Source organism: Pseudoduganella sp. jia 12, from assembly GCF_055502675.1.
The window spans coordinates 1-57,671 of record NZ_JBUXKP010000020.1 but is presented as its reverse complement, the minus strand read 5'-3'; the positions used below and the strand labels follow the sequence as shown (position 1 = coordinate 57,671).

The 57,671-nt window shown below is 59.3% G+C and carries 45 protein-coding genes and 1 pseudogene; 18 read left to right on the top strand and 28 right to left on the bottom strand.

Annotation, left to right across the window (positions count from 1 at the left end):
• Positions 1-115: 115 nt before the first annotated feature.
• The 7 genes from atpB to ACY65G_RS29295 form a co-directional block, all read right to left on the bottom strand.
• Positions 116-919, bottom strand: coding sequence for a F0F1 ATP synthase subunit A (gene atpB / locus ACY65G_RS29325; RefSeq protein WP_465000811.1), 804 nt, complete (start codon positions 917-919; stop codon positions 116-118).
• A 69-nt stretch (positions 920-988) separates the two neighbouring features.
• A complete protein-coding gene (locus tag ACY65G_RS29320) occupies positions 989-1,357 on the bottom strand; it encodes an ATP synthase subunit I (RefSeq protein WP_465000810.1) in 369 nt (122 codons plus the stop codon).
• A 663-nt stretch (positions 1,358-2,020) separates the two neighbouring features.
• Entirely contained in the window at positions 2,021-2,950 is a 930-nt protein-coding gene (locus tag ACY65G_RS29315) for a ParB/RepB/Spo0J family partition protein (RefSeq protein ID WP_465000809.1), read from the bottom strand.
• An 81-nt stretch (positions 2,951-3,031) separates the two neighbouring features.
• Positions 3,032-3,802, bottom strand: a complete 771-nt coding sequence (locus ACY65G_RS29310) for a ParA family protein (RefSeq protein ID WP_465000808.1) — start codon at positions 3,800-3,802, stop codon at positions 3,032-3,034.
• A gap of 120 nt (positions 3,803-3,922) precedes the next feature.
• Complete coding sequence (gene rsmG / locus ACY65G_RS29305; RefSeq protein WP_465000807.1) at positions 3,923-4,576, bottom strand: 16S rRNA (guanine(527)-N(7))-methyltransferase RsmG; 654 nt, start codon at positions 4,574-4,576, stop codon at positions 3,923-3,925.
• Positions 4,576-6,504 (bottom strand): tRNA uridine-5-carboxymethylaminomethyl(34) synthesis enzyme MnmG, encoded by a 1,929-nt coding sequence (mnmG, locus tag ACY65G_RS29300; RefSeq protein WP_465000806.1) that lies wholly within the window; start codon positions 6,502-6,504, stop codon positions 4,576-4,578. The genes rsmG and mnmG overlap by 1 nt, the downstream gene beginning before the upstream one ends.
• A gap of 232 nt (positions 6,505-6,736) precedes the next feature.
• Positions 6,737-7,501, bottom strand: coding sequence for a sulfite exporter TauE/SafE family protein (locus ACY65G_RS29295; protein WP_465000805.1), 765 nt, complete (start codon positions 7,499-7,501; stop codon positions 6,737-6,739).
• A 114-nt stretch (positions 7,502-7,615) separates the two neighbouring features.
• Between ACY65G_RS29295 and ACY65G_RS29290 the strand changes: the two genes are divergently transcribed.
• Entirely contained in the window at positions 7,616-8,785 is a 1,170-nt protein-coding gene (locus ACY65G_RS29290; RefSeq protein ID WP_465000804.1) for an iron-containing alcohol dehydrogenase, read from the top strand.
• Positions 8,786-8,864: 79 nt separating this feature from the next.
• Here the strand turns inward: ACY65G_RS29290 and ACY65G_RS29285 are convergent, their stop codons facing one another.
• The 8 genes from ACY65G_RS29285 to ACY65G_RS29250 all read right to left on the bottom strand — a co-directional run bounded on the left by ACY65G_RS29285 (position 8,865) and on the right by ACY65G_RS29250 (position 18,436).
• A complete protein-coding gene (locus ACY65G_RS29285; RefSeq protein ID WP_465000803.1) occupies positions 8,865-9,836 on the bottom strand; it encodes an IS1595 family transposase in 972 nt (323 codons plus the stop codon).
• 138 nt (positions 9,837-9,974) lie between these two features.
• Positions 9,975-12,032 carry a 3-hydroxybutyrate oligomer hydrolase family protein gene (locus tag ACY65G_RS29280; protein WP_465000802.1) on the bottom strand — a complete coding sequence of 686 codons (2,058 nt, stop codon included), beginning with the start codon at positions 12,030-12,032 and terminating at the stop codon, positions 9,975-9,977.
• A 125-nt stretch (positions 12,033-12,157) separates the two neighbouring features.
• Positions 12,158-13,132 carry a branched-chain amino acid ABC transporter permease gene (locus tag ACY65G_RS29275; protein ID WP_465000801.1) on the bottom strand — a complete coding sequence of 325 codons (975 nt, stop codon included), beginning with the start codon at positions 13,130-13,132 and terminating at the stop codon, positions 12,158-12,160.
• Positions 13,133-13,142: 10 nt separating this feature from the next.
• Positions 13,143-14,027: a branched-chain amino acid ABC transporter permease gene (locus ACY65G_RS29270; protein WP_465000800.1), complete on the bottom strand. Its 885-nt coding sequence runs from the start codon at positions 14,025-14,027 to the stop codon at positions 13,143-13,145.
• Between the two features lie 267 nt (positions 14,028-14,294).
• Complete coding sequence (locus tag ACY65G_RS29265) at positions 14,295-15,503, bottom strand: ABC transporter substrate-binding protein (protein ID WP_465000799.1); 1,209 nt, start codon at positions 15,501-15,503, stop codon at positions 14,295-14,297.
• Between the two features lie 76 nt (positions 15,504-15,579).
• The gene (locus ACY65G_RS29260) at positions 15,580-16,335 is read right to left on the bottom strand and encodes an ABC transporter ATP-binding protein (protein ID WP_465000798.1); all 756 of its coding nucleotides are present in this window, start codon (positions 16,333-16,335) and stop codon (positions 15,580-15,582) included.
• Positions 16,335-17,105, bottom strand: coding sequence for an ABC transporter ATP-binding protein (locus ACY65G_RS29255; protein ID WP_465000797.1), 771 nt, complete (start codon positions 17,103-17,105; stop codon positions 16,335-16,337). Before ACY65G_RS29255 ends, ACY65G_RS29260 begins: the two co-directional genes overlap by 1 nt.
• Before the next feature lie 293 nt (positions 17,106-17,398).
• Positions 17,399-18,436 (bottom strand): NAD(P)H-dependent flavin oxidoreductase, encoded by a 1,038-nt coding sequence (locus ACY65G_RS29250; protein ID WP_465000796.1) that lies wholly within the window; start codon positions 18,434-18,436, stop codon positions 17,399-17,401.
• Between the two features lie 835 nt (positions 18,437-19,271).
• On the opposite strand from ACY65G_RS29250, the gene ACY65G_RS29245 reads away from it, so the two are divergent.
• On the top strand, positions 19,272-19,997 hold the full coding sequence (locus tag ACY65G_RS29245) for a 5'-methylthioadenosine/adenosylhomocysteine nucleosidase (RefSeq protein WP_465000795.1): 726 nt from the start codon (positions 19,272-19,274) through the stop codon (positions 19,995-19,997).
• 197 nt (positions 19,998-20,194) lie between these two features.
• On the opposite strand, the gene putA is transcribed toward ACY65G_RS29245, so the two are convergent.
• Positions 20,195-23,830: a trifunctional transcriptional regulator/proline dehydrogenase/L-glutamate gamma-semialdehyde dehydrogenase gene (gene putA, locus ACY65G_RS29240; RefSeq protein ID WP_465000794.1), complete on the bottom strand. Its 3,636-nt coding sequence runs from the start codon at positions 23,828-23,830 to the stop codon at positions 20,195-20,197.
• Between the two features lie 231 nt (positions 23,831-24,061).
• Here putA and ACY65G_RS29235 point away from each other — a divergent pair, with 231 nt between their 5' ends.
• Both ACY65G_RS29235 and ACY65G_RS29230 read left to right on the top strand, forming a co-directional pair.
• Positions 24,062-24,517, top strand: coding sequence for an Lrp/AsnC ligand binding domain-containing protein (locus ACY65G_RS29235; protein WP_130186877.1), 456 nt, complete (start codon positions 24,062-24,064; stop codon positions 24,515-24,517).
• A gap of 39 nt (positions 24,518-24,556) precedes the next feature.
• Positions 24,557-25,606, top strand: a complete 1,050-nt coding sequence (locus tag ACY65G_RS29230; protein ID WP_465000793.1) for a methyl-accepting chemotaxis protein — start codon at positions 24,557-24,559, stop codon at positions 25,604-25,606.
• A gap of 73 nt (positions 25,607-25,679) precedes the next feature.
• Here the strand turns inward: ACY65G_RS29230 and ACY65G_RS29225 are convergent, their stop codons facing one another.
• Positions 25,680-26,648 carry a LysR family transcriptional regulator gene (locus ACY65G_RS29225; RefSeq protein ID WP_465000792.1) on the bottom strand — a complete coding sequence of 323 codons (969 nt, stop codon included), beginning with the start codon at positions 26,646-26,648 and terminating at the stop codon, positions 25,680-25,682.
• A 108-nt stretch (positions 26,649-26,756) separates the two neighbouring features.
• Here ACY65G_RS29225 and ACY65G_RS29220 point away from each other — a divergent pair, with 108 nt between their 5' ends.
• Positions 26,757-27,044 (top strand): hypothetical protein, encoded by a 288-nt coding sequence (locus tag ACY65G_RS29220; protein WP_465000791.1) that lies wholly within the window; start codon positions 26,757-26,759, stop codon positions 27,042-27,044.
• Between the two features lie 139 nt (positions 27,045-27,183).
• On the opposite strand, the gene ACY65G_RS29215 is transcribed toward ACY65G_RS29220, so the two are convergent.
• The 5 genes from ACY65G_RS29215 to ACY65G_RS29195 all read right to left on the bottom strand — a co-directional run bounded on the left by ACY65G_RS29215 (position 27,184) and on the right by ACY65G_RS29195 (position 30,216).
• Positions 27,184-27,777, bottom strand: coding sequence for a chalcone isomerase family protein (locus ACY65G_RS29215; RefSeq protein WP_465000790.1), 594 nt, complete (start codon positions 27,775-27,777; stop codon positions 27,184-27,186).
• Positions 27,778-27,884: 107 nt separating this feature from the next.
• Complete coding sequence (locus ACY65G_RS29210) at positions 27,885-28,142, bottom strand: YfhL family 4Fe-4S dicluster ferredoxin (RefSeq protein WP_131148422.1); 258 nt, start codon at positions 28,140-28,142, stop codon at positions 27,885-27,887.
• 10 nt (positions 28,143-28,152) lie between these two features.
• Positions 28,153-28,644, bottom strand: a complete 492-nt coding sequence (gene coaD, locus ACY65G_RS29205; RefSeq protein ID WP_465000789.1) for a pantetheine-phosphate adenylyltransferase — start codon at positions 28,642-28,644, stop codon at positions 28,153-28,155.
• A gap of 92 nt (positions 28,645-28,736) precedes the next feature.
• Positions 28,737-29,369 (bottom strand): 16S rRNA (guanine(966)-N(2))-methyltransferase RsmD, encoded by a 633-nt coding sequence (gene rsmD / locus ACY65G_RS29200; protein ID WP_465000788.1) that lies wholly within the window; start codon positions 29,367-29,369, stop codon positions 28,737-28,739.
• A gap of 163 nt (positions 29,370-29,532) precedes the next feature.
• Positions 29,533-30,216: an NUDIX hydrolase gene (locus tag ACY65G_RS29195; RefSeq protein ID WP_465000787.1), complete on the bottom strand. Its 684-nt coding sequence runs from the start codon at positions 30,214-30,216 to the stop codon at positions 29,533-29,535.
• Positions 30,217-30,312: 96 nt separating this feature from the next.
• On the opposite strand from ACY65G_RS29195, the gene ACY65G_RS29190 reads away from it, so the two are divergent.
• A complete protein-coding gene (locus tag ACY65G_RS29190; RefSeq protein WP_465000786.1) occupies positions 30,313-31,062 on the top strand; it encodes a DeoR/GlpR family DNA-binding transcription regulator in 750 nt (249 codons plus the stop codon).
• 21 nt (positions 31,063-31,083) lie between these two features.
• Here ACY65G_RS29190 and ACY65G_RS29185 read toward each other — a convergent pair whose 3' ends face one another.
• Entirely contained in the window at positions 31,084-31,956 is an 873-nt protein-coding gene (locus ACY65G_RS29185; RefSeq protein WP_465000785.1) for a DUF6279 family lipoprotein, read from the bottom strand.
• A 40-nt stretch (positions 31,957-31,996) separates the two neighbouring features.
• Between ACY65G_RS29185 and glmU the strand changes: the two genes are divergently transcribed.
• Positions 31,997-33,373 carry a bifunctional UDP-N-acetylglucosamine diphosphorylase/glucosamine-1-phosphate N-acetyltransferase GlmU gene (gene glmU / locus ACY65G_RS29180; protein WP_465000784.1) on the top strand — a complete coding sequence of 459 codons (1,377 nt, stop codon included), beginning with the start codon at positions 31,997-31,999 and terminating at the stop codon, positions 33,371-33,373.
• Here glmU and ACY65G_RS29175 read toward each other — a convergent pair.
• Together ACY65G_RS29175 and ACY65G_RS29170 are read right to left on the bottom strand one after the other, a co-directional pair.
• Positions 33,357-33,959: an acyl carrier protein phosphodiesterase gene (locus tag ACY65G_RS29175; protein ID WP_465000783.1), complete on the bottom strand. Its 603-nt coding sequence runs from the start codon at positions 33,957-33,959 to the stop codon at positions 33,357-33,359. The two genes, glmU and ACY65G_RS29175, sit on opposite strands and share 17 nt — an antisense overlap.
• A 684-nt stretch (positions 33,960-34,643) precedes the next feature.
• A complete protein-coding gene (locus ACY65G_RS29170; protein ID WP_465000782.1) occupies positions 34,644-35,108 on the bottom strand; it encodes an Lrp/AsnC family transcriptional regulator in 465 nt (154 codons plus the stop codon).
• Positions 35,109-35,317: 209 nt separating this feature from the next.
• Here ACY65G_RS29170 and glmS point away from each other — a divergent pair, with 209 nt between their 5' ends.
• From glmS to ACY65G_RS29155, 3 genes are all read left to right on the top strand, one after another.
• Entirely contained in the window at positions 35,318-37,147 is a 1,830-nt protein-coding gene (glmS, locus tag ACY65G_RS29165; protein ID WP_465000781.1) for a glutamine--fructose-6-phosphate transaminase (isomerizing), read from the top strand.
• 344 nt (positions 37,148-37,491) lie between these two features.
• Complete coding sequence (locus ACY65G_RS29160; protein ID WP_465000780.1) at positions 37,492-38,565, top strand: type II toxin-antitoxin system RnlA family toxin; 1,074 nt, start codon at positions 37,492-37,494, stop codon at positions 38,563-38,565.
• Complete coding sequence (locus ACY65G_RS29155) at positions 38,566-38,904, top strand: type II toxin-antitoxin system RnlB family antitoxin (protein WP_465000779.1); 339 nt, start codon at positions 38,566-38,568, stop codon at positions 38,902-38,904.
• 150 nt (positions 38,905-39,054) lie between these two features.
• On the opposite strand, the pseudogene ACY65G_RS29150 reads toward ACY65G_RS29155, so the two are convergent.
• Positions 39,055-39,399, bottom strand: a pseudogene (locus ACY65G_RS29150) (helix-turn-helix domain-containing protein); the annotation flags it as partial.
• A 224-nt stretch (positions 39,400-39,623) separates the two neighbouring features.
• Between ACY65G_RS29150 and mads1 the strand changes: the two are divergent.
• From mads1 to drmC, 8 genes are all read left to right on the top strand, one after another.
• Positions 39,624-39,821: a methylation-associated defense system helix-turn-helix domain-containing protein MAD1 gene (gene mads1 / locus ACY65G_RS29145; RefSeq protein ID WP_465000778.1), complete on the top strand. Its 198-nt coding sequence runs from the start codon at positions 39,624-39,626 to the stop codon at positions 39,819-39,821.
• A 64-nt stretch (positions 39,822-39,885) separates the two neighbouring features.
• The gene (locus ACY65G_RS29140) at positions 39,886-40,929 is read left to right on the top strand and encodes a DNA cytosine methyltransferase (protein WP_465000777.1); all 1,044 of its coding nucleotides are present in this window, start codon (positions 39,886-39,888) and stop codon (positions 40,927-40,929) included.
• Between the two features lie 17 nt (positions 40,930-40,946).
• A complete protein-coding gene (locus tag ACY65G_RS29135; protein ID WP_465000776.1) occupies positions 40,947-41,450 on the top strand; it encodes a very short patch repair endonuclease in 504 nt (167 codons plus the stop codon).
• The gene (drmD, locus tag ACY65G_RS29130; protein ID WP_465000775.1) at positions 41,425-44,562 is read left to right on the top strand and encodes a DISARM system SNF2-like helicase DrmD; all 3,138 of its coding nucleotides are present in this window, start codon (positions 41,425-41,427) and stop codon (positions 44,560-44,562) included. The genes ACY65G_RS29135 and drmD overlap by 26 nt, the downstream gene beginning before the upstream one ends.
• On the top strand, positions 44,559-48,602 hold the full coding sequence (locus tag ACY65G_RS29125) for an Eco57I restriction-modification methylase domain-containing protein (protein ID WP_465000774.1): 4,044 nt from the start codon (positions 44,559-44,561) through the stop codon (positions 48,600-48,602). The genes drmD and ACY65G_RS29125 overlap by 4 nt, the downstream gene beginning before the upstream one ends.
• Before the next feature lie 17 nt (positions 48,603-48,619).
• The gene (drmA, locus tag ACY65G_RS29120) at positions 48,620-52,642 is read left to right on the top strand and encodes a DISARM system helicase DrmA (RefSeq protein ID WP_465000773.1); all 4,023 of its coding nucleotides are present in this window, start codon (positions 48,620-48,622) and stop codon (positions 52,640-52,642) included.
• Between the two features lie 2 nt (positions 52,643-52,644).
• Positions 52,645-54,504 carry a DrmB family protein gene (gene drmB / locus ACY65G_RS29115; RefSeq protein WP_465000772.1) on the top strand — a complete coding sequence of 620 codons (1,860 nt, stop codon included), beginning with the start codon at positions 52,645-52,647 and terminating at the stop codon, positions 54,502-54,504.
• A 1-nt stretch (position 54,505) separates the two neighbouring features.
• A complete protein-coding gene (gene drmC / locus ACY65G_RS29110; protein WP_465000771.1) occupies positions 54,506-55,267 on the top strand; it encodes a DISARM system phospholipase D-like protein DrmC in 762 nt (253 codons plus the stop codon).
• A gap of 86 nt (positions 55,268-55,353) precedes the next feature.
• Here drmC and istB read toward each other — a convergent pair whose 3' ends face one another.
• Entirely contained in the window at positions 55,354-56,130 is a 777-nt protein-coding gene (gene istB / locus ACY65G_RS29105; RefSeq protein WP_465000770.1) for an IS21-like element helper ATPase IstB, read from the bottom strand.
• Positions 56,120-57,649 (bottom strand): IS21 family transposase, encoded by a 1,530-nt coding sequence (gene istA / locus ACY65G_RS29100; RefSeq protein WP_465000830.1) that lies wholly within the window; start codon positions 57,647-57,649, stop codon positions 56,120-56,122. The genes istB and istA overlap by 11 nt, the downstream gene beginning before the upstream one ends.
• Positions 57,650-57,671 lie beyond the last annotated feature (22 nt).

The following is a 57,671-nucleotide window of genomic DNA, read 5'->3' as shown; positions in this document are numbered from 1 at the left end:
TTAGATTTCTCCTAAGATTTAAAAAAACTACGATACAGATTTAAAAAAACTCGATTTTTTTACAGCGGAACTTCTCGGAATCTTGCCGGACCGCTGGCCCGGCAGGGTTCCATCATTAGTGTTTCTCTACCGCGAGGGCGAGGTACACAACCGTCAGGGCCATGAAGACGAAGGCCTGCAGCGTCACAATCAGGATGTGGAAGATTGCCCATGGACCACCCAGCGCCCACTGTGCCCACCATGGCAGCAGCGCGATCAGGATGAAAATCAGTTCGCCGGCATACATGTTGCCGAACAGTCGCAGCGACAGCGAGATCGGCTTGGCCAGCAATTCAACCATCTGCAACAGGAAGTTTGCCGGGGCCAGCAGGATCGTGCCGACCGGACCGCTGGCGTGGAACGGCGCCGTGAACAGCTCCTTGACCCAGCCACCGGCGCCCTTGGCGCTGATCGAAAAGCCGATGATGCAGATCAGCACACCGATCGACATGCCCAGCGTGTGGTTCACGTCCGCGGTCGGAACGACGCGCAGGTAGTTCACACCGACCAGCGACAGCAGCTGTGGCAGCAGGTCGACCGGCAGGAAGTCCATGGCGTTCAGCAGCCAGACCCAGACAAAGATCGTGATCGCCAGCGGGGCGATGACCTTGCTCTTGGCATGGAAGGCGCCGTTGACGGTGTCGTTGACGATTTCCATCACGAATTCAACGAAATTCTGCAGCTTGCCCGGCACGCCGGCGGTGGCACGCTTGGATGCCAGCCAGAAAACGAACAGGAACAGGGCGCCCAGGATCGCGGAGATCCAGAACGTGTCCAGGTTGTAGGTGCCGTCGGTGTTCTGAAGGTGAGTAAGGTGGTGCTGGATGTACTCGGTGGCGTTTGCCGGGCCTGCGTGGCCCCCCGCGTGTTCAGTCGTCATAGTAAAGTTGGTATTGAATTTAGAAACTTTGTCCGCATCCTTCGATTCTCGAAGGGCATCAAACGGCATTTAAACTGCGAGCAATGAGAACCAGTAAGCCAAGGTCGTCACCGCGAAACCCAAGATCAGCCAAACCGACGCGGCCGATGGAAACAGCACCAGTACCGCAATGAACAGCACTGCTGTAATGAATAATTTCACCATCTCGGCGCGGAAATGCCGCCGGAAGATTGCTTTGGGATCACCGTTGGCCCGCGTGACGATCAGCGCATAGGCCAGGCTGCCCAGCACCGCGATCGCACCGCCCATGGCGGCGGGCCAGCCTTTTCCCACCCCGGCGAAGAGCGCAACGAGGGCTGAAAAGAGGACGGCGATGGTTAATTGCAGGGCGACGATTCGATAGACCGGCCGGGCGATGCTTGCAGCAGAATCCCTCACTTGCCAACCTTCTTAACGTAGCTTTAAGACCCAAAGACACGGGATTATAGGACTGTTACGTGAGCGGCGTCAAACGAGTTGCACCTCGTAAGAGCAAATGAAGCAACATTGTGACGAATATGTCAGCCTCGCGCCCCGTTGTGGTGCAGCTCTGCCGTAGATGACAGCCTTAAGTCAGCCTTAAGCACGCAATCCCGGCATTTTCGTATCCAAAACGCAACATACCTGCCTGGCCGTCAAGTGCAACGGCGTCTCATGCACCCATATCGGGGCGGTGGGAAGCTGCGCAATATCAATGTGTTACGCGCGTTCGACGGTTTTTTAGAGGAACTCTTCGGAACCGCTCCCTGCTACCAGCGTGCCGGTGTGGATGGCGATGACCCCATACTGGCCGGCGTTATCAAAGGTTACGTTTCTAATTCAACAATCTGAATATCGATTGTGAATAACTCGTTATTTTCAAAATGGCGATTCACCAGGCGTGATTATGTCGACGGTGCCGAATTAATTCGGACGACAAATTCCAATCCCTGGGGATTAGGCCCAGTGACGCCATTGATTGCATTCGTCCGGACGATTCGGCACACGGGATGGCGGCGCCGCCCGGTGCACTCCAGCTCGTGTCCCCGTGCCAGGCACCGGGACACGAGCTGGACTATTGCTTCACTCGGCCGCCGGTTCGCGCAGCCGTGTCAGCACGCCTTCCAGGATATCCAGGTCGGCGAAGTCGATGATCATCTGGCCCTTGCCTTTCGCACCGATGCGGAACGTGACCGGCGTGGCCAGGCGGTCCGACAGCTCTTCTTCCAGGCGCTTGATGTCGCCGGACTTTTCCCGCACGCGCGCTTCCGGCGGTGCGTCCTGCTCTTCCTGCGTGCGGGTGACGAGTTTTTCCGTTTCCCGCACCGACAGGCGTTTCGCGATGACCACGTTGGCCAGCGTGATCTGCGTGGCCGCATCGACGGCGAGCAGCGCACGGGCGTGACCCATGTCGATATCGCCCGCCATCAGCATGGTTTGCACGGGTGCGGCCAGGTTGAGCAGGCGCAGCAGGTTCGACACGGCGGAGCGGGAGCGTCCCACGGCCGTGGCCGCCTGTTCATGCGTAAACGCGAAGTCGGTGATCAGGCGGTGGATACCCTGCGCTTCTTCGAGCGGATTCAGGTCTTCGCGCTGGATGTTCTCGATCAGTGCCATCGCTGCGGCGGAGGTGTCGTCCACCTCGCGCACCAGCACGGGTACCGTCTCCAGGCCGGCGATCTGCGCGGCGCGGAAGCGGCGCTCGCCGGCGATGATCTCGTAGCGGGTTTTTACTGCGCTGTTATACGCTTCGTTGCCAGCTTCGTTGCCGGATTCGCTCCCGAGCGGCCGCACGAGGATCGGCTGCATGATGCCCTGGGCCTTGATCGATGCGGCCAGCTCGTTCAGGCTGCCTTCGTCCATCCGCGTGCGGGGTTGGTACTTGCCTGGCTGCAGTTGCGCGAGCGGCAGTTCGGAGGGATTGCCCTGCTCTACTGGAGCCGTCTGATCGCTGTCGCCGCCCAGCAGCGCATCGAGGCCGCGGCCGAGGCCCTTGAGTTTTTTGGTTGCCATAGTCTCGTTCGGGCGCCGGACACCGTTACCGGGGGAGAGCCCCGGTAATGGTATCCGGCACCGGTGTTTGTTGAAGAAGAATTACATCGTCTTGATGCGCGCCACCATCTCGGCGCCGAAGGCGATATATGCCTGCGCACCCTTCGAGGACGGGTCGAACGACACGCCCGGCATGCCGTACGACGGCGCTTCGGCCAGCCGCACGTTGCGCGGGATGATCGTCTTGAACACCTTGTCGCCGAAGTGCTGCTCGAGCTGGGCCGACACCTGCTGCGACAGCGTCATGCGCGGGTCGAACATCACGCGCAGCAGGCCGATGATCTTCAGGTCCTGGTTCAGGTTGGCGTGCACCTTCTTGATCGTATTGACCAGGTCGGACAAGCCTTCGAGCGCGTAGTACTCGCACTGCATGGGAATGATCACGCCGTGCGCGGCGCACAGGCCGTTCAACGTGAGCATCGACAGCGCGGGCGGGCAATCGATCAGGATGAAGTCGTAATCCTGGTCGACCAGGGCCAGCGCATTCTTCAGCCGTTTTTCCCGGTTATCCAGTTCCACCATTTCCACTTCAGCGCCGGCCAGCTCGCGGTTGGCGGGCAGCACGTCGAAGCGGCCCGATTCCGAGCGCTGGCGTGCGCTCGCCACGTCGGCGCTGCCCAGCATGACTTCATAGGTGGAAGCGGGCAGCCCGGCCTTGTTGATCCCGGCCCCCATCGTCGCATTGCCTTGCGGGTCCAGGTCGACCAGCAGCACGCGCTGGTTCAGTTTGGCAAGGCCGGCGGAGAGGTTGACCGTGGTGGTGGTCTTGCCCACCCCGCCCTTCTGGTTCGCTACGCAAAATATCTTTGCCATCGGGTTTTTCTTGTTCTTTCAGTCTTTGGTTTATATCGTTTATATTATTTATACGATTTATACCGTTTATATTATTTATACAGTTTATACGGTATAAACTGTATAAACGATTTATACTGTTTAGACAGTTTCGCCGCGTTCGACGAACACCAGATGCCGTTCCGCATCGAGCCCCGGCACGCGCAGGGGCTGCAAATCGCGCACCTTCCAGTCGCCTGGCAGCCGCTCGCGTTCCTCCTGCGGCGCAGTGCCCTTCAACGCAATGAAGCGGCCATTGTCGGCCAGCAGGTGATGCGACCATTCGACAAAGTCGGACAGGTCGGCAAACGCGCGCGACGTGATGACGTCGAACGGTTCCTTCACGGCCAGCTCCTGCACCTTTTTCGTGTACACGGTGACATTGGCCAGGCCCAGCTCGGCCTTCACTTGCGTGAGGAAGGCTGTTTTCTTGTGCACCGTGTCGATCATCGACACCTTCATGTCCGGCCGGGCGATCGCCAGCACGATGCCGGGCAGCCCTCCTCCGGCACCCACATCCAGCACGTTGCGCGCGCCGGCGAACGCCGCCACGGCAGCCAGCGAATCGAGCAGGTGCAGCGTCATCATCTGCATCGGGTCGCGTACCGACGTCAGGTTGTACACATGGTTCCACTTGTTCAACAGCGCCAGGTAATCCAGCAACTGCTCCTGCTGGGCACTCGACACGTCCAGGCCCAGTTCCGCGACGCCGCGCGATAGTACCTGTGCCAATGCGGCACGATCCACGCCGGCCATCAGGCTGCCTCCTCTTTCAGAGTGACGAACCCGCCAAAGCCGGCCTTCTTCAGGTGCACCAGCAGCAGCGAGATCGCGGCCGGCGTGACGCCGGAAATGCGCGATGCCTGGCCCAGCGTTTCAGGGCGATGCTTGTTCAGTTTTTGCCGCACCTCGACCGACAGCGCGGCGATGTCCAGGTAATTGAACCCTTCCGGCAGCTTCAGGTTTTCGTAGTGCTCATGCCGTTCCACTTCCTTCAACTGGCGCTCGATATAGCCGGAATACTTCAGCTGGATCTCTACCTGTTCCTGGACGGCCGCGTCCGTCACGCCCGGACCGCCGAGATTACGGCCGTCCTCCCCCATCAGCGTCACCAATGTGTCGTAATCGACGTTCGGCCGGCGCAGCAAATCGGCCAGCGAATATTCGCGTTCGATGGCTTGGCCGATCACCCGTTCCGATTCGGCGGCAGCCACGATGCGCGGATTCACCCAAGTCGACTTCAACCGTTCCAGCTCCACGGCGACGGCTTCGCGCTTGCGTTCGAACGCTTCCCACTGCGCATCGCCGACCACACCCAGCTTGCGGCCCGCTTCGGTCAGGCGCATGTCCGCGTTATCTTCACGCAGCGACAGGCGATACTCGGCACGGCTGGTGAACATGCGATACGGCTCCTGCACACCCTGCGTCACCAGGTCGTCCACGAGTACACCCAGGTAAGCTTCCGAACGCGCCGGCGTCCACGGTTCCTTGCCCTGCGTCTGCAGCGCGGCGTTCAAGCCGGCCAGCAAGCCTTGCGCGGCGGCTTCTTCGTAGCCGGTCGTGCCGTTGATCTGGCCGGCAAAGTACAGGCCGGAAACCTGCTTCGTTTCCAGCGACGCCTTCAAGCCGCGCGGATCGAAGTAGTCATATTCGATCGCATAGCCGGGGCGCAGGATGTGCGCGTTTTCCAGGCCTTTCATCGAACGCACCAATGCGATCTGCACATCGAAGGGCAAGCTCGTGGAAATACCATTCGGATAAAACTCGTGCGTCGTCAGGCCTTCTGGCTCCAGGAAGATCTGGTGCGATTCCTTCGCCGAGAAGCGATGGATCTTGTCTTCGATCGACGGGCAGTAACGCGGGCCGACACCTTCGATGACGCCGGTGTACATCGGACTGCGGTCCAGGCCGCCGCGGATGATGTCGTGCGTTTTCTGGTTCGTGTGCGTGACCCAGCATGGCAGCTGCTTCGGATGCATGGCCGTGTTACCCATAAACGAGAACACCGGCACCGGATCGAGGTCGCCCGGCTGCTCCGTCATCACGGAGAAATCGATGCTGCGGCCATCGATGCGCGGCGGCGTGCCCGTCTTCAGGCGGCCCTGCGGCAGCTTCAATTCCTTCAGGCGTGCCGACAGCGACAGGGCCGGCGGATCGCCGGCACGACCCGCCGAGTAATTTTGCAGGCCAACGTGGATCTTTCCGTCGAGGAAAGTACCGGCTGTCAGCACGACCGCGCGCGCGCGGAACTGCAAACCGATCTGCGTGACGGCGCCCACGACACGGTCGCCCTCCACCATCAAGTCATCGACAGCTTGCTGGAACAGCCACAAGTTTGGCTGGTTTTCCAGACGCGAACGGATGGCGGCCTTGTACAGGATGCGATCGGCCTGGGCACGGGTGGCGCGCACGGCCGGCCCCTTCGACGAGTTCAGGATGCGAAACTGGATGCCGGCTTCGTCCGTGGCAATCGCCATTGCACCGCCCAGGGCATCGACCTCCTTCACGAGATGGCCTTTACCGATACCGCCGATCGACGGATTGCAGGACATCTGGCCGAGGGTTTCGATGTTATGGGTCAGCAGCAAGGTCTTCTGACCCATACGGGCCGACGCCAGTGCAGCTTCGGTACCGGCATGGCCGCCGCCGACGACGATGACGTCGAATTCAGTAGGAAATAGCATGGTGGAAAAGAAAAGCAGAGGGGATGAAGAGAGATTATAGAGTTTTTTGCGCGCTGCGAATTTTTTAGGCAGAAATTTTCCGGCGATGTTTCACGTGGAACGTAAGGAAGCAGGACAATGAGCAATGGTTTTTCAATCGTCTGGCACTCCCAGACGATTGTTTCACGTGGAACAAAAAACCCGGCATTGCCGGGTTTTGATGGAACTGGTGTGACTGTTTCACGTGGAACAATCACCAGCGCTGCCATGCATCCCATGACGTCTTGACGATCAGGATCGTGACCACAACCAGAAAGACCCGGCGTACGAATCCACTGCCGTGGCGCATCGCCAGTTTCGTGCCGATCAGCGAACCGGCCACCTGGCAGACGGCCATCATCAAGCCCAGCTGCCACAGCAGGTGGCCGCTGTAACCGAACCACAACAGCGCCGACAGGTTGCACGCCACATTGACCACCTTGGCCACGGCGGACGCCCCCAGGAAATCAAAGCCGAACAACCGGACAAACAAGAACACGAGGAAGCTGCCGGTACCCGGGCCAAAGAAACCATCATAAAAACCGATGCAGGCGCCAATGCCGACCGCCATCAGGCGCTCGCGCAAACCGCTATGCAGAGGCGCATGGACGCTGCCCAGGTCCTTGCGACGGAACGTGTAAATCGCCACGGCAATCAGCACGAACGGCAGCAAAGTACGCATGAAGTCGGCAGGAATCTTCGTCACCGTGTAGGCGCCAAAGAACGCAAACAGGAACGCGGCAAAGGCGGCCGGCGCAGCCGTCGTCCACGCAATCGAGACACGGCGCGCGTAATTGACTGCCGCTGCGGCCGTCCCGAAAATGCCGGCCAGCTTGCTGGTGCCAAGCAGCGTGGCGGGTGCCGTATTGCCGAATGTGGAGAACAGCACGGGAATCTGGATCAATCCGCCGCCACCCACGACAGCATCGACCAACCCGGCCGAGAATGCCGCTACCGCCAGAATCGTCAGATCCACCACCCTGCCCCCATCCATTCGTCGTCGTCGAACCCGTCATTGTACGGAAAGAACACAAGCCTCGGCAGTGGCCCGCAACTGCGGTATGCTGGAACGACCGCCACCACCGGAGGGACCATGAACGATTTTTCCTTCAGTACCGTGCCCCACATCGTGTCCGCCACCGGCGCCGCCGGCCAGCTGGGCGAACATGTCCGTACCCACTTTCCCGATGCGCACCGCGCCCTGGTCGTGACCGATGCCGGCTTCCTTGCGACCGGCCTGGCCGGCGCGCCGATTGCCAGCCTCGAAGCGTCCGGTTTTCACGTGAAAACGTACAGCGACGTCATCGCGGATCCGCCGGAACACATCGTCCTCGATGCGGTCGACATCGCCCGCCATCACGAAACCGATCTGGTGATCGGGCTGGGTGGCGGCAGTTCGATGGATGTCGCGAAGCTCATCGCCGTGCTCGCCGGCAGCGGTCAGCCGCTGGCCGAAGCCTACGGCATCGGCAATGTTCGCGGTCATCGCCTGCCCCTGGTGCAGATACCGACCACGGCCGGCACCGGTTCGGAAGTGACCAATATCGCCATCGTGACCACGGGCGCCACCACGAAAATGGGCGTCGTGGCGCCGCAGCTGTATGCGGACCTGGCCATCCTCGATGCGGAATTGACGCTCGGGCTGCCACCGCGCGTCACGGCCGCAACCGGGATCGATGCGATGGTGCATGCGATCGAAGCCTACACGAGCCGGCACAAGAAGAACCCCTTGTCCGACCTGCTGGCGCGCGAAGCATTGCGCCTGCTGTCGTCCAACCTGTCGCCGGCGTGCCAGGGTGGCGCGGACCGGTCGGCCAATCTCGCTGCGCGACAAGCCATGCTGCTGGGCGCACTCCTGGCGGGCCAGGCGTTCGCCAATGCGCCGGTCGCCGCCGTCCACGCCCTCGCCTACCCGATCGGCGGAATTTTCCATGTGCCGCACGGCTTGTCCAATGCGCTCGTCTTGCCCCATGTGTTGCGCTTCAATATGCCGGCGGCTGCGGCGCACTATGCGGAACTGGCCGCCATCGTTGCGCCGCATGCCGAGGGAACGGTGGGCGCGCGGGCCGAAGCCTTCGTGGCGGCGATGGAACAGCTGGCCAGCATGACCGGAATCGAAAGCAGGCTGCGCGACGTCGGCATTGCCGAGTCCGACCTGGACCGGCTGGCCGATGCAGCGCTGTTGCAAACCCGGCTGCTGGGAAACAATCCACGCGAGATGACACGTGCCGATGCAAAGGCAATCTATGCCGCGGCATTGTGATGCCGATGCGGTGGTCGGCGAAATAAAAACGCGCTGTCAGCGTTAAATATGTGACGTGCTTTGATCGGGAACTTTTTCGTTACCGCGCCCGGGAAATATTGCTCTTGCTGACACTCACGCGCAGCCAGTCGGCCGGCAGCGTCAATGTTGCGGCATCCAGTACCTGTTGCCATCCGGTGTAATTGGCCAGGTAGCGGCTGGCCACGCCATTGAAGCGCCGCAGCCAGGTCTTGAAGCGGCCATGCCAGCCATTGACGTTGTTCAGGTGGATCGCGCCGCGTTTCCTGATGCCGGCCCGAACGTTGATCGCTTCATGCGTGATGTGGGCAGCGTGCGCGAATGCCTTGTATGCCTTCGCGGCATCGCTGATCAGCAGCACATCGGGACTTATTACCGGCGACAGGTGCTGAGTCAACTGGCTTGCGCTCACCGCGCCGCGCCCCACGACGAATTCGTGCGTCGTTTTATTCCGGTCGCGGGCAACAAGTATGCAGTCGAGTTCCCGGCTGATACCGCGCCGCTTTGCTTTGCCGCCCCGGCGCCGCGCCGGCCGGTCCAGGTGCCGCGAGCCCTTTTGCGATTCCAGCAAGTAGGTCTCGTCGGCTTCGACCATGCCCGACAGCATTGCCGGGCGCTCGCGCCGCACCCCGGCAATGAACCGGTGGCGCCAGCGAAAACTTGTCGAGCGGGCGACGTCGACCTGTTCGGCCGCAGCGCGCACGGTGCGCGAATCGAGCAGGCACGTGAAATAGGGCAGCCATTTTTCGCGCTGGCGCAAGCGCGCCAGCGGCGTGCCGGTCAGCGCGTTGTAACTGCGGCCGCACTGGAGGCACCGATAGCGTTGCAGCCCGTTTGCGCTGCCGCAGCGGTGCTGGCGGGGACAGCCACAGTGCGGACAGGGCCCGCGGCCGGCTGCTTGCTCGATCAACAGGAAACAGTTTGCACACGACGACAACGTGTCGAGCCAGACCCGCAAGCTGTCTGCCTGCTGATCGCTCAATGGCTCACGGCGCAGTATGTCGAACAGCCCGGCAAAGCTCGCGATGTCCATTGCCCTCTCCTTTGCATGAGTTACCTCAACAAGGAGTAAGACAGTGCCCGGTTCGATTGGTTCGCAGATCTAACGCTGACAGCGCCAATAAAAAACGGGCCACGCAGGCCCGCTTCCTTGCTCATCAATTGCAGCGAATCAGTCCGGCACGTTGACTGTGGTGCCGCTGACAGTGATCGCGCTGTTGCCAGGCGATGCCGAGATCAGCGGCACATTGGCCACGGTGATCGGTACCGCATTGCTGCCCCGGGTCACCGTGTGAATCACCTGCGACGGTGGCAACGGCGTCGCACTGTTCTTCAGGTTCGCATACACGGCGTCGAGCGCGCGGAACAGGTAGACATGCAGCGGCACGATCACGGTCGGCAACGCGTTCGAGAAGCTGTCGAAGTGGTTGGCGTTGGTGACCTCGATGTAGCGCAGCTTGCTGTTATTGCCTTCCACCGCGGCGTTCAGCCCGACATATGCGCGCGAAGCGTGGTTGACGGGAATCAGCGCATCGGCCCGGCCGGAAACGATCAGCGCCGGCTTGCCGCGCAGGTTGCCCGTGGCCTGCACTTCGGTCATGCCGGCACGCACGCGGGCACTCTGGGCCGCCAGGTCGCCCGTCAGTGCCGCACCGGTCACCGCATCGACGCCGGTGGCCAGCGAGCGGAGGCACAGGAAACCGTCCAGCGACTGGTCTTCGATACCGGTCGAGGGCGACACGCCCAGGTTGTACAGCTTCGCGCCGCCCTGCGAATTCTCGTAGATCGGCGTGCCGATAATGCCGTTCATCGACGCAAAGCTCGCCGCACGCGCGTTGGCCGTGAACGACACCGGCGAGCCCGTGGCGTCGGCCGTACCCCAGCTGAACCCGCACACATTGTCGGTCACGGAAAACTTGCCGTAGGCGTTCACGTACGTGACGGCCACGAGGATGTTCGTCAGCGCATGCGCCGCCTGCAGCGGTTCCGCGGCCGCCGTCCAGCCGTACGCCTTGAGTCTTGCCTGCGCATCCGCCTGGCGTGATGCCAGGTCGTTCCCCGTCAGCAGCCCCTTCTGCACCAGCGACGCGCAGCGACCTGCCCCGCCGGCGATACACGGCTGGTACAGCGCGGCATAACTCGAGTAGTCGAGCAGCGGCTTGCCCTGCGCCGTGACGTTCGCACCGGCTTGGCGCACCGTGTAGCCGGACGTGCGGCTCGGCTGGATCTGCGGCTCCGTCGCTGCCACCGCATCGATCAGCCCGGCCGTATCCTGCTCGGCGGCCAGCAAGGCCGAACCGGCCCCGTTGGAAATCGACGAGGCGATCGTCAGCGTGTTCGCCGGCGTGAAGCGGACGATGCGGCTCGTATTGTCGCGGGCGACGACCCCGTACTTTTCATTGAGCACATAGAACGCGAATTCAACGGCTTGCAGCGTGATCTTGCCCCAGTCCTTTTCCGGATTCTGTTGTGAGTGCGCATGCTTGAATGCCACGCGTCCGGGAAATTGCTGGGCAAACGCGGTGCGCTGGGCATCCGTCAGGTCCGGTGCGAACTGGGCATCCTTGCCGGACGCCGTGCGCGTGGCCCGCACGCCGCCGGGTCCATTGACGGTGTCATCCTCGAACGCGTACAGCCCGGTCCCGCTGCCCTTGTCCGCGTACGCCACCGCGCAATTGTTCTTCAGGCCCCACTCCCCCGCGCTGCCGATCGCACCATAGATGCCCCGCGAACCGCTCGACGTGCCGGTCACGATGCATGGATTGACGGGGTCGAACCCGTTCGGTACCTGTACCATCAACGTGACGTTTTGCCGGCCCGAGCCATCGTCCGCGTACGCCAGGTATTCCGTACCGGCCACCATGCCATTGCCATTCGTTGCCACGCCGGCCGCGTTGACGTTCGGACCGTACATCGTGCCGTAGCCGCTGTTCGCGGCGATGTCGAGCACGGCACGGTAATTGGCGAAGATGGCGTTGCGGCGCAATTCCCGCGCCGTGGGATTGGCCGGATCGTTGTAGGCCGGTGCGGCGGCGGCGGCCAGCCCGGCCGTGCCCAGGCCGGCCGTCAGCAAATCGTCGCTCGTGCCATCGTAGCTGGCGGTCGAGACCGTGCCGAGCCACGCTGGTTTCTGGTTCAGCACTTCCGGTTCGTCATCGTCGTCATTGCTGCCACAAGCGCCGAGCAACAGGGCCACGGCCAGGGCAATCGCGGTTTTCGAAGTCGTCATCTGCATGGTGTCCTCTTTCTGGAATCAGTCTGCTATGGATAAGGTGCTTGCTGGAAGATTGCTTGCTCCATAAAACCTCTGCGGAAACAACAACGCCGGAAAATTCCGGCGTTGTCATGGGTACGTCATGCCGGTTTTCTTCGGCCCAGCGCCGCCACGATTTCACCGACGATGCCGCGCCGGAACAGCAGCACGCAGGCTACGAAGATCAGGCCGGTCACGAGGCTCACGGCTTCACCCAGCGTGTTAAACCATTCGATGCCCGTGCCGTTGGCCACCATCGTGCCGAAGTCGCCCAGCTTGTTTTCCAGCGCGATGATGATCACGGCGCCCAGCAACGGCCCGGCCAGGGTGCCCATGCCGCCGACCAGCGTCATCAGGATGACGAGGCCGGACATGGTCCAGTGCACATCGGTCAGCGTCTCGAACCCCAGCACCACGGTCTTCAGCGCGCCAGCCAGGCCGGCCAGCGCGGCGGACAACACGAACGCCATCAGCTTGTACTTGTCCACGTCGTAACCCAGCGAGATCGCGCGCGGTTCGTTCTCCTTGATCGCCTTCAGTACCTGGCCAAACGGCGAGTGCACGGTGCGCACGATCAGGGCGAATGCCAGCACGCAGAATGCCAGCACCACGAAGTACAGTGTCGTGTCGTTCGACAGGTCGATCGTGCCCAGCAGGCGGCCGCGGGGCACGCCCTGCAGGCCATCCTCGCCACCGGTGAAGTCGGTGTAGCGCAACGCAAAGAAGTACACCATCTGTGCCAGCGCCAGCGTGATCATCGAAAAGTAGATGCCCGAGCGGCGGATCGCCAGGCCGCCGATCACGAAGCCCACCAGGGCCGCGGCCACCACGCCGGCCAGGATGCCCAGTTCGACCGGTATGCCCCAGTTCTTCAACGCGTTGCCGGCCACGTAGCCGGCGGTGCCGAAGAAAGCCGCGTGGCCGAACGAGAGCAGCCCCGTAAAGCCGATCAGCAGGTTGAACGCGCTGGCGAACAACGCAAAGCACAGCAACTTCATCAGGAATACCGGATAGCCGATGTACGGCGCGACCAGTGCCGCCAGCAGCAGGAGTCCATAGCCGATTTGCTTGTTCATGGGTGCCCTTTCACTTTTCTTTGCCGAACAGGCCGGCGGGACGCAACAGCAACACGATGACCATCACAAGGAACACGACCGTCGACGAGAATTCCGGGTAGAACACCCGCGTCAACCCTTCGATGACACCCAGGCCCAGGCCGGTAACGATCGAGCCCAGGATCGACCCCATGCCACCGATCACGACCACGGCGAACACGACGATGATCAGGTTCGAGCCCATCAGCGGGGACACCTGGATGATCGGCGCCGCCAGCACGCCGGCGAAGCCGGCCAGCGCCACGCCGAAGCCGTAGGTCAGCGTGACCATCAGCGGCACGTTGATGCCGAACGCTTCCACCAGCTTGGGGTTTTCCGTGCCGGCGCGCAGGTAGGCGCCAAGCCGGGTTTTCTCGATGACGAACCAGGTGGCGAAGCAGACGACCAGCGAGGCCACCACGACCCAGGCGCGGTAGTTCGGCAAGATCATGAAGCCCAGGTCGGTCGCGCCCTGCAGCTGTTCGGGCGTGTCGAAGGGTTGGCCGGACACGCCGTAGAACGAGCGGAAGATCCCTTCCACCAGCAGCGTGATGCCGAACGTCAGCAGCAGCCCGTACAGGTGGTCCAGCTTGTACAGCCAGCGCAGCATCGTTTTTTCGATGACGATGCCGAGGATGCCGACCACGAACGGTGCGGCGATCAGCATCGTCCAGTAACTCAAGCCCAGGTACGACATGCCCATCCAGGCCAGGAATGCACCCATCATGTACATCGCGCCATGCGAGAAATTGATGACGTTCAAGAGGCCGAAAATGATGGCCAGGCCGAGCGACAGCATCGCGTAGAACGAACCGTTGACGAGTCCCAGCAATAGCTGGCTCAACATGGCTGGCAGGGGAACGCCGAAAATTTCCATGGCCTTCTTCTCCTCGAAGAGTAATGCAACGATAGGGTTACGTAACAGGGCACCGCGGGAATGAACGTACGCCGTCCGCGCCGCGTCGCAACGGCGCACGCGGAACGTGGCAACGGCGGCGAATTCGTACGGCGTGCGCGACAGCTGGCGTTCACGCCGTGTTCGCTTGCCCGATCGATCGACACGCACCGCCAGCGGCCGGCGGGTGCACCGCCGGCCGCTGTTCAACGCGCCACGATCATCAGCGCCGGGTTATATCCAGCCGGGTTATTTCCACAGCGAGCATTTCGTTTCGGCCTTCGTCATGTAGGCCTGGTCGCCCGGGATCGTGGCCACCACCTTGTAGTAATCCCATGGATACTTCGACTCGGCCGGCTTTTTCACTTCCATCAGGTACATGTCGTGCACCATGCGGCCGTCCGGACGGATCACGCCATTCTTCGTGAACATGTCGTTGATCGGCGTTTTCTTCAGGTGGGCCATCACCTTGTCCGCATCGTCGGTGCCGAGCGCTTTCACCGCCTTCAGGTAGTTGGTCGCGGCGGAGTAGTCGGCCGCCTGCAGCATCGACGGTTCCTTTTTCATCTTGGCAAAGTAGCGCTTCGACCAGGCACGCGTATCGGCGTTCAGGTCCCAGTACCAGCCATCCGTCAGGTACATGCCCTGCGTGGTGTTCAGCCCCAGGGAATGGATGTCGTTGATGAAGATCAGCAGGCCGGCCAGCTTCATCTTCTTCGAGATGCCGAACTCGTTGGCGGCCTTGATCGAGTTGATCGCGTCGCCGCCGGCATTCGCCAGCCCCAGGATCTGCGCCTTCGACGCTTGCGCCTGCAGCAGGAACGACGAGAAGTCCGATGCCGACAGCGGATGCTTGACCGAGCCGAGCACGCGTCCGCCGCGCGTCTTGACGACGGCGGACGTATCCGCTTCGAGCGACTGGCCGAACGCATAGTCGGCCGTCATGAAGTACCAGTCCTTGCCGCCCTGCTTGACGATCGCGCCGCCGGTGCCACGCGCCAGCGCGACGGTGTCGTAGGCGTAATGCACGGTGTACGGCGTGCACTCCTCGTTCGTCAGGCGCGACGAACCGGCGCCGATCGAGATGAAGATCTTTTTCTTCTCGGCCGCCACTTTCGCCATGGCCAGGTTGGCGCCGGAATTGGTGCCGCCGATCAGCATGTCCACGCCCTGCTGGTCGAACCATTCGCGTGCTTTCGAGGCGGCGATGTCCGCCTTGTTCTGGTGGTCGGCGGAAATGAATTCGACTTTCTTGCCCGCGATGACGGTGCCGGCATCGGCGATCGCCATCTTGATGGCCTCGGCGCCGCCGGCGCCGTCGATGTCGGTGTACAGGCCGGACATGTCGGTGATGAAACCGATCTTGATCGTCTCGCCCGACACCTGGGCGGATGCGGCGCCGGACAGGCCGATGGCGCAGAGCGCGGTGGCGGCCATGGCAATAGCGTTATGTTTCATCTGTCGTCTCCATTCAGTGGGTGTTATGGAGCCGCCGCGAGCGCGGCGGCGGTTTTCCCTGCTGGCTTTGCTATTGCTACACGCCCAGGAGCTCGGTCAGCACCGGCATCTTGGCGTTCAATTCGGTTGCGGCGAAAGTTTCCACGATCTGGCCATGCTCCATCACGTAGAAGCGGTCGGCCAGCGGTGCCGCGAAGCGGAAATTCTGTTCCACCATGACGATCGTGTAGCCCTTGGCTTTCAGCATGCGGATCATGCGCCCCAGGCCCTGGACGATGACGGGGGCCAGCCCTTCGGAAATTTCATCGAGCAGCAGCAGGCGCGCGCCGGTGCGCAGGATGCGCGCCACGGCCAGCATCTGCTGCTCGCCGCCGGACAGCCGCGTGCCCTGGCTGTTGCGGCGTTCCTTCAGGTTGGGGAACATGTCGTAGATTTCCTCGATCGACATGCCCTTCGCATCGGTCTTCAGTGCCGGCGGCAGCAGCAGGTTTTCCTCGGTCGACAGCGACGAGAAAATGCCCCGCTCTTCCGGGCAATACCCCACGCCGAGGTGGGCGATCCGGTGCGTCGGCAGCGTGATCGCCTCCTTGCCGTTGATGCGGATCGAGCCCTTGCGGGCGCCCGTGAGGCCCATGATGGCGCGCAGCGTCGTCGTGCGCCCGGCGCCGTTGCGGCCCAGCAGTGTGACGACTTCGCCCTGCTGCACGGTGATGTTCACGTTGTGCAGGATGTGCGATTCGCCATACCAGGCTTGCAGGTCGGCGATTTCCAGCGCCGTGTGCGCCGGCTGGCTGGCCGGCATGTGAACGTTCGAGGTGGCCGGGGCATTCATCAGTGCGCTCCCACCAGTTCGCTTGCTTCGGTGCCCATGTAAGCCTCCATCACCTGGGGATCCTTCGAGACTTCGGCATAGCTGCCTTCGGCCAGCATGGCACCACGCTGCAGCACGGAGATCCGGTCGCAGATGCCCGACACCACGCTCATATTGTGTTCCACCATCAGGATCGTGCGGCCGTTCGACACTTTCTTGATCAGCTCGGTAACACGGTGGACGTCCTCGTGCCCCATGCCCTGCGTGGGTTCGTCCAGCAGCATCAGTTCCGGTTCCATCGCCAGGGTGGTGGCGATTTCCAGCGCGCGCTTGCGGCCATAGGGCATGTCCGCCGTGATCGTGTCCGCGAACTGCACGAGATCGACCTCGGCCAGCAGGTCCATCGCGCGGGCATTCAACTGGTCGAGCGAGCGTTCGCTGCGCCAGAAATGGAACGTGGTACCGAGCTGGCGCTGCAAGCCGATGCGCACGTTCTGCAACACCGTCAGGTGGGGAAACACGGCAGAAATCTGGAATGAGCGGATCACCCCCATCCGGGCGATGCCCGCCGGCTTGGCAGCGGTGATGTCCTTGCCATTGAAAAAGATCTGGCCGGAGGTGGGCACCAGGAATTTCGTGAGCAGGTTGAAGCAGGTCGTCTTGCCGGCACCGTTCGGGCCGATCAATGCATGGATGTGGCCGCGTTGGACGCGCAGATTCACGTCGTTCACAGCAGTGAAACCCTTGAATTCCTTGGTCAAATTCCTTGTTTCCAAGATGAAGTTTGACATCGCGTCTCCCTGAGGATTCTTTACATACTGCTAAAATTTTTGACGATCATACCCAGAACAAATTTGCCAAACAATACCGTATAACTACCATAAACTTTTGTTGGATTGCTACTGGACCGAAGTAGATTTGTGCTTTGCGCAACAAAACTAAATTCGGTCAATTGCATGCTGCATCTCTCATCAGTACCGCTACCCCCTGCATCCACCAATTTTTTATGATCATAAAAAGGCCAGAATGATGCAATGCAGCAGCCTTTCTTGAGGCGATGTAAAATTACAAAAAAATTATCTTTTCAGGATTGCCCGATTTCCGCCACCAGGATCTCCACCAGCTTCGCCGCACTCATCCGGCGCACTCTTCCGACTCCGGTTCCGCACCACAAGGACATCAGCTCCGTGTCGCCCCGCTTGGCCGCCTCGAACCGGATCGGTCCCGTCAACGCATTCTGTATCGGGTATGGCGGCACCTCGTCTTCGACCGCGGCCATCTGCTCCATGAAACGATTGACGAGCCCGCGCGCATAGCGGCCGGAAAAAGCGCGGGTCAGCCGGGTGGGTGACGAACCGGCGATCTGCAGCCGGTGCTTGTAGGCGGGATGAATGCCCGATTCGTCCGTCACGAGGAACGCCGTCCCCATCTGGACAGCGGCCGCGCCCAGTGCCAGGCGTTCGCGCACGTCCGCCCCGGTCATCACATTGCCGGCCGAAATCACGGGAATCGTTACCGCGGCAACCGTGGCTTTCAGCAGTGCCACGGCATCGAGCGTGGCATCGCGCTGGTCGCCGATGAAGGTGCCGCGATGGCCGCCCGCTTCGGTGCCGGACGCAATCACTGCGTCCGCGCCCGCCGCCTGCCAGGCGAGCGCTTCATCGACTCGCGTGACGGTACCGATCACGACGATCCCGGCGTCATGCAACTGGCGCACCTGCTGCGCAGAGAGGATGTCGAACGTAAAACTGGCCACGGCGGGCTTCAATTCCAGCAGCAGCGCGAACTGGGCGGAAAAGTCCTCGCACCATTTAAAAGGCAGCGCCAGCTCGGACCAGCCCAGCGATGCCCACACCGGTTTCAGCAATTCCACAGCCCGCGCCACCTCCTCGCCACTCGGCCGTGGTGGATCCTGCACGAAAAAGTTGAGCAGGAATGGCCGGTCCGTCAGCTGGCGGATGTCGGCCACCTGGCGGCGGATCGCCTCCGGCGACAGCAGCGAACAGGCCATCGAACCCAGTGCACCGGCATTCGACACGGCTGCCACGAGCGCCGGCGTGTTGCATCCGCCGGCCATCGGGCCCTGGATGATGGGATGGGGGAACAGGGACTGCAACGCCATGATGTCTCCTCAATCGCCTGTGGATAAGCATATGGATATCCACAGGCATCGTTTGTGCGTAAAACGCCTCTGGGTGTGGGCTCCCATTTTTGTCCAAAAATCGTTCCTCGGCCATACAAGGTTTACGCGTGTGGTTGTGCAGCCCGTAAACTGTTGATTCGGTTGACAACTCATGAGTTATCCACATCAACCGGACTCTGTTAACAACCACTACTAGCTTGTATACAGACTTATTCTTGTAAACCCGACGACGCTGCGCGCCGCAAAACCCTGGGTTTCCAAAAAAAAAACGCGGCGGCGTAAAACACGTGAACCGTCGATCGAGTCACTGCTGAACCAATTCTGCAAATCATCGAAACGTAAAAAACCGCGGCTGCTCGCGTTCGCCTGATTCGACTGTCGGCTTGATCAACCGTTCGGCAACGATCGCCGCGGCCTGAGCTGCATCACTGGGTGCTGTTTTTTGCGTCGAAATGCCCGGGAATAGGGCTGGAGGAAGGTCAAAGCGGGCGTTTTGCCAGACTTCTGTGGATAAGCTCTTGCATATCCACAGGATCGGATGTGCGTAAACCACCAGATCGTGGGAGCAGGGATTTTTTGTTCAGAACTCGTCCGGCTCGGATACAATCCTTGTCCCACTGGTTTGAGATCGCGTAAACAGCTGATTTTGTGGATGTTAACAGCGTTATCCACAGCCGATGCGCGGTTTACTATCTACTACCAGCTTTTATATTTATTTTTATCTTGTAAACCAACGGCAGAAAGCAGCGGCAGAAAGCAGCGCCCATGCCGCAAACAGACAGCACCAAGCTGCTGTCCAGTATCCTGGAAATCCATGCTGACAGAGAAAACCCCACGCCTGGGCATCATTTCCGCCCTGGCCGAAGAGCAGGAAGGTCTGATCCAGGCCATGAGCAACCCCGTTCGGCATATCCACGGCATGCGCGACTACAGCGTGGGCAAGCTGTGGAACAGGGAGACCGTGATCGTGCTGTCGCGGATCGGCAAAGTGGCTGCGGCCATGACCGCCACCACGCTTGTGGAAAAGTTCGGAGTTACCCACATCCTCTTTACCGGCGTGGCCGGCAGTGCCGATATCGCCGTCCGCGTTGGCGATGTGGTGGTGGCCGAATCGCTGGTCCAGCACGACATGGATGCGTCGCCGCTGTTTCCCCGCTTCGAAGTACCGCTGACAGGCCTGTCGCACCTGCCGAGCGACCTGGAACTCAGTTCCCGGCTTGCCCACGCTGCCGGCACCTTCCTGGAAGGCGAGAATGGTGCCACGCTGCATCGCGGGCTCATTGGTAGTGGCGACCAGTTCATCCACGACGGCGTGCGCCTGGCGGCCCTGAAAAGCGCCTTGCCGGGCTTGCTCGCGGTGGAGATGGAGGGCGCTGCGGTGGCGCAGGTGTGTTTCGAGCTGGGCATTCCGTTCGCGGTGATGCGCACGATTTCCGACAATGCAAACGAACAAGCCGCCACGGATTTCATGCATTTCGTGAAAACCGTCGCGTCACGTTATGCGTTCGGCATCATCGAGCGCTTTTGCCGGCATCCCTGACAGGCACCCAGAAGGGGCAGGAGGCTTTCCAGCCCTATCCACTCTGCCGGGCTCGACCTGAGCAATAAAACCGTGTCAGGGTGCCTCAGAACGCTTCCTGGCGGCATCCGGCTGACGAATCACCGTGCGGGACGAAAAAAATGGCGCCGAAGCGCCATTTTTGTTGTCTGGAACGACAGGTTGTCGTCCGAGCCGGTTTATGCCCCCAGCGTCATCAGGCTGGCATTGCCGCCGGCAGCCGTCGTGTTGACGCACAATGCCCGCTCGGCGATCAGCCGCCACAACGGTATCGGTGCTTCCGGGGTGGTGTCGATGATACTGACCAGCGCGCCGTCGCGTTCGGCCAGCGGCACCCGCACCTGCTCCACGAGCACCGACTCCACCAGCGCGATCTGGAAGCCTTCCTTCAATGCGGCCATGCTGCCCACGACTTCCAGCCGGTCCTGCACGGCGGGCGGCAGGTCGGTAGGCACCAGCGACGTGGCATGGGCCACGATCGCTGCGCGGTTGCCGGTTGCCAGCACCGCGGCCAGCTGGTTCAGCAGCGCATCCTGCGTTTCGGCGAAGCAGGCCACGGTTCCTCGCGCCGCATAGCGCAGCGTGTTGCGTTCGCCGGTCGGACCCGGCAGCACGAGTTCCGTGCCGAGCGGTGTCGAGCGCACGTATTGCTCCGCCAGCGTCGCCAGCTGGTCCTTGCCCTTCCCTTTCGCCCAGACCAGCAGCGCATCCACGCTGGGCGTCGATTGGCGCGCATGGGTCTCGACCGGTGCCGCGGCCCGTTGCAGCCGCTTCAGGTAGAGCGGGCCGCCGGCCTTCGGCCCCGTGCCCGATTTGCCTTCGCCGCCGAACGGTTGCACGCCGACGACGGCGCCGACGATGTTGCGGTTCACATACATGTTGCCGACGTGGGCACGCGACGTGATGTAGTCCACCGTTTCATCGATCCGCGAATGCACGCCCAGCGTGAGGCCGAAACCGCTGGCGTTGATCTGGTCCACCACCTTCGGCAGGTCGGCGCGGGCATAGCGGATCACGTGCATCACCGGGCCGAATACTTCTTTCGTGAGTTCGGCCAGGGAACGGATTTCCAGCACCGTCGGCGGCACGAACGTGCCGGCCGCCTCGCCCGGCAGGCCGAGCGAGAAATGCGCCACGCACGTGCGCTTCGTGCGTTCGATGTGCGCCATCAGGTTCTGCTGTGCCTCGGCATCGATGACGGGGCCGATATCGGTCGCCAGCCGGTCCGGGCTGCCGATCCTCAGCTCGCCCATCGCCCCCTTCAGCATCGTGATCGTCCTGTCGGCGATATCGTCCTGCAGGAACAGCACGCGCAGCGCGGAACAGCGCTGCCCGGCGCTGTCGAAGGCGGACGAGATCGCGTCCTGCACCACCTGTTCCGGCAGCGACGACGAATCGACGATCATCGCATTCTGCCCGCCCGTCTCGGCAATGAGTGGAATGTCGCAGCGTTCCGCCGCGGCGCGTTTGGCCAGCACACGGTTGATCAGCTGTGCCACTTCGGTCGATCCGGTGAAAATCACGCCTTTGACACGCGCGTCACTGCACAGGCCGGCGCCGACCACATCGCCGCGGCCCGGCAGGAACTGCAGCGCCGCGCGGGGAATACCGCCCTCGTGCAACAGCTCGACGGCACGCTGGGCGATCAATGGTGTCTGCTCGGCCGGCTTGGCCAGTACCACGTTGCCGGCCGCCAGCGCCGCGGCCACCTGTCCCGTAAAAATCGCCAGCGGGAAGTTCCATGGACTGATGCAGGTGACGGGACCCAGCGCCAGCGCATTGGGTTCGAACCGCACCTGCTGGGCGTAATACCGCAGGAAATCGACGGCCTCGCGCACCTCGGCGATGGCGTTCGGCAGCGACTTGCCCGCTTCGCGGATCGCCAGCGCCATCAGTTCGAGCTGGTGCGTTTCATACAGGTCTGCCGCGCGCATCAGCGCCTCGGCGCGCGCGGAGGGTTCCACCGTCTGCCAGTCCATCGCCGCGCTGCTGGCGCTGGCCAGCGCCCGTTCCACGTCGCCCGCCGTCGCTTCCGTGACATGGCCGACGACATCGTGCCGTTGCGCCGGATTGATCACCGGCTGCGCCGGCTGGCCACCTTCCGCGGGCACGGCCAGCAGCGGTGCGGCCGTCCACGTGCGCGGCTGCGCCAGTGCCTGCGCGGCGTCGCGCAGCACGTCCTCGTTCGACAGGTCGATGCCTGCCGAATTCCGGCGCTCGGTACCGAACAGGTCCTGCGGCAACGGGATGGCCGGATGCGGCGCACCGCCCTGCTGGCGCGCAATGTCGAGCGGATCCTGGACCAGCGCATCGACGGGAATGCTTTCATCGACAATCTGGCTGACGAACGACGAATTGGCGCCGTTTTCCAGCAGCCGGCGCACCAGGTAGGCCAGCAGGGTCTCATGCGTGCCGACCGGCGCGTAGATGCGGCAGGCCTTGTCCAGCTTGTCCTTGCCCACCACCTGGTCGTACAGCGTTTCGCCCATGCCGTGCAGGCACTGGAATTCGTAGTCGTCGATGCCGTCCCGCTTCGCCCACGTGTAGATCGTCGACAGCGTCTGCGCATTGTGCGTGGCGAACTGCGGATAGAGCACGTCGCTGGCCGCCAGCAGCCGCTGCGCGCACGCCAGGTACGACACGTCCGTGTACACCTTGCGCGTGTACACGGGATAGCCCGGCATGCCGTCCACCTGGGCGCGCTTGACTTCCGCATCCCAGTAAGCCCCCTTCACGAGCCGCACCATGAACTGGCGGCCGCTGCGGCGCGCCAGGTCGGCCAGGTAGTCGATGACGAACGGGCAACGCTTCTGGTAAGCCTGCACGACAAAGCCGATACCTGCGAAGCCGGCCAGCGCCGGGTCGTGCGCCAGTGCTTCCATCAGGTCCAGCGACAGTTCCAGGCGGTCGGCTTCTTCCGCATCGATGTTCAGGCCGATGTCATAGCCCTTGGCAAGCAGGACCAGGGCGCGCAGGCGCGGCAGCAGTTCCGCCATCACGCGCTCGCGCTGCGCCCGGCTGTAGCGCGGATGCAGCGCCGACAGCTTGACCGAAATGCCCGGGCCGTTGCGGATGCCGCGGCCGGCCGACGCGCGGCCGATCGCATGGATCGCCGTTTCATAGCTGGCGTAGTATTTCGCGGCGTCTTCTTCCGTCAACGCCGCTTCGCCCAGCATGTCGTACGAGTAGCGGTAGCCGCGCGCTTCGTTGTCGCGGCCATTGCGGATCGCCTCGTCGATCGTCTGGCCCGTCACGAACTGGTTGCCCAGCATGCGCATCGCCAGGTCCACGCCCTTGCGGATCAGCGGTTCGCCGCCCTTGGCGATCAGCTTGGTGATCGCCGAGCCCAGTTTCTCCTCGCTGGAAGAACTGACCAGCTTGCCCGTGACCAGCAAGCCCCACGTGGCCGCGTTGACGAACAGCGACGGCGATTCGCCCAGGTGGCGCCGCCAGTCGCCCTTGCTGATCTTGTCGGCGATCAGGCGGTCGGCCGTGGCCTGGTCGGGAATGCGCAGCAGCGCTTCGGCCAGGCACATCAGCGCCACGCCTTCGTCGGACGACAGCGAGAACTGGTGCATCAACGCATCCACGCCCGAGGCCCGGGTGCGCTTTTCACGCACCGACGTCACCAGCCGGCGTGCCAGCGCCTGAGCCTCCCGTGGCACGTCGGCGCCACGGTCGCGCACCTGCGCCAGCAGCCAGTGCACGGCCGTGCGTTCGTCGCGCCGGTACGCGGCCGTGATCGCCGCACGCAACGGGGAAGGGTCGCGCAGGATTTCCGCCTGCAGGGCGCTGAAGGGAACTGGGGCATTCATGGAAGAATCTCTATCGAAAATTGTTAAGCGAGTTACCTAGCAAAACACGCCCGGCAAACGAGGTCTGCGGAGCGTGTTTCGGTGTCTTTCGGGCCGGGCCAGGTAGCTGTAGCCAATGATTCGATTGTATGCGGGATTCTTCTGGATTAATTCTGGTAATGCTGGGGGCTAGCCATACAACATTTTTGATGAGAGAATTTAACCAAATAAAATTTAAGGTGGAGATGCCCGATGCTGGACAAGATCAGTAAAAAAATCCTGATGGAGCTGCAAAGCGATGGCCGCATCAGCAACGTGGAGCTGGCGGCGCGGGTGAACCTGTCGCCCGCGGCCTGCCTCGAGCGGGTGCGCAAGCTGCACGATTCGGGCTATATCCTGGGCTATACCGCCCAGCTGAACCCGCAGTTGCTGGACGTTTCGCTGCTGGTCTTCATCGAAGTGGTGCTGGACCGCACCACGCCCGAAGTCTTCGATGCGTTCAAGCATAGTGTACAACTGATTCCCGAGGTGCTCGAATGCCATATGGTGGCCGGCGGCTTCGATTACCTGGTGAAGGCGCGTGTCAAGGACATGGCGGCCTACCGCGAATTCCTTGGGAAAACATTGTTGCAAAAAGGCGTGCGGGAAACCCACACTTATGCGGTAATGGAAGAAGTCAAGAATACCAGCAAGTTGCCCATCAAATGAGCACGGTCCGTCTTTCGGCACCGCGCCGGAGGAGACGGAATGCAGCGTGCAGCACTGGAACGGGCGGCATGGACCGCGGGCGCCGTGGCGGCGGGAACCCTGCCAGCATGGCTTGCATTCGGCAACGCGGCCCTGTGGCCCGCCCTGCTGGCGGCATTGATCGCCGCCCTCGTTCCCTGGCTGGCACGCTTTGCCGGGCAGGGCAGCCGCGATGATGGACCGCGCCGCTTCGCCGCCACGGTCGGCAACGAGATCGACGCCATCATGATCGGCGCCGCCGAAACGTCGTATTTCGTCGATTCCATCAAGAAGAAAATCGGCGAGGATGTCGACAACTCCGGCAGCATCGCCACCGCCACCCAGCAGAACACCACCGCCACCGGGCAGATCGCCGCCAATGCCGAACGGGCCGCGCTCGTGGCGCACCGCGTGCGCGAGGAAACCCAGGCGGGCCGCGCCGAGGCGGACGACGGCCTGGCCCGCATTGCCGGTGCCAGCACGGCGGCGCGGACAGCCGCGGACACGATGGCCGCGCTGCGCGGCAAGGCCGGCCGCATCGCCGGTTTCACGGACGCGATTTCCGAGATTTCGTCGCGCACGAACCTGCTGGCGCTGAATGCCGCCATCGAGGCGGCGCGTGCCGGCGAACAGGGCCGCGGCTTCGCGGTCGTCGCCGGCGAGGTGCGCCAGCTGGCCCAGCGCACGAAGAGCGCCACCGACGAGATCAGCCAGATGGTCCGCGAAATCAACGACGAGGCGGAAAAAGCCAGCACCGGCATGACATCGCTGGCCGATGCCGGCGCCGTCGACGATGGCGGCTATTTCCCGACACACAACAGGAAATATTCGCAGCCGCTGACGGGCGATTACGACGTGGACATCGTCAACAACCGCACGAAACGGATCTTCACGGACCGTACCGGCAAGCGCTGCGGCGGCAATACGCGGCCGTTCCTGCTGCAGACCTACAAGCGCGATACGGGAGAAGTGATGCACGACCTGTCCGCCCCGATCCATGTGCATGGCAAGCACTGGGGCGGGTTCCGGATCGGCTATAAATCGACGAGCGAGTCGGTGGCGGGGCACTGACGTTGCCTGCAAACAGGGGTACGTCCCCTGTTTGCAGGCAAAACTGGGGACGTACCCTTGTTTTGAGGAAAGATCAGTGCGTATCGGCCTTCGGCAACGTGCCCGGCGCAAGGCGTTGCGCCCCCTGCTGCATGCTTTCCAGTTGCGCGCGCAGCCACTTGTGGGCGGGGCTGCGGGCATCGCGTTCGTGCCACAGCATGTCCAGGTGCACGGCGGGCAGCGTGAACGGCAATTCCTTGTACACCAGCGCATCGGTCATGCCGGTCGAGGCGATCAGGTGCTTCGGCAGCACGGTGATCAGGTCCGAGTTCGCCACCACGCGGCCGGCCGTGAAGAACTGGTTCACCGTCAGCAGGATGCGGCGCTCGCGCTGCAGCTGTGCCAGCGCTTCGTCCACGAGGCCGTGCGCCCGGCCGGAAAAGCTCACCAGCAGGTGGTTCGCTTCGCAATAGTTATCCAGCGTCAGTTCTTGCTTCGCCAGCGGGTGGTTCCGCCGCATCACGCACACATAAATGCCCGAATACAGCCGCTCGTGGCGGATCGGCGATGCCGTTTCATACGACAGCTGCGCCGCCACGCCCGGGAAGAAGCCGACGGCAAGGTCGATATCGCCACGCAGCAGCATCGGCCGCGGTTCGCGGGTGGTCAGCGGCACCATGCGCACGTTGATGCCCGGCGCCTCCGCTTCGATCGAGCGCATCAGCGAAGGCAGGAAGAAGGCGGCGGTCGCATCGGCCATCGCCAGGCGGAACGTGGCATGGGCTTTCGACACGTCGAACGAGCCCGGCGCCACCGCTGCTTCCAGCGAGGCCAGCGCACTGCGCACCGATGGCCACAGCGCCTCCGCACGGGGCGTCGGCTTCACGCCATAGGCGGTGCGGATCAGCAGCTCGTCTCCCAGGCTTTCGCGCAGGCGCTTGATGGCGTTCGACACCGCCGGCTGCGTCATCGCCAGGTGGCCGGCGGCCCGGGTCAGGTTTTGCTCCGTCATCACGGCATCGAAAACACGCAGCAGGTTCAAATCGAGTGTCAGGAAGCTCATGATTCAGTCATTCAGAAGAGTGATGATTTATATTGGGAAACGAAATTGGAATGATATGTTGCGCTGCACTATAGTTACGGTAGATTCTATACGTAAACCGAGAAAAACATGTTCAATTTCGTTTCCGCAACCCAATTCTTGCCGCTGAGTGTAGGCGACGCACTGCAAGTGCTGCTCGCCTGCGCGCTGGTCGTCGGGTTCCTGGTGATGTTCAAGCCGCTGCTGCGCGGACTGGCGCTGGCCGCCGTGCTGGTGGTGAAACCGAAATTGACGAAGGAACAACGCCTGCAGCGCCGCCAGATGCGCGATGCCGCCATGCTCAAGCGTATGATGAACTCGCAAAAGGCGTCGCCCAGCGAGGCCGCCGAACTGCAGGCGCTCGCATCACGGGCATAACGTTGCTTGAAAAATGGGGACGTACCCCATTTTTCGGGAAATGTTGTCGTCGAGAAAACAGGGGTAAACCCTGTTTCAAGGATATTGCTGAAAACCCGGGACCGTCCCGGGTTTTTGTTTTACAGCGTCCGTTCGAACCTCATCCACCCAGCAGTTTCGGCTTCAGACCCGTGTCGGCGGGTTCGTTACCGATCCAGATGCGCAGGATCGCGTTGTAGAACGCCTGGTCCGGCACCGTTTCGCCGATCTTCCTGCCGTTGAGCGTGCAGACGGTGCCGGTGCCGGGAACCCAGTCCACCAGCAGCACATCGCCCTTTTTCAGGCCGGGGATGGCGGCGAACATTTCACCGAACGTCTTGGTCTGCGGCAGCAGGCGCGTGCGTTCGGCGGCGTCCGTGTTCGCGTTCAGGCCTTTCATGAAGGCGTCGCCGAAATCCTGCGACGTCAGGTCGCGCAGGCTGACGATCTGGATGCGGCGCGCGCCTTGCGCGGCCAGGATGTCGGGCACCGACGTTTTCTTTTCCGGCAGGTACAGGCCCAGCGCATACACCTTGAAGATGACCTTCGTGCGCAGGCCGGCGCCATTGAGCTTCAATGCCTGGCCCTGGACGGTGGCCGTGTCGTCGAACTTCACGCCGGCCACTTCGGTGGCGGCGAACGACAGCGCGGGCAATGCGGCGGCAAGCAGCAGCGCGCAGGCGCCGTGGATGACTAATCTGCGGGAAGGATTCATGGTGTCTCCGGATGGGTATGGGGAAGTGCCGAAGCACTATACCACCGCCCCGCCCGGCTCACGCACGATCATGCTTTTTTGTTACAGGTGGTGTGGACCCCGGCCGTTCAGGCGGCCTTGGCCGCTTCCAGGCGCTCGTATTTCGCGCGCAGCTGCTCTTCCGACTCGCGCCATTCCGGGTTGAACGGAATGCACGCCACCGGGCACACCTGCTGGCACTGCGGTTCCGAAAAGTGGCCCACGCACTCGGTGCACTTGTCGGGATCGATTTCGTAAATTTCCGGACCCATGTAGATCGCTTCGTTCGGGCACTCGGGCTCGCAAACGTCGCAATTGATGCAGTCGTCGGTGATCATCAAAGCCATGATAGAACCTCTATGCGGCCTCGTTTGCCGCGATTTTCTTGCGCAGCCAGCGGTCGACGGACGGGAAGACGAATTTCGACACGTCGCCGCCCAGCTGGGCAATCTCGCGCACGATGGTGCCCGAGATGAATTGATACTGGTCCGACGGCGTGAGGAACAGCGTCTCGACGTCGGGCAGCAGGTAGCGGTTCATGCCCGCCATCTGGAATTCATATTCGAAGTCGGACACCGCGCGCAGGCCGCGCACGATCACCCGGGCATCGTGCTGGCGCACGAAATCCTTCAGCAGGCCGGAAAAGCTCTCGACCTTCACGTTCGGATAATGGCCCAGCACTTCATTGGCGATTTCCAGGCGCTCTTCGACCGTGAAGAACGGGTGTTTTGCCTTGCTGTCGGCCACGCCGACCACCAGCGTGTCGAACAGGCCCGATGCGCGGCGCACCAGGTCTTCGTGACCACGCGTGAGCGGATCGAACGTCCCCGGATAAACGGCTACAACCATTGCGTTCCTCGTTTTTTGCACGAATCAGACGCGCATTATGCCTGAAACGCGGGCGGCCTTCACCGCCGGCCGCCGCCGCTGCCGCCGTGGACTTACCCTCCCCGGCGCTGCAGCAGGTAGAAGTGCACCATGCCGGCCTTGTCCTGGCGCACCACTTCCCAGTGTTCCAGCCATTCCGGCGCAGTGCCATCGTCGGCCACCAGCGGCAAGCCGGATTCGGCATAGACCAGGCCGCCCTCCGCCACCAGTTTGTCGCACAGCGGCAACGCGCGGGACAGGAAATCCTGCTGGTAGGGCGGATCGAGGAAGATCACGTCGAAGCGCTGCCCTCGCTGCGCCAGCGATTGCGCCAGCGCCAGCGCATCGGCACGCTGCACGACGACATTGGTGGCGTTCAGCTTTTCCTGGACCGTCTGCAACTGGCGCACGATGGCCGCGTTCGCGTCCACCATCGTCACGTGCTGCGCCCCACGGCTGGCCGCCTCAAAGCCGAGGGCGCCGCTGCCGGCGAACAGGTCCAGCACGCGCACGTTGCCCCAGTCGCCCTTCAGGTGGTTGAGCCAGTTGAACACCGTCTCGCGCACCCGGTCCGGCGTGGGCCGCAACCCCAGCGCCTCGAGCACCGGCAGCGGCGTGCGCTTCCAGTCCCCGCCAATGATGCGCACCTGCTTGGCGTGCTGCGGACCGTGGACGGGAACTTTGGCGGCGGGCTTTTTCTTTTGCATGGCTACGTGGCGCGGAAATGAGGCGGGCACTATATCACGCCTAAAAATGTTGCTCCAAACCGGGCTCAGACCCCAAATTTGAACCGGGGTCAGACCCCAAATTTGGGAAATATTTCCCCAAATTGGGGTCTGACCCCGGTCTTTACCCCAGTTTTGGCAACATTCAATCGCACAGCGTGGGCAAATCCGGGTTTTCCGCGAACGCGAACAAGGTTTCCAGCTGCGACAGCGTGACGCGGTCCGTGGAGAGGTCCAGCGTGGCCAGCTCGTGGCGCGACACCCACCGCACGTCGGACGTCTCGGCCGTGTCCGCCAGCAGCGCGCCGCCGGTCGCGCGGCACAGTACGAACGCCTTGTACACGTACCACGCCTGGGGCGGATGCGGGTGGACGCGCTTGTCCCACAGCGCCAGCAGCCGCACCGCTTCGGTGTCCAGCCCCGTTTCCTCGCGCACCTCCTTCACCGCCACTTCGAACGGCGTGCAGCCGACGTCCGCCCAGCCGCCCGGCAGCGACCAGCGCCCGCCATCGTGCTTTTCGCGCGCCATCAGCACCTTGTCGGTGCCGTCGAACAGCACGGCGCGGATGTCGACCTTCGGCGTCGGGTAGCCGCGTTCGAGCGCCACCGCATCCTGCAATTGTGCGACGGGCTGGCCGGTCAGGTGGCTCAGCATCTGCTGGCTCAGCGCCAGCACTTCCTGGTAGCGCTCGGCATCGAACACGTGCGGGCCGTAGGCCAGGCCAGCTTGCGCCAGCGCCTGCAGGCGCTGCGCGATCCCCATCCACATGCGGCCGGAATCGGTCGGGGGTTCATCGGCAGTGGCAGGCGGCAAGGCGTTGGCATTCATGGTGGCTCCAATGAAAAGATGACGGCAAGCCTACCATTTTCTTGCAGATTATTGCAAGAAGTCGCAAAATACCGCAAATTCCACGATTGCCACGCCATGCTCAAGTACGAACGTTTCCGCCGCATCCTCGACCAACTGCAACGCCATGGCCAGGTGCAGCTGGGCGCACTCAGTGCCACGCTGGACGTTTCCGAAGACACGATCCGCCGCGATATCGACGAACTGGCCCGTCAGGGCGCATTGATGCGGATCCGCGGCGGTGCCCTGCTGCCCTCGCCGATTCCGAACGCCTATGCGGCGCGCGAGCAGCACGACGCGGCAGCCAAGCAGGAGATCGCGCGCAAGGCGCTGGCGCTGGTCGGCGAGGGCCAGCTGATCATCCTCGATGGCGGCACCACGGCCGGCTGGCTGGCGCGCCAGTTGCCGGCCACCGGCAAGCTGACGGTGGCTACCCACAGCCTGCCGGCCGCGCTGACGCTGCTCGATCATCCCGGTATCGACGTGCGCATGGCGGGCGGCCGCGTGCATGCCGGCTACCGCGTCAACCTCGGCCTGGAAACGGTGGATTTCTTCCGCCAGCTGCTGGCCGACCACTGCTTCATCGGCACCTATGGGCTGCATCCGGAAGCGGGACTGACGGTGGCCGACCCGGACGAAGCGGCCGTCAAGCGCGCGATCGTCAACGCGTCGAAGCACGTGGTGGCGCTGGTGACGCCCGAAAAGCTGGGCACGGCCGCCTCGTATGTCGCTTGCGAGGCGGGCCGCATCGATACGCTGATTACGGCCAGTACCGTAACTGAAGCGGTGCTGGCGCCCTACCGCGCCCTGGGCATCCGTATCCTGTAGGGGCGCGGTCGGCTGGACGGCTTACTTGGTGTCCGCCGCCAGCGTATTGAAGTCGTTGATCCAGCCCTGCATGCGCTTTTGCGCGTGGGCTTTCTGTTCCGGCGTGGCGATACCGATCACGGTGTGCACCAGGCCGATCGAGGCATTCGTGTTGGCTTCATAGAACGCCTTGCGCTCGGAGTTGTCGAGACGGGCGAAGCTTTCCCGGATCAGGGCCTGGATCTGCGTGGTGGCCTGTTCGCGGGTCGGCTTTTCCTGCATGATCCGCCGCGCCAGCGCCAGCACGTTGCGCTGGCGGCGCATCCGTTCATCGAGCCAGATCGCGTTATCGAGCGGCCGCGCATCCGATGCCTTGCGAATGATCTCTTTCTGCTCGCGCGAAAAACCGCCGAACCACAGCTCGAACTGCTCCATCGATTTCTTGTAGCGGAATTCGTTCTGGTCCTCGCGGTCGCCCTTCATGTTCTCGCGGCGGAACTTGTCGTTATTCTTGGCGAATTTCTTTTCCATCTGCGTCAGCTGCTCGGGCTTCAGCGACAGCGCGATGTCCGCGATATCCGGTGCCGCCTTGAGCAGCAATGCCTGGGTGCGGGCACGGATGTCGTCATAGTCGGCACGCAGTTCCGCCGGCGTGGGATTGCCGCGCAGTTGCTGCTGCGCGTGCTGCAGCACGTGCACATAATCCTGCAACTGGGTCTTGCGGTGCCAGCGGAACAGGTTGTCGATATCCTTTTTTACCTCGCCGCTCTGTTCGTCGTCGAAGTCGACATAGTTGTCCAGCCACCAGTACAGCAGCGTGTCGCCGTTGTTATAGGCCAGCTTCAGCGAGCTGCATGCTGTCACCAGCGCCAGCAAGGCAACCAGGAACCAGGTACGGAAAGATGATGTCTGCATGTTAAACTTTTGCATATTATTAATTAGACGAAGTCGCCTTATGAACGTTGTCATCCTCGCTGCCGGCATGGGCAAACGCATGCAATCTGTCTTGCCCAAAGTGCTGCATCCGCTGGCAGGCAAGCCATTGTTGTCGCACGTGATCGATACCGCGCGCACCCTCGCCCCGGCCAAATTATGTGTGATTTACGGGCATGGAGGCGCCACGGTGCTGTCCGCCCTCGAAGCGCAGAAGGCACGCGGTGGCGTGGAAATCTCCGCCGCGCTGCAGGAACCGCAACTGGGTACCGGCCACGCCGTGATGCAGGCGCTGCCCGTGCTGGATGAATCGGCGCCCACGCTGGTACTGTATGGCGACGTGCCGCTGACCAGCGCCGCCTCGCTGCAGCGCCTCGTCGACGCGGCGGGCCAGGACAAGCTGGGCATCCTCACCGTGGTGCAGGCCGATCCGTTCGGCCTGGGCCGCATCGTCCGCGAGAATGATCGCATCGTGCGCATCGTGGAAGAAAAGGATGCGACGGCGGAAGAACGCGCGATCAAGGAAATCAACTCCGGCATCATGTGCATTCCCACCGGCCACCTGAAAAAATGGCTCGCGTCGCTGGAAAACAAGAACGCGCAGGGCGAGTACTACCTGACCGACATCGTGGCCCGCGCCGTGGCCGATGGCGTCGAGGTGGTGTCCGCGCACCCCGCGGCGGAGTGGGAAGTGCTGGGCGTGAACAGCAAGGTGCAACTGGCGCAGCTCGAACGCATCCACCAGAACAACCTGGCCCAGGCGCTGCTGGAACGGGGCGTGACGGTGATGGACCCGGCGCGCATCGACATCCGCGGTGAACTGGTATGCGGCCGCGACGTGACGATCGACGTCGGTTGCGTCTTCGAAGGCAAGGTCACGCTGGCCGACGGCGTAACGGTCGGCGCCCACAGCGTGATCGTCAACGCGGCGATCGAAGCGGGCGCGCAGATCAAGCCGTTCTGCCATATCGAGGAAGCCACCGTTGGCCCGAAATCGGTCATCGGCCCCTACGCGCGGCTGCGCCCGGGCACCACGCTGGGCGAGGATGTCCACGTGGGCAACTTCGTCGAGATCAAGAACAGCCAGGTGGCCGCGCACAGCAAGGCCAACCACCTGGCCTACGTGGGCGATTCGGACGTGGGCTCGCGCGTGAACATCGGCGCCGGTGTCATCACCTGCAACTACGATGGCGCCAACAAGTTCCGCACCACGATCGAGGATGACGCGTTCATCGGCAGCGACAGCCAGCTGGTGGCCCCGGTCACGGTGGGCGCGGGCGCCACGATCGGCGCCGGCACCACGCTGACGAAAAACGCCCCGGCCGGCAAGCTGACGATTTCGCGTCCGAAGCAGCTGACGATCGACGGCTGGCAGCGCCCCGTCAAGACGAAGAAGTAAGCAGCTGCGCCCTGCGCTCTTCCGCGAACCGCACCAGGTCGGGGAAGAAGCGCTCGAACCCTTCGGCGATGGCGTCGCGGTGCCGCACCAGGTCCTGCACGCCATCGCGCAGCAACTCCCCATTGCGGCTCAGGCGACGCGACACTCGCGCGATCGTTCCTTCCACGCCCTCGAACGTCGCATAGCCCCCCAGCCAGTCCTGGCGCACCAGGTAGGGCAGCATTTCGCGCAGCCGCGGCGGCAGCATCGGCTCGTGCGCCGCCAGTGCACGGTAGAAGCGGGCAATCAGGGCATCGCGCGGCTCGTCGCACCAGCGCTGCCAGTGGCGGCTCAACTCGTGGTCATAGAACACATCCAGCACGATGCCCGCGTAGCGGCGCCGGCCTTCGCCAAACAATTCCTTCGATGCCAGCACGGCCGGATGGCTGTCCGTATAGCTGTCGACATGGCGGTGCAGCAGGATGTCGCGCGCGATGTCCGCCGGGTAGGCGGCGATATCGTTCGCCTTGACGAAGTCGCCCAGCATCGCACCGACCATCGCCGCGTCGTCGTGCCGGGCCAGGTACACGTGGGCCAGGTAATTCATGCGCCATTTTACCCACCGTCCGCAAGCCCCGCTGTGGACAAGCGTGTGCACAAGCGCCGGCATAACCGGTGGGCAGCCGGTGCATAGCTTTTCGGGCGAGCTGGAATCATCCTGCAATGCAGTGATCCATGCCGATTGGGGATAACGTTGTGGGAAAGCGAGGGTAAAAGGCCGGGATAAGCCGTGTATAGCCCTGTATAGCGTGAAAAAGGCGCTTTTCGCCTCGAATGTGGCCTTGGATAACGTTGTGGAAAACGCGCTGTACAACATGTTAATAGGCAATGCTGCAGCAGGTTTCCTTGCTGGTTCGCCTGCCTTTTCGGCAGCATGGGGTTGCCTTCCGGTTTACTGCGTCATTTGCCCGTTTGCCAGGATGGTGCGGATGCCTGCAGTAGCCCAGCCAGGCCGGTGAATAACTACCCCATTTACACACAGCGCAAATTCGCGCACGGCCGGATGCTCATCCACCGTGCGAAGTATACGGGCACTGCCCCGCTCCGCCGCCGGATGCGGTTACCCGCCATTGTGCTGTTGTGGGTAACTTTGTGGAAAAGGATGTGGCCAATGCGGTATAAGGCGCGGACAAGCTGGAGATAAGCAGGCGTTTACCGGTGGAAAAGTGTTGGGATAACCATGCGAAAAACCGGTGTATGGCCTGTGGATCGCAGTGGATAACCTGGCGATTCAGACGGCAATACGCGTCTCGAATTTGCTGCGGAACGTGGAAAAATATGCCTTCACGTTGCGTACGTTCGCATGGCTCGTGAACAGGCGGTGCGCCAGCGCGTGGTAAGCCGGCATGTCTTCCACCTGCACGACCAGTACGAAGTCCGGCCCGGGCGATACCCGATAGCACTGCAGTACCGTCCCTTCCCGGGCCACCAGCGATTCGAATTGCGCCATCCTGTCCGCCGCCTGCACATCGAGCGTGATCTCGACGATGGCGGTGAGCCGTGCCCCTACCTTGTCCGGCGCCACGATCGCCACCTGCCGCTCGATGATGCCCGCATCGCGCAACGCCTTGACGCGCCGCAGGCATGTCGGGGCGGACACATGCACCTGCTGCGCCAGTTCGGCATTGGTGATGGCCGCGTTTTCCTGCAATACGGTGAGGATCCGGCGATCCAGCTCGTCCAGTGCAATGTCCATCCTCGTTCCTTTTGTGAGTTATTTCGTTCCGCGTGATGCTGCGCAAAGCAGATATGAAATTTTATAAAAAATAAGTAATATATTTGTCATAAAATTTCTTGTCTCCGAAATCATGAAATATTGTTTCACAATAAGCATGAATAAGTAAGCATATTTCCACAGGTCTGATCTACGATGTCGGTCTGTTAACACTTACTGTAGAGGTCACCATGTGCGGCATCGTCGGCGCGGTAGCGCAACGTAATATCACCCCGATCCTGATCGAAGGCCTGAAGCGCCTGGAATACCGCGGCTACGATTCGTGCGGCGTGGCACTGCACACGAATGGCCGCCTGCAGCGCTCGCGCAGCACGTCGCGCGTGGCGGAGCTGGAAAAGCAGATGCAGGAAATCGAACTGCAAGGCTTCACCGGCATCGCCCATACGCGCTGGGCCACGCACGGCGCACCGGCGTCGCACAATGCGCACCCGCACTTCTCGCCCAATTCCGACGATGCCCGCATCGCCCTGGTCCACAACGGCATCATCGAAAACCACGACGAGCTGCGTGACGAGCTGACCAAGCTGGGCTATGTGTTCCAGAGCCAGACCGATACCGAAGTGATCGCCCACCTGGTCGACCACCTGTACACCGGCGACCTGTTCGAGACCGTCCAGCAAGCCGTCAAGCGCCTGCATGGTGCCTACGCGATCGCCGTGTTCTCCCGTGAAGAACCGCACCGCGTTGTCGCTGCACGCCAGGGCTCGCCGCTGATCGTCGGCCTGGGCGACGGCGAAAACTTCGTCGCGTCGGACGCGATGGCGCTGGCCGGCACCACCAACCAGATCATCTACCTGGAAGAAGGCGACGTGGTCGACCTGCAACTGGGCCGCGCCTGGATCGTCGACGCCGACGGCAAGCAGGTCGAGCGCGAAGTGAAAACCGTACACGCGCACACCGGTGCCGCCGAGCTGGGCCCGTACCGCCACTACATGCAGAAGGAAATCTTCGAGCAGCCGCGCGTCGTCGGCGACACGCTCGAAGGCGTGGTCGGCATCACGCCAGAGCTGTTCGGCGATGAAGCCTACAAGGTGTTCAAGGAAATCGACCGCGTGCTGATCCTGGCCTGCGGCACCAGCTACTACTCGGGCATGACCGCCAAGTACTGGATCGAATCGATCGCCAAGGTGCCGGTCAGCGTGGAAATCGCCAGCGAATACCGCTACCGCGACAGCGTGCCGAATCCGTCCACGCTGGTGGTGACGATCTCCCAGTCCGGCGAAACGGCCGACACGATCGCGGCGCTGAAGCACGCCCGCTCGCTGGGTATGGAAAACACGCTGACGATCTGCAACGTCGCCACCAGCGCCATGGTCCGCGAATGCAAGCTGGCCTATATCACCCGCGCCGGCGTGGAAGTGGGCGTCGCGTCCACGAAAGCGTTCACCACGCAGCTGTCCGCTCTGTTCCTGCTCACGCTGGCGCTGGCACAGGTGAACGGCCGCCTGACGGACGAAGAAGAAGCGCAGCACCTGAAGGACATGCGCCACCTGCCATCGGCGATCTCCGCCGTGCTGGCGCTGGAACCGCAGATCATCGCCTGGGCCGAAGACTTCGCCCGCAAGGAAAACGCACTGTTCCTGGGCCGCGGCATGCACTACCCGATCGCCCTGGAAGGCGCGCTGAAGCTGAAGGAAATCTCGTACATCCACGCCGAAGCCTACCCGGCCGGTGAACTGAAGCACGGCCCGCTGGCGCTGGTGACGGAAGAAATGCCGGTCGTCACGATCGCCCCGAACGACGCGCTGATCGAGAAGCTGAAGTCGAACATGCAGGAAGTGCGCGCCCGCGGCGGCCAGCTGTACGTGTTCGCCGACGTCGACTCGCGCATCACCTCCGGCGAAGGCGTGCACGTGATCCGCATGCCGGAACACTACGGCTGCCTGTCGCCGATCCTGCACGTGGTGTCGCTGCAGCTGCTGGCGTATCACACGGCGCTGGCGCGTGGTACGGACGTGGACAAGCCGCGTAACCTGGCGAAGTCGGTGACGGTCGAGTAAGTGTCGGCCGCATCCCTGACTAGCGAGAATAAAGTTGGTCGGGCCAGAATAAAGTTGGTCGGAGCGGCTCCCTGCTTGCCGTCAACCCCACGGTGGCGGCAACACATCGGCTCATGTACAGTGAGTCCTCCGACCGGCCACTTTCGGCCAGAAGCGGCCGCACGGTTGGCCGCACTGAGAGTGGGAGTTGGTAGAATGGGCTCTGCGCGCAGCAGCGTGCACGCAAATCATACTTGCTAGGCAGCCATCCGCAGCCACAGGTACAATAGGAACCTTTTCTCTACAAGTCTGTGCCTTTACATCGTCCAGATGAGAGATGACTAGCGCGCGTTCGAGGTGAATGAATGTCTGACTATAAAGACCTGAATTTGAATCGGGAGACTCTGGATGCGAACATTCAGGGCTTCATGGTGTCGAACAGCTACACGCTGGACGGCGGAATTCAGTCGCTTGAAAAACGCAAACGTGTTGTTTTTGGTGCAGCGGGCTCGGAGTATGCTACCGTTGATTTGCACCTGAACGGGACAGGTACAACGACTGTCCAATGGAAGATGGGAAAGAACCAGCCAGTAGGCGAGCAACTTGCCGCTCACTTGAAAGCCACAATCAACCCTGCTGAGTTTGAGAATATAAATTATTCCCTTAAGGGGATCACTAGTGCGTCATTTGATCCGATTCTGGATTGTCTTGAAGAGTCAGCTGACATTAAAATAACCCCTCTTCGAGATGAAGCAATTTGCAAGCAAGTGACACTGACAAGCGTTGCTCATCAGGATAGTCTCACGCTTACCCACCATCGCACGACAAGGGTTTTGCAGATTCAGGGCAAACCTCTTTCGTGTTATCGACGGGTCATATTTATGCTCACCGACCTTCTAGACTTGAAGGGGCTTGAGCAAGTTTTGTATCGCAAAGATGACAGCAGCGCGGAAATCGTCCGGAAGGAGATGGCTGAAGATTACCTGAAGGGATTTTTTCCCCGTAGCTATGGCGATCTGCCCGAGGCTGTCAAAAAACTGTTAATTTCTAGCTGCTGCGTCAAGTTGGCAGCTCCGAAGCTGCCTGACTATTGCTTGTTGCTTTACCCTGATCTGCGCTCGTTGGAAGGCGTCCTGAAACAGGAGATGAGCGGCTACTTAATGTCCGTTGAAGACACCGACAATGGGTTCGGCGAATTCTTTGATGTTAAGCATGGCGTATGTACGCTGAAGCCTAAGTATGAGGCTGCTATTGGGCACGCGGCGATGGTAGATGCCTTTAACAAAGGCTATACTTTTTTCAGGAAGCACCGTCATACAATTTTCCACATGGAGGAATTTCCTGATGGTAGCAGAATGATAGATACATTGGATAAGGCCATTAGTCTGTCAAAAGATGCTTATGCAGCTATCGACGGACTTTATACGGCGAGAATTTAAATGATTAAGACACTTCGCATTGTAGGTGAAATCGCAGTGGTTACGGCCACGGCTGATTTTCATCCTTTGCGCCAGACAAAGCAACTCGCCACGGAACTCGTCCATTTGGGTTTCGAGGGTATAGTGCTGTTCGATTTGCTAGCGGTCAATGGACTGACCTCAAATCGTTTCGCTACCATGAAATTCGCCGAGAATGGGTTTGATCGCACGTCTTTTGCAGTTGAGTCCGACGTTAGTTTAGGCATTCAGGACGAACAAGACTCGATTGCCAAGAGCGATCTGACATTTCTTCTCGGTAGCGTTCTCTCGTCTGGCGAATTGAAAAAATTCGCACACTAGCCTGCTGCGTGTTCCGGCGACTGTGACCGCCGATTCCAGTCTACCGTGACCGCTACGCATCAGAAAGTGTTGCGTGGTTAAATTAAAATGGCTGCGTGTTAGATTGCGCTCGATTCTAACCCACGATGTTCGTTTGCTTGATGGATTGACCCGCTCAGTTTGACTCTCCCTCCACACCCGCGCGAACGCTGCAACCCTGTCGTAAGAACCCTCAAATCCCAATTCTTTCAGGTCCTCATGGATCTGCGTTAGCGTACGCCGCTGCTTTCTGGATCGAGCTGCCTCGGTCTTGAGCATGGCTGAAAGTTGAATCGAGTATTTGTCGATTGCGCTGCGTGAGCGTCGCTCGGCGTAGGCCTGCTCGGTGATTTCCGCGCGCAGGTAGCGCCGGAAAGTGTTTCTTGAGATGCCTAAGCGTCTGGCGATCTCTCGAAGGGGGACCTGGTCGCGAATATGCCAGCGTCGAATAATGCCTAGTAGTGCCACGTCGATCACTCCGGTTCCCCACTCAACTTGTTGAGCAGGATTGTGTCTTAAACGTGGTCAGATTCAGCTGCAAATTACTTGGTAAAGTGGGTCAGATTTCGCTGTAAATCAACACTCAATCATGCCTAAACAGGTGAGACCAAGTTAAAACGGATCAAATCATTTACAAGCGGCAAATCTCGTGCGAAACTTGTCAGTTCATCCCCATTCAGACTTTTCATGAAGGCTATGCCATGCCAGAACGCTGGTTGTCGGTCGAAGAGATAGCCGAGTACCTCGGCGTTAGCAAGGACACTGTTTACGCATGGATCAGTAAACGCAACATGCCTGCTCATCGCATCGGCCGATTTTGGAAATTCAAGTCTCAGGAAATCGACGTATGGGTGCGCACTGGTGGCGCGGCAGAGAACGAGGGTCAAAGCAACAAATGATTGAACTGCGAACAACTGGTTCGATGGAGTTATCCGACGATCGAAACGAAATGAGGATAATTTAATGACAAAAGTTTCTTGTGTGGACTTGTTCTGCGGAGCTGGCGGGCTAACACATGGCTTCGTGCTCGAAGGCGTGCCTGTTGTGGCTGGTATAGACATGGACCCAGCTTGCCGCTTTCCTTATGAGGCTAACAATAGCGCAAGGTTTATAGAGCGCGACATCAGCAAAGTAACTACTACTGAGTTGAATGTGCTGTTCGGCAACGCCGACTTCAAGATCCTTGCTGGCTGTGCTCCTTGTCAGCCTTTTTCAACATATGCACAACGCTATGAATTAGATGGCAAGGACGGGAAATGGGGGCTTTTGTACGAGTTTGCTCGCTTGGCAAAAGGCACTCACCCGGACGTAATTACGATGGAAAACGTCCCAAGCGTTGCTAAGCATGAGGTGTTTCATGACTTTGTCGATACTCTCAAGCGGCTCGGCTACACCGTATGGTTTGACGTTGTCGATAGCGCCCGATACGGGGTACCACAAAGTCGTCGCCGCATGGTACTGCTGGCTTCAAGGCATGGCGAGATTAGGATGGTCGAACCTACGCTCGAAAAGCCCAAAACCGTACGACAGGCGATTGGTCGTCTGTGCGCATTAAGCGCTGGCGAGGCAGCCCCCCAGGACAAGCTGCATGTTTCTTCTGCGCTGTCAGAGAAGAATCTCAAGCGCATTCGGGTTTCGAAGCCGGGTGGAACGTGGCGCGACTGGCCAGTGCATCTTGTGGCTGACTGTCATCGTGCGGAAACTGGCAAAACTTACCCAGGCGTCTATGGCCGCATGGAATGGGACAAGCCTGCCCCCACTATGACAACGCAGTGTTATGGCTTTGGGAATGGGCGGTTCGGGCACCCTGAACAAGATCGTGCAATCACCTTGAGAGAAGCAGCAATCATTCAGAGCTTCCCATTTGACTACGCGTTTATTCCGGATGACGGTGAAGTGAGTTTTAAGATTCTCGGACGTCTTATTGGCAATGCCGTTCCTGTTGACTTAGGCCGCGCTATTGCGCGCAGCATCAATGGGCACTTAGCATCAACCAAATTCCGATAATCTGACGAAATTCATCAATGCCACGCATTAAGCCCTCATCTCTTGAAGTCAGTCGCCGTATGGCAAAGGTGCGGCAAAAGGGAACAGGCGCTGAGATCGCGTTGCGTCGGGCGTTGTACCAGAGAGGCCTGCGCTATCGAGTCGACTTCAAAGTGTTGGAGAAACCTCGTCGTGTCGCGGACATAGCCTTCCCAGGGTTGAGGATCGCAATCTTCGTCGATGGTTGCTTCTGGCATGGTTGTCCCAAACACGCCACATGGCCAAAACAAAACGCTGAGTTCTGGTTACAAAAGATAGAGGCGAATCGACATCGAGATGCTGACACTAACAAGCGGCTTCGCAGCATCGGATGGACCGTGCTGCGATTCTGGGAGCACGAGCCAGCATCCAGTGCAGCTGACGCCGTCGCGAACTTGGTGATCACAACTAGATTGACACGCCGTGATCGCCAGCCAGTTCGAGCCAAACAGACTGAACAGGAAAACAGTAAACCGCATGGAAATTACGAATGCACAGAATAGCCAGATCTATCGCGCCCGCCCAGAGCCTGGGCAGCTAGTCGAGGTCAGACGACGTCAGTGGGTCGTTGCTGAAGTCGTCTCATCAAAGCTGCCATCGACCTCTGCGCAACAGAATGCGGTAACCCTCTCATCCATCGACGAGGATGGTCTGGGTGAGAATCTTGAGGTCATTTGGGAGATTGAGCCAGGCGCGCAAATTATTGAGCGTGCAGGTCTTCCGTCGATTACCGGCCAGGATGACTCGAACACCCTCGACGCTTTTCTTGATGCGGTTCGCTGGGGTGCTGCCACGAATGCCGATAGAGGTTTTCTGCAAGCACCGTTCCGCAGTGGCGTCAGTATTCAAGACTTCCAACTCGACCCCTTGGTTCGTGCCATCGATATGGCTCGCGTCAACCTGCTCATCGCCGACGACGTCGGCTTGGGCAAGACCATCGAAGCTGGTCTCGTCATTCAGGAGATGTTACTGCGGCACCGTGCCCGCACGGTCCTAATCATCTGCCCCGCATCGTTGCAGGAAAAGTGGCGTGTCGAGATGCTGGAAAAGTTTGGCCTTGATTTCCGAGTGGTAGATACGGCCTACATCAAGCAGTTGCGCCGCGATCGCGGCATCCATGCTAATCCCTGGACTTCCCATCCACGTCTAATTGCGTCTATGGACTGGGTCAAGAGTGGGGAAGGACTGCGCGCTATGCGCGAGGTCTTGCCTGTGCATACCAGCTACCCGCGCAAATTTGACATGCTCGTAGTCGATGAAGCACATAACATCGCCCCCGCTGCGGGTGCGAACTACGCGCTGGAAAGCCAGCGCACACGCTTCATTCGCTCCATTAGCCCGCACTTTCAGCATCGCCTGTTTTTGACGGCCACTCCTCACAACGGTTACACCGAATCCTTCACTTCGTTGCTGGAGTTGCTAGACGATCAACGTTTTGCTCGAAACATCCTGCCGGATGAAAAGCAGTTAAGTCAGGTCATGATCCGCCGCCTAAAAAGCGACCTAGTCGATGCCGAAGGCAAGCTGCTCTATGCGCAGCGAAAATTGCAAGCGCTGCTAGCCTCGTACTCCCCACAAGAGCGTGCCATTCATCAAAAGCTGAACGACTACTGCGCGAGTCGCGAGCAGAATGCTCAAAAAGCCGGCAATGCGTTCGGCACGTCTTTCGTTAATCAGTTGCTCAAGAAGCGACTCTTCTCTTCACCTGCCGCTTTTGCATCTACCCTTGAGAAACACATTGCCAGTCTGGCGAGTGAAAGCCGCCACAAGGACGAGGATGCTATGACCGACCGCATTTTGCGCAAAGCCATCCTGCGGGTCGAAGAAGACTACGCTAACGACCAAGAGGTCGAAAACGCGCAGTCGGAGGCGGTTGAAGAAGCCTCACGTCGCGCGCAACCGCTTACAGTAGAGCAGCAACAAATGTTGAATGAGCTGCGGTCGTGGGCGCAGCTGGCCAAGAACCAAGTCGATGCCAAAGCCAAGGCTGTCCTCGAGTGGCTTGCTAACAATCTGAAGACTGATGATCGCTGGCATGATCGCAGAGTCATCTTGTTCACTGAATACCGCACTACGCACCAGTGGATGCACGAGATCCTTGCCAGCCACGGTTTCGGTGGCGATCGACTGGCCATCCTGCATGGTGGTATGCCGCAGGATGAGCGCGAGAAGGTCAAAGCAGCCTTCCAGACTTCGCCCAAAGATTCAGCGGTTCGCATCCTCCTGGCCACCGATGCCGCGTCCGAAGGTATCGACTTACAGAACCACTGTAACTGCCTTATCCATCTGGAGATCCCTTACAACCCCAATGTGATGGAGCAGCGCAATGGCCGTATCGACCGACATGGTCAGCGGCAGAAAGAGGTATTGATCTGGCACCCCGTCGATGGCGGTGAAAAGGGCAAAGCAACCATTGGCGGTCACGGCGACGACATCATGCGCGCGCTGCGCAAACTCGAATCGATGCGGGCGGACATGGGTAGTGTCAACCCTGTTATCGCGCCGCAAATGTCAGGACTGATTGAAGGTTCGATCAAAGACCTTGACACCCGCTTTGCTGAAGCCAAAATAGCCAAGGCTAGACACTTCGTGCGAGCCGAACGCGAACTGCAAGACCGCGTTGCCAAGCTGCACGAACGGCTCCTGACTACGCAGCAGGATTTTCACCTCACGCCAGAGCACATCCTCATGGCGGTCAAGACGGGACTTGTATTGGCAGGCCGGCCGCCGCTTGAGCCTTTTGCCTTGGCTGATGCCCCAGTCGGAACTGTATTCAAGATGCCCGCGCTGTCGGGCTCGTGGGCACGCTGCCTCGAAGGCTTGCGCCACCCCCACACGCTGCAGATTCGGCCCATCACCTTCGATCATGCCATCGCCACCGGGCGTGACGACGTTGTGTTAGTTCACCTGAACCACCGCTTGGTGCAGATGTGCCTGCGCTTGCTACGCGCCGAAGTCTGGGCGCAAGACGATGTAAAAAAGCTGCATCGTGTCACCGTGCGTTCGGTACCAGATGCCCTGATCGACGGCCCTGCCGTGGTTGTCATCTCACGGCTAATTGTCACGGGTGGCAATCACCATCGTCTCCACGAAGAACTAACGGTAGCAGGGGGGCATCTGGGCGACAAATCTTTTCGCCGTGAAGAGGGCGTCACCAAAGTCCAGCAATGGCTGAACGAGGCAAAGCCTTTAACGGCCTCTGACTCTCTGTTTGATGCCATCCGTGTGCGTTTCGAGCGTGCGCAAAGTGCAATACTGCAGGCGGTCGATGCCCGGTCCAAAGACCGGCTCAAGTTCCTGACTAATACCCTGCAATCTCGTAAGCAGCAGGAAGTGGCTGATATTATCTCCGTGCTTGATGAGCTTGAAAAGGCCATTCAGCTTGAGCTGAAAAAAGATCAGCAACCGGCCCAATTTTCACTGTTCTCAGAAGACGAACGAACACAGCTCAGGCGCGACACCGTAGCACTGGAGAGTCGTCTTGCCCGCATTCCAGCTGAGCGTCAGCAAGAGGCTGAAGCCATCGAAACCCGTTACTTAAAACTCAACGAGCGCACCTTCCCGGTCGCCGTCATCTTTCTAGTGCCTGCATCTGCCGTTCAGGGGGCCGCATGAGTGCTCTCAGCCTGCATGATGAGTGGCTGTCGCTGATCGAGATCTCTGGACCATTCCTTGCTATTCCCGTCTTGAAAGAAGCCTTTCCACAAGGGCTAGAAGGACTGGATGCAACCAAGCGCAAACGGCTGCGCCAAGCGTACGAGGAATGGCGCGAAGCCCTTGAGCTGGAAGACACGCAGTTCGCTGAGTTGCACGACGCGTGGATTGATGAGGTGCTATCGCGCGGCCTTGAGCTTGATGAAGACGGCAAAGGTGACGTCCTGAAGCGTCCCGATTGGTGTGCGGTGCACCTCCAAGCCAGCTTGCACGAGCACGGCGTAACGCTGTCGCCCGATCTTGCGGTGATCGATGAGCAACGCCCCAACAAGCTGCTGTTGCTGATCCAAACCTATCCCCAAGGTGTAGATCTCGATACGACCTTGAAGCTGGGCGGTTTGACCATTACGCCCGCCGATCGCATGGTTGCTATGTGCCGCTCGTTGGATTGTCGGCTAGGACTGGTGACCAACGGCGAACGCTGGATGCTGGTGGATGCCCCGGTCGGTGCAGTTACTACCTTTGCTAGTTGGTATGCTCGTATCTGGAGTCAAGAGCCCATCACCCTGCAAGCCTTTGTGCACTTGCTTGGCATCCGTCGTTTCTTCGTCGACGAATCCGAACAATTGCCCGCGCTGTTCGATCGCTCTCTGAAGTTTCAGGACGAAGTCACCGACGCCCTGGGCGAACAAGTGCGCCGCGCTGTCGAAGTATTGATCCAAACGCTCGACAAAGCTGACCTGGACCGCAATCGCGAGCTTCTCTACGACGTCACAGAGCCCGAGCTGTATGAAGCCGCGCTGACAGTGATGATGCGCTTGGTGTTCCTGCTCTCGGCCGAGGAGCGTGGGCTGCTCCTGATGGGCGATGAGCGTTACGAGGCCCACTACGCACTCTCCACGTTGCGGATGCAATTGCGCAAGGAATCCGAAGAGATCCTCGAACGACGTTGGGACGCCTGGTCACGCCTCTTGGCGATTTTTCGCGCCGTGTTCGGTGGCATTGACCACGAAAACCTGCGCCTGCCGGCGTTAGGCGGGTCGCTATTTGATCCCGACCGCTTCCCGTTCCTTGAGGGGCGGACTAAAGGCTCCAACTGGCGCAACGATGCAGCGAAGCCGCTACCCATCGATAACCGTACCGTGCTGCTGTTGCTGGTGGCTATTCAGCAATTCCAGGGTCGCACGCTTTCATATCGCGCACTGGATGTTGAACAGATCGGTTACGTGTACGAGGGTTTGCTCGAACGCACCGTCAAGCGCACCAATGAAGTTATGCTGGAACTGGATACCACTAAGAGCGCCAAGACTCCCTGGATCAATTTGGCTGAGCTGGATTCGGCGCGCTTGGATGGATCCACGCGCCTGGCTGAGTTGCTGCAAGAACGCTCAGGTAGTTCTGCTAGTCGGGTGCGTAACGATCTTGTCAAACCTGTCGACGATATTCTGGCCGACCGCCTACTTACCGCTTGCCAAGGCAATACCAAGCTCCGCGACCGTGTAAAGCCGTATGTCCATCTGCTACGCACTGATCCATGGGGCTATCCGCTTGTCTATCCCGCCGGTGCCTTCATTGTGATCACTGGCTCCGACCGGCGCGAAACCGGCACCCACTACACGCCGAAGTCTCTGACCGAAGCGATCGTTGCCGAAACCCTCACACCAGTGGCCTATGTTGGCCCTGCAGAGGGAATACCCCGCGATCAATGGAAACTGAAATCTTCCGCCGAACTACTTGATCTCAAGATCTGCGACCCAGCCATGGGCTCAGGTGCATTCCTTGTGCAAGCTTGTCGTTGGTTGGCAGGTCGCCTCGTCGAAGCTTGGTCACAGGTCGATGTCTTAGGTAAATTTGTGAGTGTGGATGGCGACGTTTTGGAAGCAGGAGCGGCCAAGGAACCACTGCCCCGTGACGGCGAAGCTCGTACAGTCATCGCGCGTCGCCTAATTGCTGAGCGTTGCCTGTATGGCGTCGATTTGAATCCGCTGGCAGTCGAACTGGCCAAGCTCTCGATTTGGCTGGTGACGTTAGCAAAAGATCGTCCGTTTGGCTTTCTTGATCATAACTTGCGTTGCGGGGACAGCTTACTCGGCATTCATCGACTGGATCAACTCACTGAACTTTCCGTGACGCCTGGCAGGAAAGGGCAGCAGCGATTGTTTGGTAAAGACATCGAAAAAGCAGTTTACTTAGCTATCGAACTGCGTCAACGACTACGCGCGATGCCAATACGTGACATCCGCGATGTAGAAGTAATGGCGCATCTAGACAAAGATGCACGCCGCAAACTTGACGTCTCACAATGCATCGCTGATGCATTCATTGGAGAGGTATTCGCGTCAGGAGGCAATTCGACGAGTCTAGAAAACATGCTAGCCCCCCTAGCCATTCAAGCTGGACAGGCTATCAATGGCGACTGCAGTGCCCTTGCCTCAATACGCCAGAGATCGCTCACTACGCTCTCAATAGATCTACCCGCTTACAAATCCGCACGTCGCCCGTTCCACTGGCCGTTGGAATTCCCTGAAGTTTTCCATGTAAGAAATGGATTTGATTCTATAGTTGGAAATCCCCCGTTCCTGTGGGGCATGAGGGTATCTACTGCGCTTGGAAGTAAACATCTGAAATATCTAGAGACACTTGCAGATTCGAGTCTTGGGACTGCCGATCTTTGCGTTCATTTTCTCCTACGATCAGCTTCATTATGTTCTTCCATCGCATCATTCGGTCTTGTCTTAGTTGACACTATTTCTCAAGGTGACACTAGAGAAGTGGGCTTAGCAAAATTGCTAGATGACCATATGAAAATAATTTGGTCTAAACCAGGCCTCAAGTGGCCAGGTGAAGCATCGGTTAAAGTTTCTCCGTTAGTCATTAATAAAAATGGTTGGAAATCGCTGTGCAATTTGAATGGTGAGCTTGTTGAAAATATCAATTCAAGGCTCTTAGCGCAAAATGAAGAGGCGAAACCGCATAGCCTTAAGGCGAATGAAGGCGCGTCTTTTGTAGGCCATTACGTTATGGGGAGCGGCTTTTCTATGAGTGAGCAAGAGTGTGCTAAGCTGCTAAGCGTAGAGCCTGAGTCTCAGGAAGTCATAAGTCCTTACCTGCGCGGCGAAGATATTAATCAAAAACCAAATCAAAGCCCATCTTCATTTGCAATTAACTTTAGTGGATTGGACTTAACCACGTGCGAAAATCGTTATCCAAAAGCTGTTGAACGGATTCGGGCGCTAGTGAAGCCACAACGGGATACACAAAAAAGGAAAGCAAATCGGGAGCGATGGTGGCTCTATGCTGAACAACGTCCAGGATTAACATCCGCAATTGAAAATTTAGAGCAAGTTATTGTTCAGCCATCGCCTAGTAAATACTTATCATTCTCTCTTGCGTCTGCGAAAATGGTTTTTGCTTCCCCCATGGTGATTATTGCCTCAAATGATATTGGTATGCTTGGGGTACTTCACAGCGCTGTCCACGATGCTTGGGTCCGGAAGTATTCATCGACAATGGGCGAGACTCTCCGCTATACGTCTTCTGATTCTTTCGATACATTCCCTTTTCCTCCTATAACAGTTGAAATTCGCACGGCATCCGAGGATTTTTATCAGCTTCGACAGTCTTTGATGCGCGATCTGAATGCTGGGGTAACCACGCTGCTCAATATGATGAATAATCGGGAGGAGTCATCTCCCCAAATTCTCTCGCTACGAGAAAAATATTGCGAGCTAAATTCAGCAGTTGTTAATGCTTATGAGTGGTCAGATCTTTCGCTTGTCCATAATTTTCAGCATGATCAATTAGGAGGCAGGTATTCGCTATCTGAAAATACTAGGGAAAAAATACTGCAAGAGCTTCTAAAATTGAATTTCCGCCGTCACGAGCAAGAAGTATCTGAGGGCGTCCGTATTTCTGTACCGACAAAAGTTGGGCGCACGAAGCGAACTCAGGTATCTCCCTCAATACAAGAAGGCTTTAATTTTGATAGCTTAGATGTGTAAGTACGCGGAAGAACACAATGACCACAGACAAATCAAATCAATCAACCAATGCATGGATCGCCATTGATCATGGTCTTACTGCTAGCCTCACGTTGGCACCCTACTTGCTGCGGCTAAAGGGTGAGCGTTCGCTATATCAAGCCATCGCTGATGGCGACTGGGTATTGATCATAAACGGTGGTGACCACATTAAACGGGTCGGACGGGTGCTGCGAATTCGTTCCGATCTGGATTCCACTACGATCTACTTCGACCGCATGCTGTTCGTTAATCTGGCGGTTTCGATCGGCCTTACGTCGCTCACCCCGCCGTCGTCCGGCAGCGTTAGCCGCATTCAATGGACGGACTTTCTGAAGTCACTCCCCAAGGTATTGCATAAGACAATCGCCGAAGTGCCGACAATTGAGAATCAGGCCTACATCCGCGAACTGCTGCAACTGGCCGTGATGGACGACCTGCTGGGTCCGGCCGGCGGCCCGCATGAGTATATCGTCGACATGAGTGTGCGCGACCGCTACCTGGTTGGCAAACTGGCTCCGCGTGAGGCAGCAGAGGGTGGTATTGAGGGGCTGGACGGGCCATTGGCCAATGAGGAAGCGGAAGAGCCCACGGAGTCTTGGGCTCCGGGAAGGCACGAGCCTGGTGCGGAGTTTGAAACGGTCACCGGGCGTGTAGAGTCGGAATCAGATTCAGCCGATGAGATTGATGCCGCCAGCAACCAGTCGTTGGTTCCCAGTAGTCTGGGCATGACTTTCTGCGTAGATGGCGATACTGACCGGATTGAGATCGAGGCGCGCTGGGGTCGGTATGAGCGCAGTGACGATCACGAGATTTTCCGCACTCGCAAAGACAGGGAAACCGGCGCCGAAGTGCGGACCAAAGCCAAGGTCTGGCAACGCATTCCTTGTGGCGGTAAGATCGTGCTACCGCTGACTGAAGGCGTAATTCCGCATCAGGCACCTGACAACAAGTTTCCTGAAGTGCGAGTGCAGGGTTCGATTCGGGCCAAGAATGCCAACGGCGATCGTCTGGTCACCTTATTCTTGGTGAACGCACAGGAAACAGAAACCAATCGCGACACGGCGTGGGTGTTCCAGCCGGAGCTGATCGTTCGTTCGGAAAAGGATGCTACCAACCGCGCCATTTTCCGACGCAGGCCTGTGCTGAAACCTGATCCGAACATTGACGAAACCGATGATATTCGGGAGCGCCTTGCGTTGGAGATGATCTACCGGAATCGTGTCGAATTCGCCGTGGGCCATGGGGTTGCAGTCCATGCTGACACTGCAGATAACGACGTGACGCATGCCACCGAGGTGCGCACCTCGGTGATGCCGCAGTACGAGGTGCAGGTTACTGAGACGCCAGGGCTTGATCCAGGTGATCGTCCGGCGATGCGTGAGATGGTAAGCAGCGGTTTGCTCGATATGCAGCGGTTGGCAACATTGGACATCGACCCGCTGATCAATGCTTTGAGCATGCTGACGATGGACTACGCCGCATGGATTGATGAACAGCGCGCTCGCATCGGATCCGAGATCATTGGCTATGACACCCAGTCGCAACAAGCAATGGACCGCTGTCAGGAAATCCACGCACGCTTGCAGCAGGGTATCGACACGCTAAAAAATAATGATAAAGCGTTGGCGGCCTTCCGGTTTGCCAACCGAGCGATGGCGATGCAACGTGTGCGCAGCCAGTACGCGCTGGCTATGCGCCGGGGCGAGGATGCCACCATCGACAAGTTCGATGTGCTGAGGAATCGCAGCTGGCGTCCATTCCAGTTGGCGTTTCTGCTGCTCTCGATTCCGTCACTGACGGACCCGAGCCACCCAGATCGTGTTGAGCCAGTCGAGGCTTACGCCGATCTGCTGTGGTTCCCCACCGGTGGCGGCAAGACCGAAGCCTACTTGGGCGTGGCCGCCTTCACCATGGCCATCCGACGCATGCAAGGTAATTTAGGCGGATTCGACAGTTCGCGTGGGTTGGCCGTAATCATGCGTTACACACTACGCTTGTTGACGCTACAGCAGTTCCAGCGTGCCACAGCATTGATTTGCGCTATGGAAATATTGCGCCGAGATGCGTTGGACAAGAGCGACAAATCTCTCGGCACGGAACCTTTTACCATTGGCCTCTGGGTTGGCAATAAGGTGACGCCGGGAACGACCCAAGATAGCCACCGCGCCATTGAGGATGCGCGCAATCCCGCCAAATACAACGCAGGTGCTGCATCTCCAGCGCAACTCACCAGTTGCCCTTGGTGCGGCTCGGAAGTCGCACCAGAACGGGATGTTGAGGTCAACAAAGGCTCTGGCCGTACTTTCGTCTACTGCGGAGATAAGAAGGGCCGCTGCGATTTTTCTAAGCGCAAGTCCAGAAAGCAGCCGCATCCGGGGATTCCTGTGCTGGTGGTCGACGAAGAGATCTACCACCGCCCACCAACAATGATGATCGCCACCGTAGACAAGTTCGCCATGATGGCATGGCGTGGTCAAGTGCGCACGCTCTTTGGTCGCGTTGGGCAGGAATGCGAGCGTCACGGACTGCTTTGGCAAGGAGCGGATTGCAATGGCAACCACCAGGCTGGCAAAGGGCTTCCATTTTCGAAAGTAAAGACTATCAACCCAATTCGCCCGCCTGACTTGATCATTCAGGATGAGTTCCACCTAATCAGTGGGCCGCTGGGCACCATGGTGGGTTTATATGAGACTGCCGTAGATGAACTATGCGGCTGGGCGCTTAATGGCAAAACGGTCAAACCGAAGATCATCGCCTCCACAGCGACGGTGCGCAAAGCCAAGGACCAAGTGAACAACGTCTTCATGCGTCGTGTTTCGGTGTTCCCGCCTCATGGTCTGGATGTAGAGGACAATTTCTTCTCGGTGCAACGCTCGATTAAAAACAGGCCTGGACGGCGTTACCTTGGCGTTTGCTCTCCAGGTAGTTCGCGTCCAGCGATGTTAATCCGGGTCTACACCGCGTTCTTGACGGCAGCGCAGGAACTGTTTGACCATTTTGGCGAACCTGCTGATCCGTACATGACTATGGTCGGGTACTTTAATTCCCTTCGTGAGTTGGGCGGCATGAAGCGCTTGGCCGAAGACGATGTGCAAACGCGTTCCTACCGCGTGCAGATGAGCATGGTGAGACGGCCCGCACTAGCACAACGCAGCATCGGCAACATTCGCGAGCTAACGTCTCGGGTTTCGAGCCAAGATATCCCTAAGTACCTTGATAACCTAGAGGTCAAGTTTAAATCCGAGTTTGACACGGCAACCGGCAAGTACGTGACCCGCTGGCAGGAGGGCGACACGCGCGCCATTGATATAGTACTCGCAACTAACATGTTGTCAGTAGGTGTCGACGTGAATCGGCTTGGAGTGATGGCAGTAAACGGGCAACCCAAGGGGACTGCCGAATACATTCAGGCGACTAGCCGTGTCGGCCGTTCCTTCCCCGGCTTAGTCTGCACGGTACTGACATGGGCCAGACCGCGCGACCTTTCACACTACGAAACTTTCGAGCATTACCATGCCACGTTCTACAAACATGTTGAGGCACAATCGGTAACGCCGTTTTCACCGCGCGCAATGGACCGAGCTTTGACGGGCACGATGCTGAGTTTGATACGACTCGAGAACGCTGTCTTCAGTCCGAACGAAGGGGCGGGCCAATTAAGCAGGTCCAATCAGACCGAGATGACGAAAGCCATCAAGATATTAGCGACTCGTGCGGGCAATGTCGCCGAAGACAACTCGCGTAAGCAGTTGGCCGAAACTGAACTAAAAGAACGCGCAGACGAATGGTCGAAAGAAGTCAGCAAGGGCGGACGTATCTTGGCCTACGAGAAGCGCGGCCCCGAGAAAGACAAAACCGTAGCTTTGATCAAAGCACCCGGCGTTCAAGCCTGGGATAACTGGACCGTACCGATGTCGATGCGGGAAGTGGAGCCTGGCGTGCGCCTGATCATGAACACGAGCCATATTACGGACGATCATGCTTGGATGCCTCGTCCCCCAGCGAAGGATGAGGATTGAGCATGATCATTAACAACAAAACGCCAGTCGGTGAAGTACGACCCAGCCAATTGCTATGGACTTATGGCCCCGGTGCGTTGATCGACTTGCCCAGTCTGTCAGTCGTGACGCTCGGCATTGACCGATGGGAAAAGGACCGCTGCCAGCCAATTCATGAGGCACGGCTGCTTGCTGCTGTCCGCAAAGTACTGGGCGCGCAGATCGAGAGCCTGCGGATGCCACCGTTCCAGAAAAGCGAGCTCGCTGATGCCTTGTCGGCCGAGGCCAATATCGGCGTTCCCGTCCGGCCATTCCCGCGCTGGATGCGCTGCGTGAAGTGCGGCCTGTTGTCACCCTTCGATGCAGGCCTCTTCGAGATCAAGGAGAACCGCTTTAGACCTGAGCGAACCCGCTTCGTCCATAAGGGCTGCCGTGGATCCAAAGGTGACCAACCCGCCAAGGATGCAGATGCCGTTCCCGCGCGTTTCTTGTTGGCCTGCCGCAATGGCCACCTTGACGATTTTCCCTGGCACTACTTCGTCCATGGAGGTAATAACTCGTGCAAGGGCACGCTGCGCTTCTTTGAAAGCGGCGCGTCGCTACAGACGGAAAACCTTTGGGTGAAGTGTGATGCCTGCAGGGTATCCAGAAGTATGGCCCACGCATTCGGCAAGGTAGGCAAAGAGAATCTTCCGGGATGTCGAGGACGGCATCCGCACCTAGACCACTTCGACCACGAATGCGATGAGGAAGCACGCGGGGTACTACTGGGCTCTACAAACAGCTGGTTTCCAATCACGCTCTCAGCACTTGCAATCCCTCAGACCAAGGATCCGCTCAGTCAACTGATCAAAGATGGTTGGGAGTTTTTCGACGAACTTGAATCCGAAGCCGAGGTGTCAGTGACGGTGAAGACGTTGAAGAAGACCGGGGCGCTACCAGGAATCGACAAATATCCGGCGGCATCAATTTGGTCGGCCGTCGAAGCACACCGAAATGGCGGTGGGCAAGAGGCCGTGAATGAGGCCGATATCAAACGGCCTGAATGGGAAGTGCTGACAGAGGCCAATCCTCCTACGGACTACCCGCACTTCATGAGCAAGAAGGTCGGCACGCCATCGGGATTCAGCTGCCATATAAGTCGAGTCTTGCTCCTTGAGCGCTTGCGCGAAGTGAATGCCTTGTTGGGCTTCACTCGGGTCGAAGCACCTGAAGAGTCTAGCGACCCAAATGAACGCCCTCAAATGGCCAGCCTGGCGCGCAGTAAGCCAGACTGGGTGCCGGCCAATCAAGTTCATGGCGAAGGAATTTTTATTCAGTTTGAAGAAACTGCGCTCGTTAAATGGGAGGCATTAGATGGCGTGAAACAGGTTGATCAGATGATTCGTGGGGGGCATAAAGGATGGCGCAATTCACGTCATCTTGACCCGAACGAAGGCTACCCTGGAATTCGCTATGTAATGCTGCACACTCTGTCTCATTTGCTGATCCGTGAGCTAGCACTCGAGTGCGGATACAACGCTGCGAGCATTCGTGAGCGCATTTATGCCGAAACATCAGGCGACAGGCCGCAGGCGGGCATCCTCATCTATACCGCAGCCGCAGATTCTGACGGTACGCTGGGGGGCCTTGTCGACCTCGGCAAGCCAGAAAACCTTGGCCGTCTGCTGGACCAAGCCCTAAATAGGTCGAAGATCTGCTCATCGGACCCGCTCTGCTCGGAACATGACCCCGAAAAAGATCGCTCATTACATGGGGCTGCTTGCCATGCGTGTTCTTTAGTGGCAGAGACATCCTGCGAGCGCGGCAATCGGTATCTGGATCGATCGCTGCTCATACCGACACTCGAACGAGCCGACGCTGCTTTCTTCAGCAGGGTCTGACATGGAGGAGCTCCTGGATGCCATTGCAGCCTTGGTTTCTCTGGTTTCGCCTGAGAAGGTGCAGGCCGTTGCTGCCCGAGTTCGCCGAACCGATGCTAATAAGGCTGCGATGGTGTTGCTGAGTGTCGTCAGAACCCCGGTGGCCACCACTATAGTCAACCAGCTTGCAGCTGCCTGGCAAAACACCAAAGTCGGTTCAGACGAACTGGCATCAATGCTTGTCGCAGCCAGCCACGTTTACGCCAAGGCCACCTCTGAGCAATCCACCGAACTCGTTTGGACTGGCCCGACAACACCTTTTGTACCGACTCGTCGAACGGAGCAAGCGCTCCTGCAGGTCATTAACTCCGCAGAACAGTCGTTATTCATTACCAGCTTCGTAGCCTATGACGTGTCTAACGTCGTCAGGGCTTTGAATGTCGCGAATGCACGTGGAGTAAGCATCATAATGCTTTTAGAATCTTCTCAGAACCATGGCGGGAGCATCAGTATCGACGTGATTGGAAAGATGCGAGACCTCGTTCCTGGTGCGCAGATATACGCGTGGCGTAACAAACCGAGTGAGTTCGCCGACGGACGGGTACACGCGAAAGTTGCTGTCGCAGATAGCCGCTTTTGTTTTATGACCAGCGCAAATCTTACTGGCTATGCGATGGAAAGAAACATGGAGGCTGGCGTACTTATTTCTGGTGGATACATTCCGAAATTACTGGCGGATCACCTTGGATCGCTAGTCCACACTAAGATCATTGTGCGAGTATGAAATTCTTTGCTTAGGATTGTTAGATTGCGCACGATTCTGACCCACGACTTGCATTGAAATCTGACCCGTTTTACTTCTTAGTAAGATCATCCGATAGTCGGTTTCCTGCCATCCTCCTTTCCACTTGTTTGGGTTGAACTGTTTTTGAAGCGATAGCTTTCGTTACCTGTTTCTAGGATGTGGCAGTGATGAGTAAGACGATCGAGGAGCGCTGTTGTCATCTTCGCGTCCCCGAACACCGCACCCCATTCCGAGAACCCCAAATTGGTAGTGATGATTAGGCTGGTTCTCTCATAAAGCTTGCTTATGAGGTGAAAAAGCAAGGCTCCGCCGGTTTGGCTGAAGGGCAGATAGCCAAGCTCATCCAGGATCACCAAATCGGTGTGAAGCAGCTTTACAGCAAGCTGTCCCGTGCGTCCCTGCTGCTTTTCCAGCTCTAGCGCATTGACCAGCTCAACCGTCGAGAAAAACCGTACCCTACAATTGTGATGTTCTATTGCTTGAGTTCCAAGTGCCGTTGCCAGATGTGTCTTACCCGTGCCAGGGCCACCAACTAGAACAACATTGTGAGCTGAGCGCAAGAAGTCGCAGCGATGCAGTTGCTGAACCAGATTAGCATCGACTTCGCTGCAGGCGAAATCAAACCCGTTCAAATCGCGATAGCTAGGAAACTTAGCAACTTTCATTTGATAAGCTAAGGAGCGTACCTCGCGTTCGGCAGCCTCAGCCTTCAGCAAACCAGCGAGCACCGGTAGAGCCGCCTGGTAGGCCGGTGAGTCTTGAGCTGCTAAATCAGCAAGCGCTTGAGACATACCCCACAACTTCAAGGACTTGAATTGCTCTTTCATTAGATCATGCTGCATCTTGTGTGCTCCGGTTTCTGAGTTGATCATAGCGGCTAATGTCGGCCTTTGGCTCGACTTTCAGGCTTAGGGCTTGTGGGGTATCGATCTTAGGGGGAGGAGCCGTGTCCAGCAGCCGGCTGAGCATGTTAAGAATGATTTGCTTCGATGGTGCCCCGGCATCTAAGGCCTGCTTTACCGCTGCAAGTACAACTTTTTCCTCGTGGAACATGACCAGCGCTAAGATCTCGACCATTTCCCGATCACCGCCTGGGCGTTTCAGGAGAAGCACCTGGAGACGTTTGAACTCATCAGGAAATTCCCGGAAAGGAGCCCCGTTTCGTAGCGCGCCGGGCTTGCGCTGAAGTACAGACAGATAGTGACGCCAGTTGAAGATAGTGCGGCCCGGTTGGCCATGATCCCGAATAATCTCGCGCGGGTGCTCTGCGATGGTTTTGCCTTCGGCTACGAAGACCAGCCGATCGCAATAAGCCCTGACACTGACCGGCCGGTTGGCAAACGATGCCGGCACGCTGTAGCGGTTGCGCTCGAAGGTGACCAGGCAGGTCGGCGATACGCGCTTTGTGTGCTCAACAAAGCCATCGAAAGGCCGACCGTTCTGCATAAGATGAGGACGTTCGCCAGCCCATGCATCCCACACCGTTATGTCGGCCTCTGGGTGTTTGACCTGTTTCCAGAGCTTGAAGCATTCATCTGTTAGCCAGGTGTTGAGTGCGTCAAGGTTCTTCATCGGTGGAATTTTCTGCCAAATCCTGTGCCGGCTATCCCTTACGTTTTTCTCTATCTGTCCTTTCTCCCACCCTGATGCTGGATTACAGAACTCAGCATCGAACAGGTAATGGCTGACCATTGCTTCAAACCGCGCGTTAACGTCGCGGTCCTTGCCCGTGCGCACTTTGTCGACCGCTGTCTTCATGTTGTCGTAGATGCCGCGGCGAGGGATTCCTCCGAAGGCAGTGAATGCATGAGCGTGAGCATCGAAGAGCATCTCGTGGGTTTGAAGAAGATAGGCACGAAGGTAAAAGGCTCGACTGTGGCTGAGCTTGAAATGTGCCACCTGTAGCTTCGTGCGTTCGCCATTGATGACGGCCCAGTCCTCGCTCCAGTCGAACTGAAAAGCCTCACCTGGAGCGAAGGCTAGCGGGATGTATGTTCGTTTGCTTGATGGATTGACCCGCTCAGTTTGACCCTCCCTCCACACCCGCGCGAACGCTGCAACCCTGTCGTAAGAACCCTCAAATCCCAATTCCTTCAGGTCCTCATGGATCTGCTTTAGCGTACGCCGCTGCTTTCTAGATCGTGCTGCCTCGGTCTTGAGCATGGCTGAAAGTTGAATCGAGTATTTGTCGATTGCGCTGCGCGAGCGCCGCTCGGTGTAGGCCGGCTCGGTGATTTCCTCGCGCAGGTAGCGCCGGACAGTGTTTCTTGAGATGCCTAAGCGTCTGGCGATCTCTCTAAGGGGGACCTGGTCACGAATGTGCCAGCGTCGAATAATGCCTAGTAGTGCCACGTCGATCACTCCGGTTCCCCACTCAACTTGT

Bases quoted from the DNA above. Each gene is read 5' to 3' on its own strand.
- ACY65G_RS29155 (WP_465000779.1), top strand. From the start codon at position 38,566: ATGATTAAGACACTTCGCATTGTAGGTGAAATCGCAGTGGTTACGGCC.
- ACY65G_RS29135 (WP_465000776.1), top strand. From the start codon at position 40,947: ATGCCACGCATTAAGCCCTCATCTCTTGAAGTCAGTCGCCGTATGGCA.
- atpB (WP_465000811.1), bottom strand. From the start codon at position 919: ATGACGACTGAACACGCGGGGGGCCACGCAGGCCCGGCAAACGCCACC.
- ACY65G_RS29210 (WP_131148422.1), bottom strand. From the start codon at position 28,142: ATGGCTTTGATGATCACCGACGACTGCATCAATTGCGACGTTTGCGAG.
- drmD (WP_465000775.1), top strand. From the start codon at position 41,425: ATGGAAATTACGAATGCACAGAATAGCCAGATCTATCGCGCCCGCCCA.
- ACY65G_RS29275 (WP_465000801.1), bottom strand. From the start codon at position 13,132: ATGAACAAGCAAATCGGCTATGGACTCCTGCTGCTGGCGGCACTGGTC.
- glmS (WP_465000781.1), top strand. From the start codon at position 35,318: ATGTGCGGCATCGTCGGCGCGGTAGCGCAACGTAATATCACCCCGATC.
- ACY65G_RS29260 (WP_465000798.1), bottom strand. From the start codon at position 16,335: ATGAATGCCCCGGCCACCTCGAACGTTCACATGCCGGCCAGCCAGCCG.
- ACY65G_RS29250 (WP_465000796.1), bottom strand. From the start codon at position 18,436: ATGGCGTTGCAGTCCCTGTTCCCCCATCCCATCATCCAGGGCCCGATG.
- ACY65G_RS29310 (WP_465000808.1), bottom strand. From the start codon at position 3,802: ATGGCAAAGATATTTTGCGTAGCGAACCAGAAGGGCGGGGTGGGCAAG.
- ACY65G_RS29140 (WP_465000777.1), top strand. From the start codon at position 39,886: ATGACAAAAGTTTCTTGTGTGGACTTGTTCTGCGGAGCTGGCGGGCTA.
- ACY65G_RS29290 (WP_465000804.1), top strand. From the start codon at position 7,616: ATGAACGATTTTTCCTTCAGTACCGTGCCCCACATCGTGTCCGCCACC.
- ACY65G_RS29125 (WP_465000774.1), top strand. From the start codon at position 44,559: ATGAGTGCTCTCAGCCTGCATGATGAGTGGCTGTCGCTGATCGAGATC.
- drmB (WP_465000772.1), top strand. From the start codon at position 52,645: ATGATCATTAACAACAAAACGCCAGTCGGTGAAGTACGACCCAGCCAA.
- rsmD (WP_465000788.1), bottom strand. From the start codon at position 29,369: ATGCAAAAGAAAAAGCCCGCCGCCAAAGTTCCCGTCCACGGTCCGCAG.
- mads1 (WP_465000778.1), top strand. From the start codon at position 39,624: ATGCCAGAACGCTGGTTGTCGGTCGAAGAGATAGCCGAGTACCTCGGC.
- ACY65G_RS29220 (WP_465000791.1), top strand. From the start codon at position 26,757: ATGTTCAATTTCGTTTCCGCAACCCAATTCTTGCCGCTGAGTGTAGGC.
- ACY65G_RS29195 (WP_465000787.1), bottom strand. From the start codon at position 30,216: ATGAATGCCAACGCCTTGCCGCCTGCCACTGCCGATGAACCCCCGACC.
- ACY65G_RS29285 (WP_465000803.1), bottom strand. From the start codon at position 9,836: ATGGACATCGCGAGCTTTGCCGGGCTGTTCGACATACTGCGCCGTGAG.
- ACY65G_RS29255 (WP_465000797.1), bottom strand. From the start codon at position 17,105: ATGTCAAACTTCATCTTGGAAACAAGGAATTTGACCAAGGAATTCAAG.
- ACY65G_RS29160 (WP_465000780.1), top strand. From the start codon at position 37,492: ATGTCTGACTATAAAGACCTGAATTTGAATCGGGAGACTCTGGATGCG.
- coaD (WP_465000789.1), bottom strand. From the start codon at position 28,644: ATGGTTGTAGCCGTTTATCCGGGGACGTTCGATCCGCTCACGCGTGGT.
- mnmG (WP_465000806.1), bottom strand. From the start codon at position 6,504: ATGCTATTTCCTACTGAATTCGACGTCATCGTCGTCGGCGGCGGCCAT.
- ACY65G_RS29270 (WP_465000800.1), bottom strand. From the start codon at position 14,027: ATGGAAATTTTCGGCGTTCCCCTGCCAGCCATGTTGAGCCAGCTATTG.
- ACY65G_RS29280 (WP_465000802.1), bottom strand. From the start codon at position 12,032: ATGACGACTTCGAAAACCGCGATTGCCCTGGCCGTGGCCCTGTTGCTC.
- ACY65G_RS29170 (WP_465000782.1), bottom strand. From the start codon at position 35,108: ATGGACATTGCACTGGACGAGCTGGATCGCCGGATCCTCACCGTATTG.
- ACY65G_RS29315 (WP_465000809.1), bottom strand. From the start codon at position 2,950: ATGGCAACCAAAAAACTCAAGGGCCTCGGCCGCGGCCTCGATGCGCTG.
- ACY65G_RS29190 (WP_465000786.1), top strand. From the start codon at position 30,313: ATGCTCAAGTACGAACGTTTCCGCCGCATCCTCGACCAACTGCAACGC.
- ACY65G_RS29225 (WP_465000792.1), bottom strand. From the start codon at position 26,648: ATGAGCTTCCTGACACTCGATTTGAACCTGCTGCGTGTTTTCGATGCC.
- putA (WP_465000794.1), bottom strand. From the start codon at position 23,830: ATGAATGCCCCAGTTCCCTTCAGCGCCCTGCAGGCGGAAATCCTGCGC.
- rsmG (WP_465000807.1), bottom strand. From the start codon at position 4,576: ATGGCCGGCGTGGATCGTGCCGCATTGGCACAGGTACTATCGCGCGGC.
- ACY65G_RS29185 (WP_465000785.1), bottom strand. From the start codon at position 31,956: ATGCAGACATCATCTTTCCGTACCTGGTTCCTGGTTGCCTTGCTGGCG.
- ACY65G_RS29245 (WP_465000795.1), top strand. From the start codon at position 19,272: ATGCTGACAGAGAAAACCCCACGCCTGGGCATCATTTCCGCCCTGGCC.
- drmC (WP_465000771.1), top strand. From the start codon at position 54,506: ATGGAGGAGCTCCTGGATGCCATTGCAGCCTTGGTTTCTCTGGTTTCG.
- ACY65G_RS29235 (WP_130186877.1), top strand. From the start codon at position 24,062: ATGCTGGACAAGATCAGTAAAAAAATCCTGATGGAGCTGCAAAGCGAT.
- istB (WP_465000770.1), bottom strand. From the start codon at position 56,130: ATGCAGCATGATCTAATGAAAGAGCAATTCAAGTCCTTGAAGTTGTGG.
- ACY65G_RS29215 (WP_465000790.1), bottom strand. From the start codon at position 27,777: ATGAATCCTTCCCGCAGATTAGTCATCCACGGCGCCTGCGCGCTGCTG.
- ACY65G_RS29230 (WP_465000793.1), top strand. From the start codon at position 24,557: ATGCAGCGTGCAGCACTGGAACGGGCGGCATGGACCGCGGGCGCCGTG.
- ACY65G_RS29265 (WP_465000799.1), bottom strand. From the start codon at position 15,503: ATGAAACATAACGCTATTGCCATGGCCGCCACCGCGCTCTGCGCCATC.
- ACY65G_RS29175 (WP_465000783.1), bottom strand. From the start codon at position 33,959: ATGAATTACCTGGCCCACGTGTACCTGGCCCGGCACGACGACGCGGCG.
- glmU (WP_465000784.1), top strand. From the start codon at position 31,997: ATGAACGTTGTCATCCTCGCTGCCGGCATGGGCAAACGCATGCAATCT.
- drmA (WP_465000773.1), top strand. From the start codon at position 48,620: ATGACCACAGACAAATCAAATCAATCAACCAATGCATGGATCGCCATT.